Annotated in this window: 55 protein-coding genes and 5 pseudogenes (2 of these 60 only partly in view); 32 read left to right on the top strand and 28 right to left on the bottom strand. The window is 56.5% G+C overall.

What is annotated here, in order from left to right:
• The 4 genes from AB3226_RS02865 to AB3226_RS02850 form a co-directional block, all read right to left on the bottom strand.
• Positions 1–1,281, bottom strand: partial view of a TonB-dependent siderophore receptor gene (locus AB3226_RS02865; RefSeq protein WP_367371928.1) — the 5' portion only. It extends 1,161 nt beyond the left edge of the window; only the first 1,281 of its 2,442 coding nucleotides appear in the window; it begins with the start codon at positions 1,279–1,281; the stop codon falls past the left edge of the window.
• Positions 1,282–1,370: 89 nt separating this feature from the next.
• Positions 1,371–2,339: a FecR domain-containing protein gene (locus AB3226_RS02860; RefSeq protein WP_367371927.1), complete on the bottom strand. Its 969-nt coding sequence runs from the start codon at positions 2,337–2,339 to the stop codon at positions 1,371–1,373.
• Positions 2,336–2,842 (bottom strand): sigma-70 family RNA polymerase sigma factor, encoded by a 507-nt coding sequence (locus tag AB3226_RS02855; protein ID WP_367371926.1) that lies wholly within the window; start codon positions 2,840–2,842, stop codon positions 2,336–2,338. The genes AB3226_RS02860 and AB3226_RS02855 overlap by 4 nt, the downstream gene beginning before the upstream one ends.
• A gap of 149 nt (positions 2,843–2,991) precedes the next feature.
• A complete protein-coding gene (locus AB3226_RS02850) occupies positions 2,992–3,219 on the bottom strand; it encodes a hypothetical protein (RefSeq protein WP_367371925.1) in 228 nt (75 codons plus the stop codon).
• Positions 3,220–3,420: 201 nt separating this feature from the next.
• On the opposite strand from AB3226_RS02850, the gene AB3226_RS02845 reads away from it, so the two are divergent.
• Entirely contained in the window at positions 3,421–4,434 is a 1,014-nt protein-coding gene (locus AB3226_RS02845) for a GlxA family transcriptional regulator (protein WP_367371924.1), read from the top strand.
• A 109-nt stretch (positions 4,435–4,543) separates the two neighbouring features.
• On the opposite strand, the gene AB3226_RS02840 is transcribed toward AB3226_RS02845, so the two are convergent.
• Together AB3226_RS02840 and AB3226_RS02835 are read right to left on the bottom strand one after the other, a co-directional pair.
• Entirely contained in the window at positions 4,544–4,924 is a 381-nt protein-coding gene (locus tag AB3226_RS02840) for a RidA family protein (protein ID WP_367371923.1), read from the bottom strand.
• Positions 4,925–5,083: 159 nt separating this feature from the next.
• A complete protein-coding gene (locus AB3226_RS02835; protein ID WP_367371922.1) occupies positions 5,084–5,497 on the bottom strand; it encodes a tautomerase family protein in 414 nt (137 codons plus the stop codon).
• A gap of 153 nt (positions 5,498–5,650) precedes the next feature.
• Here AB3226_RS02835 and AB3226_RS02830 point away from each other — a divergent pair, with 153 nt between their 5' ends.
• Positions 5,651–6,538 carry a LysR substrate-binding domain-containing protein gene (locus AB3226_RS02830; protein WP_367371921.1) on the top strand — a complete coding sequence of 296 codons (888 nt, stop codon included), beginning with the start codon at positions 5,651–5,653 and terminating at the stop codon, positions 6,536–6,538.
• 114 nt (positions 6,539–6,652) lie between these two features.
• Here the strand turns inward: AB3226_RS02830 and AB3226_RS02825 are convergent, their stop codons facing one another.
• Positions 6,653–7,294, bottom strand: coding sequence for an FMN-dependent NADH-azoreductase (locus tag AB3226_RS02825; protein ID WP_367371920.1), 642 nt, complete (start codon positions 7,292–7,294; stop codon positions 6,653–6,655).
• A gap of 97 nt (positions 7,295–7,391) precedes the next feature.
• Between AB3226_RS02825 and AB3226_RS02820 the strand changes: the two genes are divergently transcribed.
• The 4 genes from AB3226_RS02820 to AB3226_RS02805 all read left to right on the top strand — a co-directional run bounded on the left by AB3226_RS02820 (position 7,392) and on the right by AB3226_RS02805 (position 11,021).
• On the top strand, positions 7,392–8,243 hold the full coding sequence (locus tag AB3226_RS02820) for a LysR family transcriptional regulator (RefSeq protein ID WP_367371919.1): 852 nt from the start codon (positions 7,392–7,394) through the stop codon (positions 8,241–8,243).
• Between the two features lie 125 nt (positions 8,244–8,368).
• Positions 8,369–9,589, top strand: coding sequence for a helix-turn-helix domain-containing protein (locus AB3226_RS02815; RefSeq protein WP_367371918.1), 1,221 nt, complete (start codon positions 8,369–8,371; stop codon positions 9,587–9,589).
• Positions 9,590–9,626: 37 nt separating this feature from the next.
• The gene (locus tag AB3226_RS02810) at positions 9,627–10,259 is read left to right on the top strand and encodes a glutamine cyclotransferase (protein WP_367371917.1); all 633 of its coding nucleotides are present in this window, start codon (positions 9,627–9,629) and stop codon (positions 10,257–10,259) included.
• Between the two features lie 90 nt (positions 10,260–10,349).
• A complete protein-coding gene (locus AB3226_RS02805) occupies positions 10,350–11,021 on the top strand; it encodes a DUF2238 domain-containing protein (RefSeq protein ID WP_367371916.1) in 672 nt (223 codons plus the stop codon).
• Here AB3226_RS02805 and AB3226_RS02800 read toward each other — a convergent pair.
• Positions 11,011–11,280 (bottom strand): hypothetical protein, encoded by a 270-nt coding sequence (locus tag AB3226_RS02800; protein ID WP_367371915.1) that lies wholly within the window; start codon positions 11,278–11,280, stop codon positions 11,011–11,013. The genes AB3226_RS02805 and AB3226_RS02800 overlap by 11 nt on opposite strands.
• A gap of 516 nt (positions 11,281–11,796) precedes the next feature.
• Between AB3226_RS02800 and AB3226_RS02795 the strand changes: the two genes are divergently transcribed.
• Complete coding sequence (locus tag AB3226_RS02795) at positions 11,797–12,858, top strand: hypothetical protein (protein WP_367371914.1); 1,062 nt, start codon at positions 11,797–11,799, stop codon at positions 12,856–12,858.
• 16 nt (positions 12,859–12,874) lie between these two features.
• Positions 12,875–13,228: a DUF1428 domain-containing protein gene (locus AB3226_RS02790; RefSeq protein ID WP_367371913.1), complete on the top strand. Its 354-nt coding sequence runs from the start codon at positions 12,875–12,877 to the stop codon at positions 13,226–13,228.
• 14 nt (positions 13,229–13,242) lie between these two features.
• Here the strand turns inward: AB3226_RS02790 and AB3226_RS02785 are convergent, their stop codons facing one another.
• A complete protein-coding gene (locus AB3226_RS02785; protein ID WP_030128949.1) occupies positions 13,243–13,437 on the bottom strand; it encodes a hypothetical protein in 195 nt (64 codons plus the stop codon).
• A 125-nt stretch (positions 13,438–13,562) separates the two neighbouring features.
• On the opposite strand from AB3226_RS02785, the gene thpR reads away from it, so the two are divergent.
• Positions 13,563–14,102 carry an RNA 2',3'-cyclic phosphodiesterase gene (thpR, locus tag AB3226_RS02780; protein WP_367371912.1) on the top strand — a complete coding sequence of 180 codons (540 nt, stop codon included), beginning with the start codon at positions 13,563–13,565 and terminating at the stop codon, positions 14,100–14,102.
• Positions 14,103–14,344: 242 nt separating this feature from the next.
• On the opposite strand, the gene AB3226_RS02775 is transcribed toward thpR, so the two are convergent.
• The 5 genes from AB3226_RS02775 to AB3226_RS02755 form a co-directional block, all read right to left on the bottom strand.
• On the bottom strand, positions 14,345–15,430 hold the full coding sequence (locus AB3226_RS02775; protein ID WP_367371911.1) for a polyamine ABC transporter substrate-binding protein: 1,086 nt from the start codon (positions 15,428–15,430) through the stop codon (positions 14,345–14,347).
• 196 nt (positions 15,431–15,626) lie between these two features.
• Positions 15,627–16,511, bottom strand: coding sequence for an ABC transporter permease subunit (locus AB3226_RS02770; RefSeq protein WP_367371910.1), 885 nt, complete (start codon positions 16,509–16,511; stop codon positions 15,627–15,629).
• Positions 16,508–17,389, bottom strand: a complete 882-nt coding sequence (locus tag AB3226_RS02765) for an ABC transporter permease subunit (protein ID WP_367375740.1) — start codon at positions 17,387–17,389, stop codon at positions 16,508–16,510. The genes AB3226_RS02770 and AB3226_RS02765 overlap by 4 nt, the downstream gene beginning before the upstream one ends.
• Positions 17,390–17,418: 29 nt before the next feature.
• Positions 17,419–18,561, bottom strand: a complete 1,143-nt coding sequence (gene potA, locus AB3226_RS02760; protein WP_030128944.1) for a polyamine ABC transporter ATP-binding protein — start codon at positions 18,559–18,561, stop codon at positions 17,419–17,421.
• 368 nt (positions 18,562–18,929) lie between these two features.
• On the bottom strand, positions 18,930–19,691 hold the full coding sequence (locus AB3226_RS02755; protein ID WP_367371909.1) for a gamma-glutamyl-gamma-aminobutyrate hydrolase family protein: 762 nt from the start codon (positions 19,689–19,691) through the stop codon (positions 18,930–18,932).
• A gap of 280 nt (positions 19,692–19,971) precedes the next feature.
• On the opposite strand from AB3226_RS02755, the gene AB3226_RS02750 reads away from it, so the two are divergent.
• The 9 genes and pseudogenes from AB3226_RS02750 to AB3226_RS02710 all read left to right on the top strand — a co-directional run bounded on the left by AB3226_RS02750 (position 19,972) and on the right by AB3226_RS02710 (position 30,406).
• On the top strand, positions 19,972–21,348 hold the full coding sequence (locus AB3226_RS02750; protein WP_367371908.1) for a glutamine synthetase family protein: 1,377 nt from the start codon (positions 19,972–19,974) through the stop codon (positions 21,346–21,348).
• A gap of 133 nt (positions 21,349–21,481) precedes the next feature.
• Positions 21,482–22,981 (top strand): aldehyde dehydrogenase, encoded by a 1,500-nt coding sequence (locus AB3226_RS02745; protein ID WP_367375739.1) that lies wholly within the window; start codon positions 21,482–21,484, stop codon positions 22,979–22,981.
• 52 nt (positions 22,982–23,033) lie between these two features.
• Positions 23,034–24,317 (top strand): NAD(P)/FAD-dependent oxidoreductase, encoded by a 1,284-nt coding sequence (locus AB3226_RS02740; protein ID WP_367371907.1) that lies wholly within the window; start codon positions 23,034–23,036, stop codon positions 24,315–24,317.
• A gap of 634 nt (positions 24,318–24,951) precedes the next feature.
• Positions 24,952–25,500: a cupin domain-containing protein gene (locus AB3226_RS02735; protein WP_007895886.1), complete on the top strand. Its 549-nt coding sequence runs from the start codon at positions 24,952–24,954 to the stop codon at positions 25,498–25,500.
• 79 nt (positions 25,501–25,579) lie between these two features.
• Positions 25,580–26,026, top strand: a complete 447-nt coding sequence (locus AB3226_RS02730; protein WP_367371906.1) for an NUDIX hydrolase — start codon at positions 25,580–25,582, stop codon at positions 26,024–26,026.
• Positions 26,027–26,269: 243 nt separating this feature from the next.
• Positions 26,270–26,731: pseudogene (locus AB3226_RS02725) on the top strand (GNAT family N-acetyltransferase); the annotation flags it as partial.
• Between the two features lie 175 nt (positions 26,732–26,906).
• Positions 26,907–27,902 carry an L-tyrosine/L-tryptophan isonitrile synthase family protein gene (locus AB3226_RS02720; protein ID WP_367371905.1) on the top strand — a complete coding sequence of 332 codons (996 nt, stop codon included), beginning with the start codon at positions 26,907–26,909 and terminating at the stop codon, positions 27,900–27,902.
• Positions 27,902–28,618: an HAD family hydrolase gene (locus AB3226_RS02715; RefSeq protein WP_367371904.1), complete on the top strand. Its 717-nt coding sequence runs from the start codon at positions 27,902–27,904 to the stop codon at positions 28,616–28,618. Before AB3226_RS02720 ends, AB3226_RS02715 begins: the two co-directional genes overlap by 1 nt.
• A gap of 27 nt (positions 28,619–28,645) precedes the next feature.
• Complete coding sequence (locus AB3226_RS02710) at positions 28,646–30,406, top strand: L-tyrosine/L-tryptophan isonitrile synthase family protein (RefSeq protein WP_367371903.1); 1,761 nt, start codon at positions 28,646–28,648, stop codon at positions 30,404–30,406.
• 54 nt (positions 30,407–30,460) lie between these two features.
• On the opposite strand, the pseudogene AB3226_RS02705 reads toward AB3226_RS02710, so the two are convergent.
• The 6 genes and pseudogenes from AB3226_RS02705 to AB3226_RS02680 all read right to left on the bottom strand — a co-directional run.
• Positions 30,461–31,024: pseudogene (locus AB3226_RS02705) on the bottom strand (alpha/beta fold hydrolase); the annotation flags it as partial.
• A 23-nt stretch (positions 31,025–31,047) separates the two neighbouring features.
• Positions 31,048–31,245, bottom strand: a pseudogene (locus tag AB3226_RS02700) (cupin domain-containing protein); the annotation flags it as partial.
• A 130-nt stretch (positions 31,246–31,375) separates the two neighbouring features.
• A complete protein-coding gene (locus AB3226_RS02695; RefSeq protein WP_367371902.1) occupies positions 31,376–32,776 on the bottom strand; it encodes an RNA-binding domain-containing protein in 1,401 nt (466 codons plus the stop codon).
• A 113-nt stretch (positions 32,777–32,889) separates the two neighbouring features.
• On the bottom strand, positions 32,890–34,188 hold the full coding sequence (locus AB3226_RS02690) for a hypothetical protein (RefSeq protein ID WP_367371901.1): 1,299 nt from the start codon (positions 34,186–34,188) through the stop codon (positions 32,890–32,892).
• A 207-nt stretch (positions 34,189–34,395) separates the two neighbouring features.
• Positions 34,396–35,322: a hypothetical protein gene (locus tag AB3226_RS02685; protein ID WP_367371900.1), complete on the bottom strand. Its 927-nt coding sequence runs from the start codon at positions 35,320–35,322 to the stop codon at positions 34,396–34,398.
• Between the two features lie 256 nt (positions 35,323–35,578).
• Complete coding sequence (locus AB3226_RS02680; protein ID WP_367371899.1) at positions 35,579–35,869, bottom strand: fructose-bisphosphate aldolase; 291 nt, start codon at positions 35,867–35,869, stop codon at positions 35,579–35,581.
• A 594-nt stretch (positions 35,870–36,463) separates the two neighbouring features.
• Between AB3226_RS02680 and AB3226_RS02675 the strand changes: the two genes are divergently transcribed.
• On the top strand, positions 36,464–36,853 hold the full coding sequence (locus AB3226_RS02675) for a hypothetical protein (RefSeq protein WP_367375738.1): 390 nt from the start codon (positions 36,464–36,466) through the stop codon (positions 36,851–36,853).
• A 15-nt stretch (positions 36,854–36,868) separates the two neighbouring features.
• Positions 36,869–37,291 (top strand): HD domain-containing protein, encoded by a 423-nt coding sequence (locus AB3226_RS02670; RefSeq protein WP_253545065.1) that lies wholly within the window; start codon positions 36,869–36,871, stop codon positions 37,289–37,291.
• A 797-nt stretch (positions 37,292–38,088) separates the two neighbouring features.
• On the opposite strand, the pseudogene AB3226_RS02665 reads toward AB3226_RS02670, so the two are convergent.
• A pseudogene (locus tag AB3226_RS02665) lies at positions 38,089–38,211 on the bottom strand (PLD nuclease N-terminal domain-containing protein); the annotation flags it as partial.
• A 614-nt stretch (positions 38,212–38,825) separates the two neighbouring features.
• On the opposite strand from AB3226_RS02665, the gene AB3226_RS02660 reads away from it, so the two are divergent.
• The 4 genes from AB3226_RS02660 (at position 38,826) to AB3226_RS02645 (ending at position 40,741) form a co-directional block, all read left to right on the top strand.
• Positions 38,826–39,614, top strand: coding sequence for a DeoR/GlpR family DNA-binding transcription regulator (locus tag AB3226_RS02660; RefSeq protein WP_367371898.1), 789 nt, complete (start codon positions 38,826–38,828; stop codon positions 39,612–39,614).
• Between the two features lie 61 nt (positions 39,615–39,675).
• Positions 39,676–39,912, top strand: coding sequence for a hypothetical protein (locus AB3226_RS02655; RefSeq protein WP_258621651.1), 237 nt, complete (start codon positions 39,676–39,678; stop codon positions 39,910–39,912).
• A gap of 124 nt (positions 39,913–40,036) precedes the next feature.
• Positions 40,037–40,273: a hypothetical protein gene (locus AB3226_RS02650; protein WP_008006269.1), complete on the top strand. Its 237-nt coding sequence runs from the start codon at positions 40,037–40,039 to the stop codon at positions 40,271–40,273.
• Positions 40,274–40,342: 69 nt separating this feature from the next.
• The gene (locus AB3226_RS02645) at positions 40,343–40,741 is read left to right on the top strand and encodes a DUF5329 domain-containing protein (RefSeq protein ID WP_367371897.1); all 399 of its coding nucleotides are present in this window, start codon (positions 40,343–40,345) and stop codon (positions 40,739–40,741) included.
• A gap of 15 nt (positions 40,742–40,756) precedes the next feature.
• On the opposite strand, the gene chrA is transcribed toward AB3226_RS02645, so the two are convergent.
• Together chrA and AB3226_RS02635 are read right to left on the bottom strand one after the other, a co-directional pair.
• Complete coding sequence (gene chrA / locus AB3226_RS02640) at positions 40,757–42,115, bottom strand: chromate efflux transporter (RefSeq protein WP_367371896.1); 1,359 nt, start codon at positions 42,113–42,115, stop codon at positions 40,757–40,759.
• Between the two features lie 35 nt (positions 42,116–42,150).
• Entirely contained in the window at positions 42,151–43,002 is an 852-nt protein-coding gene (locus AB3226_RS02635) for a CAP domain-containing protein (RefSeq protein WP_052963006.1), read from the bottom strand.
• Between the two features lie 189 nt (positions 43,003–43,191).
• Here AB3226_RS02635 and AB3226_RS02630 point away from each other — a divergent pair, with 189 nt between their 5' ends.
• The gene (locus AB3226_RS02630) at positions 43,192–43,812 is read left to right on the top strand and encodes a cell wall hydrolase (protein ID WP_367371895.1); all 621 of its coding nucleotides are present in this window, start codon (positions 43,192–43,194) and stop codon (positions 43,810–43,812) included.
• Between the two features lie 187 nt (positions 43,813–43,999).
• Positions 44,000–45,901 carry a potassium transporter Kup gene (locus tag AB3226_RS02625; protein WP_367371894.1) on the top strand — a complete coding sequence of 634 codons (1,902 nt, stop codon included), beginning with the start codon at positions 44,000–44,002 and terminating at the stop codon, positions 45,899–45,901.
• Positions 45,902–46,055: 154 nt separating this feature from the next.
• Here the strand turns inward: AB3226_RS02625 and AB3226_RS02620 are convergent, their stop codons facing one another.
• Positions 46,056–47,126 (bottom strand): alkene reductase, encoded by a 1,071-nt coding sequence (locus tag AB3226_RS02620; RefSeq protein ID WP_367371893.1) that lies wholly within the window; start codon positions 47,124–47,126, stop codon positions 46,056–46,058.
• Between the two features lie 102 nt (positions 47,127–47,228).
• Here AB3226_RS02620 and AB3226_RS02615 point away from each other — a divergent pair, with 102 nt between their 5' ends.
• From AB3226_RS02615 to AB3226_RS02600, 4 genes are all read left to right on the top strand, one after another.
• Positions 47,229–48,110: a LysR family transcriptional regulator gene (locus AB3226_RS02615; RefSeq protein WP_367375737.1), complete on the top strand. Its 882-nt coding sequence runs from the start codon at positions 47,229–47,231 to the stop codon at positions 48,108–48,110.
• A gap of 239 nt (positions 48,111–48,349) precedes the next feature.
• The gene (locus AB3226_RS02610; RefSeq protein ID WP_367371892.1) at positions 48,350–50,065 is read left to right on the top strand and encodes an amidase; all 1,716 of its coding nucleotides are present in this window, start codon (positions 48,350–48,352) and stop codon (positions 50,063–50,065) included.
• Between the two features lie 74 nt (positions 50,066–50,139).
• Positions 50,140–50,628, top strand: a complete 489-nt coding sequence (locus AB3226_RS02605; protein ID WP_367371891.1) for a GNAT family N-acetyltransferase — start codon at positions 50,140–50,142, stop codon at positions 50,626–50,628.
• 82 nt (positions 50,629–50,710) lie between these two features.
• Positions 50,711–51,169 (top strand): metallophosphoesterase family protein, encoded by a 459-nt coding sequence (locus AB3226_RS02600; RefSeq protein ID WP_367371890.1) that lies wholly within the window; start codon positions 50,711–50,713, stop codon positions 51,167–51,169.
• Between the two features lie 240 nt (positions 51,170–51,409).
• Here the strand turns inward: AB3226_RS02600 and AB3226_RS02595 are convergent, their stop codons facing one another.
• The 4 genes from AB3226_RS02595 to AB3226_RS02580 all read right to left on the bottom strand — a co-directional run bounded on the left by AB3226_RS02595 (position 51,410) and on the right by AB3226_RS02580 (position 55,343).
• Positions 51,410–52,621 (bottom strand): hypothetical protein, encoded by a 1,212-nt coding sequence (locus AB3226_RS02595; protein WP_367371889.1) that lies wholly within the window; start codon positions 52,619–52,621, stop codon positions 51,410–51,412.
• A 376-nt stretch (positions 52,622–52,997) separates the two neighbouring features.
• Positions 52,998–53,867, bottom strand: a complete 870-nt coding sequence (locus AB3226_RS02590; protein ID WP_367371888.1) for a GyrI-like domain-containing protein — start codon at positions 53,865–53,867, stop codon at positions 52,998–53,000.
• A gap of 295 nt (positions 53,868–54,162) precedes the next feature.
• A complete protein-coding gene (locus tag AB3226_RS02585; protein ID WP_367371887.1) occupies positions 54,163–54,606 on the bottom strand; it encodes a DUF4124 domain-containing protein in 444 nt (147 codons plus the stop codon).
• Positions 54,607–54,887: 281 nt separating this feature from the next.
• A complete protein-coding gene (locus tag AB3226_RS02580; RefSeq protein ID WP_367371886.1) occupies positions 54,888–55,343 on the bottom strand; it encodes a hypothetical protein in 456 nt (151 codons plus the stop codon).
• Positions 55,344–55,411: 68 nt separating this feature from the next.
• Here AB3226_RS02580 and AB3226_RS02575 point away from each other — a divergent pair.
• Both AB3226_RS02575 and fabV read left to right on the top strand, forming a co-directional pair.
• Positions 55,412–55,590, top strand: a pseudogene (locus tag AB3226_RS02575) (integrase); the annotation flags it as partial.
• A 212-nt stretch (positions 55,591–55,802) separates the two neighbouring features.
• A protein-coding gene (fabV, locus tag AB3226_RS02570) for an enoyl-ACP reductase FabV (protein ID WP_367371885.1) crosses the window boundary here: on the top strand, positions 55,803–56,390 show its 5' end (the start). The gene runs 609 nt beyond the window's last position; the window shows 588 of its 1,197 coding nt (coding positions 1–588); its start codon is at positions 55,803–55,805; the stop codon falls past the right edge of the window.

Here is a 56,390-nt window from a genome sequence, read left to right as displayed (position 1 = left end):
ATCGGCGTATTGCATGCCACTGCCGTCGGCGTTGAGGCCGGCCCCGGAGGTTTGCACTCGCTGGTGGGTGGATTTGTTCTCTTCACTCATGCGCACTGCGCCGACCTTGAAGGCCCAGTCATCGTTGAAACGATGCTCCAGATCGGCATAGACGGTGGTGACGTCGATGTCCGAATGGTTCCAGCGCGCGCCGGAGTAGGTTGAACGCGACACGTCGACAGGGTCGCCGTTAGCGTAGCGTGGCAGGCCACGCAGCATTGGGCGCGATTCGGCGTCGGAGCGGCTGACCGCCAGGCCCAGGGTGGTGTCGTCGCGCAGATCGATGTCCAGAGCGCCGTACAGCGAGTGGGTCTTGCTCCATTCGTAGTCGATGAATGAACCACTCTGGTCCTCGTCGGCAACGAAGCGTCCACGCACAGTGCCGGTCTGGTTCAGCGGCCCGCCGGCGTCCAGTTGCAGGCCGTAGTGATCCCAGGAGCCGGCCTTGCCGGTGAGGGTCACGGTCGGTGCGTTCTGGCCGCGTTTGCGCACCAGGTTGATCGCACCGCCGGGGCTGCCTGTGCCCTGAAGCAACCCGGATGCGCCGCGCAGCACCTCCATGCGATCGAAGAAGATCAGATCCTGCGTGGCCCAATTGCCCAGCGTGTAGGTGTTGCGTGGGATCGGCACGCCGTCGTACTGCCAGTCATCGATCTGAAAACCGCGAGAGGTCAGAATCATGCCCTTGCCCACGCCTTGGACGCCAACCAGTCCGGTGGTCTGGTTGGCTGCGTCTTTGAGGTCGGTCAGGCCCTGGTCATCCATTTGTTTACGGGTCATCACCGTGACCGACTGCGGAATTTCCTTGAGCGTGTGCGTGCCCTTGCCGATGGTCACCGACCGCGCGGCATAGGAGCCCGAGCCTTCGGTGGTGGCATCGGCGCTGTGCTCGACGATACTGGTCACATCCAGTTGCAGCGTTGCGTTGCTGGCGGCGACCGGCTCGACGCTGAAGTTGCCTTGCTCGGTCACCCGCAACTGCAGGCCGCTGCCCGTCAGTGCCATGTGCATCGCCTGTTCAGCAAGCATCTGGCCGATCACCGCCGGCGCCTGTTTGCCCTGCACCAGCGAAGGCTCCAGGGAAACGATATGCCCGCTTTGGCTGGCGATGGCATTCAGTGTGCTGGCCAGTGGGCCGGCCGGCAGATTGAAGGTCAGGCTTTGCGCCTGGGCCAGGGTGGGGCTGGCCAGGGTTGCCAGGGCAACGGCGACGCAAAGGGGGTGGGGCCACGGGTTGAACACAGCATTCTCCTGATCGTGTGGAAGTGTCAGGAGATAGGTGGGACGAGAAATGAAAACCGGACACGAATGAGAGTGATTTTCAAAAAAAATTATCTGGCACGAATCAGCGTCACCCAGGGGCTGTAGCGATCCACGCGTATTGGCAGGGTTTCGGCCAGGGCGGTGAAGGCCCGATCGGGGTCGTTGAGCGGGAAAACGCCCTGGACGCGCAAATTGCGAACCTCAGGGGCGACCCGTAAAAAGCCCCGACTGTAGGGGCGTAGAGCGTCGACGACCTGATGCAGTGGATCGTCCAGCACGTTCAGCCGCCCGCTGAGCCAGTTGGAGCGATGGCGCTGGTCGCCGGCAATGGGGATTATCTGCCGGTCATATAACAAGGCTGACTGACCTTCTTGCAGATTCAGCGTTGGACCGTCGAACAGCCGAGCTTCGACCGAATGCTGCAGCACCACCACTCGACTGGCGTCCTGCTCCTTGGCAACCAGGAAACGCGTGCCCAGTGCACGTATTTCACCCTGTGCAGTACGCACGCGCAGCGGACGTTGGGGATCGGCGGCCACCTGAATCACCAGTTCGCCATGGCGCAAAATCACCAGCCTTTGCTTGTCATCGAAGTACAGGTCCACCGCACTGTCGGCGTTCAGGCTCAGGCGACTGCCGTCAACCAGCTTGAAGTCCTGACGCTGGCCGCGTCCGGTGTGCAGATCGGCCAGTATCGAGTCGCCCAGCGGGCTGCGAGCACCCAGCCACAAACCGCCACCGAGCAAACCCAAGCCGGCGATCACACGGAGTGCGTCGCGTCGCGAACCATGGGGCTGCAGCAATAGTTGGCGGGCTTCGCCGGCTTGACCGGGCACCCGTCGATCCAGCGCGCGAACCGTGTCGAAGGAACCACCGATACATTCCTGCAATGTTACCCAGGCCTGAGCGTGCGCAGGATCCATAGCCAGCCACGCGTTGAAACGCTCTTGCAGTGCGGCATCGGGCGTACCGGCGCGCAGCCTCACCATCCAGTCAATGGCCTGCTCGCTGACAGGATCCAGGCGCAGCTTGCTCATGGCGATAATTCGCTCAGGTAGCATTGCCGCAATGCCTGTTTCATGTAGCGGCTGACCGTGCGTTCCGACAGCCCCAGCTTGTGCGAAATAGCCACATAACTCAGACCGTCCAGTTGGCTGTAGAGAAAGGTCGCCTTGACCACAACAGGCAAACCGTCGAGCGCCCGGTCGATCGCGACCAGCGCCTGGATCAACTGCAACTGTTCTTCGGGGGAGGGTGCTAGCGCTTCGGGCAGCGTAGACAGGCGTTCCAGGTAAGTTAACTCCAACTTGCGCCGGCGATGACGATCGTAAATCAGCCGTCGAGCAATCGTGGAAAGGTATGCACGAGGTTGTTCGATGCTGTCGGGGTCAACGCGGGCCACCAGCATCTGGTAAAACGTATCGCCGACGGTGTCCTCGGCATCCGCGTGATTGCGTAGACGCTGCTGAATATGGTGCAACAGCCAACGATGGTGGTCGCTGAAAAAGAAGCCCAGCTTGCTGGTCGGGAGAGAGTGCACCGGTCGGTTTTCCAGATGTTAGTGTGAATCGTTCTCAATACTACCTGTGGGATGATGGCCACTGCAATCTCTCAAATACACCATCAATGTCTAACTGACCTTTGTCGGTGAGCGAAGCGATCCGAAGGCCTCGCCCCTCCGGTATTTTGCTAATTACCATCCGCCACCTTGCGTTCTATCTCCGCTATTTTTCGCCTGAGCTCTTCAGCCTCCAGCTCCTGGGCGTGAGTTTGATCTACACCTTCGCCGTCACTGTCATTGTCGCTGTCCTCAAGTTCACCTTCGACCACATCGACGGGTTTGCCAGACGTATCGGCAGGCGGGACGTTCGAGGTCGTTTCTGATTCGTCGTCATTAACACGGTCATCATTGTTCATTTCGCTCACCTCCATTGGCCTACACATTGGATTCAGCGGTATGGAGGGAGTTCGATGATAAAGACCCGCTTCGTCACGGCTTTCAACTTGCATGATCGGTCGCATAATGGCGCTAGGGCTATTTGAGCTTTTGCCGTTAGCATTACGCTTTATTAGCGCACCAAATGACAGGTTGGTTAACGTAACCGAGTGGGCCGAACATTGATCGAACGACGTCAATTCAGCGGAGGCATGAAGGGGAAAAACCTCCGCTATCTGAATGAAAACCCTGGCGAGCCTGCTCGAATGACTCGGGCGGGCTTTTTGCTGCTCGAGCATTTTTCGCTGCCGGCGTTCACGCAAGCGCTGGACACGATTGTCACTGCGAATCTTCTGCGCCCCGGCTTGTTCTCTTCCCGAACGTTCGGCTTGAATGAGGGGGAGGTCGTCAGTGATCTGGGCCTGGTCATTCGGCCAGACGCACGTATCGATTCTTCAGCCATTCACAACCTGGACCTGCTGGTCATTTGCGGCGGCTACAGGACAGAACTGAAGGCGACTGATGAGTTCATCAGCCTGATGCGAATGGCAGCAGACCACGGTGTCAGTCTGGCCGGGTTGTGGAATGGTGCATGGTTCCTGGGCAGCGCAGGCTTGCTCGATGGATACCGTTGCGCCATTCACCCCGAACATCGTCCCGCACTCGCGGAACTCTCCAAGGCGACGCATGTCACCAGTGAGCCCTATGTCATCGATCGAGACCGGCTCACCGCGTCCAGTCCCTCTGGGGCATTTCATATGGCGTTGGACTGGATCAAGGAACTGCACGATAAGGCCCTGGTCGAGGGTATCGAGGACATTCTGGCTTTCGAGGAGTCTCGCTACCGGCGCATCAAACCGGCTGAAAATATCTGTGTGAGCGCGCCGTTGCGAGAGGTGGTCAAGCTGATGGACGCCAACCTCGAAGAGCCTCTGGAGCTGGAGCAGCTGGCGGTCTACGCCGGCCGTTCCCGGCGCCAACTCGAACGCTTGTTCAAGGAGCAGCTCGGGACAACGCCGCAGCGATATTACATGGAGCTGCGCATCACCGAAGCGCGTCGACTCCTTCAGCACACAGAGCTGTCACAGGTAGACGTGCTGGTTGCCTGTGGCTTTGTGTCGCCCAGTCATTTCAGCAAGTGCTATAGCTCGTACTTCGGCTACAGGCCTTCCAAGGAAAAACGGCTGGTCAAATAGCCGCTTTTTGAGTCCCGGTGAGGATCTCCCGACGGCGCAAAATTTGCCGTGGGGAATGGCCCGGTGGCAGCCGCTCGCTGGAGCAGCGCCACCGGATAAATCCGCGGACTCAGCCCTTGGCCGCCATCGCAGTGACTTCCACGCGCATCCCTTCGACCGCCAGGGACGCCACGCCAACGGCGGCGCGAACCGGCCAGGGCTTGGCGAAGAAGCGCTTGTAGACTTCGTTGAAAGCAGGGCGGTCGGCCATGTCGGTGAGGTAGATGGTCAGGTGCAGAACCCGGTCCATAGAGCTGCCGGCTAGCTCCAACGCCACTTTGAGCGCTTGCAGAGTGCACTCGCTCTGCTCGGCGATGCCACCCAGTTCCAGACTGCCGTCGGCACGGGTAGGGATTTGAGTGGAGACCAGCAGGCCGCCGAAACCGGCGACGTCGGAGGAGATGGATTCCGGGTCTGGGTCGGGCAGAAAGGTGAGGTCGCGGTTTGCCATGAGGGATCTCTTGCTTGAGGGGGTGAGAGTGCGGTTGTGTATGGGGCGGCTGGCAGCGGGCTGGATCAGCCAAGCGGCCAGTTTACAGCCCCATCGTCGGACCGTTGGTGAATCAGTGTCGAAAACGCTCAAGGCAAGCAAGATTTGACGCTTTGGCCTCTACACGGCAGAGGCACCACCGGTTTGTTGCACTAATGCCATTGCAAACGCGCCAAAACCCACCGACCAATCCGAATAGTCATTCTCATGCATGAAGATGAAAAGGTCTTGCGGACGAACCTGTGCTTGAGTGCTGAGATTGTCGGCAATTTTCTTATAGAGGTCCCGCTTCATGGCGTCACTTCGACCTCTACGCATCGTAATTTCAATGACTACCAAATGGTCTGAGCGAGCGACGCCATTGAAGGTGCGGCTGTAAAAAAAATGTTCCGGGTCATAGTCCGCTACCAGGTTGAACAGTTCATCCGCAGGCATACCAATGCTGTCTACCAGCGCTTGGTGTATGCCGTCGACGATGCGCTGACGTTGCTGCTGGCTGGTGCCTTTGATGACGGCTGTTCGAACGAAGGGCATGTGAGATTCTCTCAATTGATTTGGGGTGCGCCCCTGCACAGCGGTTGATCCTGAACAGGTAACCAGGCAGGCGGGCGTCGGGTCATCTTCCAAAACCGGGAGACGACTGGAAATCGATTTATTCGCCCGAAGTAATTGAGTTAAAGTCACTTGATGAAACGACGCCTCCCTCCTTTAAATGCACTCCGCTCTTTCGAGGCCGCTGCCCGATTGGGGAAAATGACATCTGCTGCCGATGAGCTTTCTGTCACGCCTGGCGCCGTGAGTCGCCAGGTACGCCAGTTAGAGCTGAGCCTTGGGGTGGACCTGTTCGAGGGTACAAAAAATAAACCACGGCTCACCGCTGCCGGGAAAGAATTGCTGCCAGATTTGACGGCTGCGCTGGATCAGATTGAGGCCGCCGTAGACAGAATAAGGGACACCGCGACGGGTATTCTGGACGTGTCTTGCTTCAGTACGTTTACGGTCAAATGGCTGATTCCGCGTCTTTTCGATTTCAATGCGAAGTACCCTGAGATCAAGATTTGCCTGAATTCCTTTGTCCACGCTACCGATCCGGACCGAGACCGATATGACGTGATGATCACGGCTGAGCAGGGCGTCCTTGAAGGTCAAAAAAATACCCTCCTGCTGTTTCCTGAAAGATTGGGCATCGTTCTGTCACCCGCGTTATCTGCGCGTATCCAACTCACTGAATTGAGTTCTATTTTCCTGCATCCGCTACTGCACACAAAAACTCGCCCGAATGCCTGGGCAAGTTGGAGTGACGCGATTGGGCATGAGGTGACCGCGCCGGTCGGAGTGGAGTTTGAGCACTACTATTTCACACTGGAGGCGGCGATTTCCGGCCTGGGGATCTGTGTCGCCCCTTGGCATCTGGTGGCCGACGACATTCGTCTTGGCCGTTTACTGGCGCCATTCGGATTCCACCAAAGTGACTACTCCTATATTGCGAAGCGACATCCTGGCCCTGACAAGAAACTGGATCTGTTCTGCGCGTGGCTGGCAGGCCAAGCCGAACAGGACAGCTTTGCGGGTTGAGGTTGCAAACGCAGGTTCAACCGTCGCAATGAAAATGGGCTCTCTAGAGAGCATCTTTAGAGATCGCCCATTTTTCTTGCTTAACGCGATCAACCAGCGAGAGCACTTCAAGCGTCAGCTAACGAGACTATCTGCCAGCCTCATGGCCTGCTGGATCGCGGCCTTACGCGCACCAAGGTCGACGTCTTCCCCCAAGATGGTTTTCTCGACAATCACCGAGTGCACATCGCTCACGCCGATAAATTGCAGCCAGGCTTCCACGTAGGGCTTCTGAAAGTCGAAGCGCTCCGCCGGCGTGATCGACTGCGCCGAAAAATCCAGGCCGCGGGCGTACATCACCACGGCGGTTTTATTGTGCAGCATGCCTTCCAGACCGCGTTCCGGGTCGAAGCTGAACAAAATGTCTTTCTGCGACACCAGGTCGATGAAGTGTTTGAGTTTGTACGGGATGCTGAAATTCCACAGCGGTACGGACATCACCAGCACGTCTGCGCGATGCAGGTGCGCGGCCAGATCTTTCAAGGTGTTCCAGGCCTCTTGCTGCGCCGGGGTCAAGGGCGTGCCATTGAGCCCGGCGTATTTGGCGTCCATTGCCAGCTCGTCGAATTCCGGCAACACCCTGTTCCAAAGATCGAGGGTGATGATTTCGGTGTCCGGGGTGTTTTCTTGATAGCGCGCAATAAAGCCGCGGGCGACTTCAAGGGAGGCCGAGCGCTGTTTGCGCGGGGAACATTCGATATGCAGAAGGGTGGTCATGGCGTGTCTCGGGCGGTGGGGACGTTGGAGCATTGCAACATAGTTTTATTTGGAATATAAATCGTGAATAAATAATCAATTAATCACGAATAGAACTATGTTCGATGTTCTGCTGTTAAAAACATTCGTCACCGTCGTCGATGAAGATGGTTTCAGTCGTGCAGCCGAAAAGCTGCACCTGACCCAATCTGCGGTCAGCGGTCACTTGCGGCGACTGGAAGAACAGGTCGGTAAACCGCTGTTGAAACGTACGACCCGCTCCCAGCAATTGACGCCCGATGGCGAGCGCCTGATCGCTTATGCGCGGACGATCCTCGCGTTGAACCGTGATGCCTGGGCGCAACTGACGCGCACGCCGTTTCACGGGCGGGTGCGGATCGGGGTGTCGGAGGATTTTGTCGAACCGCGATTGCTGCGGGCTTTTCAGGATTTCGCGGCGCAGTACCCGGGCATGGAAATCGACGTGCAGGTGGGTATTCCCGGCACGTTGCTGAACCTGATGAAGCAAGGCGATCTGGAGCTGGTCATCGGTTCGCTGTGCGAAACCAGCGAAGCGGGGTTGCTACTGTGGCAAGAACCGCTGGTGTGGGCCTGGTCGGCGCAACCCGTCACCCAGTTACCGATACCGTTGCCGCTGGCGCTGTTCCCCGAGCCCTGTCCTTATCGTGAGATAGCGCTGAGGCAACTGGCTCAGGCGGGGATCGCCCAACGTACGGCGATGTCATGCACCAGCACCGCCGGGTTGCGGGCGGCGGCATTGGCGGGTTTCGCGGTGGCGCCCATGGCGGTCAGTCAATTGGGGCAGGGGCTGGGGGCTCTGGGGGCGGAGCAAGGGTTGCCGGATTTGCCGGCAGCGCAGTTTCGGTTGTTTACCTCTGCTGAAGCGGATCAGGCGATTGTCGCAGCGCTCACTCAGCTGATTGTGGAGTATTGCTCCACGCGAAGGTGAGCGTCATTTTCGAGGCTACGATCAAGTAAGCGGCTCCCATAGCGGATCGGCGTGCGGCTATGCGGTCGTGAGATAGACTGATCAGCGGGCATCGAACGGTGGGGGTGACAGGTGGCGCGCTTAAGATGGATTCGCTGATCACGGCAGCGGCCCGTGCGCTTGCGGCGGGTGATCCCCTCGGCGCGCTGAACCGCATCGCCTTGCGCGACGATGCGCCAGCCCTCGCGCTTCGCGGCATCGCAATGGCGCAGATGGGTGACCTTGTGCGAGCGAAGGCGTTGGTGCGCAGCGCCGCACGTGCCTTCGGGCCGAAGGAGGCTTTGGCCCGGGCACGATGTGTCGTCGCCGAGGCCGAAATCGCGTTCGCCTCTCGGGACCTGAACTGGCCAACCAAGGCACTCGACTCCGCGCGGGCAACGCTTCAGGCGCACGGCGATGGGGTCAATGCTGCTCATGCGCGGTACCTCGAGACCCGCCGCTTGTTGCTGATCGGGCACCTTGACGAGGCTGAACACCGGCTCGCCGAACTCGATCCGACGCCGTTACCGCCCGCATCGAGGGCAGCCTACGAACTGGTCGTGGCGGGTATCGCAATGCGTCGCCTGCAAACAAAAACGGCGCGCGCTGCACTCGAACGGGCCGAGCGTGCGGCACAACACGCCGCTATCCCCGCGTTGACGGCCGAGGTCGAAAGCGCCGCCCGTATCCTCGACACACCGGCGGCGCGGCTGATTGTCGGTGGCCAGGAACGGCCGCTGCTGCTTGATGAAATTGAAGCGTTATTGGCATCCCCCACACTGGTCGTGGACGCGTGCCGGTATGTCGTGCGCGACGCAGGCTCGTCGGTTCCGCTCGCCCGGCGGCCGGTGTTATTTGCGCTCGCCCGGGCGTTGGGCGAAGCGTGGCCCGCTGACGTGCCGAGGGAGACGCTGATTGCGCGCGCCTTTCGGATGAAGTGCGCGGATGACTCCCATCGCGCGCGGTTGCGCGTCGAACTCGGGCGGTTGCGCGCGGCGCTGCACTTGATCGCTGATGTCGTCGCGACCCCGCGAGGGTTTGCGCTGGTGCCGCACGATGCGCGTGACGTCGTGGTGCTGGCGCGACCTGTCGAAGAGCAGCATGCGACGCTGCTCGCCTTCCTCGCCGACGGCGAATCGTGGTCGAGTTCGGCCCTGGCGTTGGCGCTTGGCGCCAGTCAACGCACCGTGCAACGAGCCCTCGACATGCTGGCGGCTGCCGCCAAGGTGCAGTCATTCGGTCACGGCCGCGCCCGTCGCTGGATGACCCCGCCGGTTCCGGGATTCGCGACGGTATTGTTACTCACAGGGTTGCTGCCGAGTGACTAGCATCGACTTCACCCACCCAGTGAACGAGGAGCAAGACATGAAACATTCAACAGCCGAAATCATCCGCGAATACGGACCTTTTCCAGGCGTCGACAGCGTGCATGGCGTCACCCATGACGGTCAGCAGGTCTGGTTTGCCTCCGGCGACAAACTCAACGCCCTCGATCCTGCGAGCGGCAAGACGCTGCGCTCGATCGATGTCGCCGCCCATGCCGGCACAGCCTTCGACGGTCAGCACCTGTTTCAGATCGCCGAGGATCGCATCCAGAAAATCGACCCACAGACCGGCCGCGTGCTCTCCACCATCCCCGCGCCCGGCGGCGGTGGTGACTCAGGGCTTGCATGGGCTGAAGGGACGCTCTGGGTCGGCGAGTATCGCGAGCGCAAGATTCATCAGGTCGATCCCCAGACCGGGGCAGTACTGCGCACGCTCGAATCCAACCGTTTCGTCACCGGGGTGACCTGGGTTGAGGGCGATCTATGGCACGGCACCTGGGAGGGTGACGAGAGTGAGTTGCGGCGAGTCGACCCGGCCACGGGCGAGGTGTTGGAGAGCGTCCAGATGCCGGCTGGTGTCGGCGTCTCGGGACTTGAGTTCGATGGCCGCGACCGGTTTTTCTGTGGTGGCGGCAACAGCGGGAAGGTGAGGGCAGTGCGCCGGCCTGAATAAGCCTTTGCGGCGCAAGTCTCGGGTCGTACCGCGGTGCGCGAATGGAACTAATCTACAGTGGCCAAACGAGACCTTTTGAGGGGCTCAGCCATGCAACCGAAGGAACATCCGCGATACGACCTGGCGCTGTTGATCGCGTTTCTTTTGATCGTCGCAGCGCTGGGTATTTCACCCCATAGCCGAGTGGATTGGGTCCTGGAGAATCTGCTGGCCCTGCTGCTGGTGATGGTCTTGGTGGGCGTCTCCCGACGATTCCGTCTGTCTGCCGTTTCCATCAGTCTGGTGTTCGTATTTCTCTGTATTCATGAACTGGGGTCGCACTACACCTATGCGCTGGTGCCCTACGACCGCTGGTGCTCGGCCTTGACCGGGGTCAGCCTGAACAAAACCCTTGGTTTGGAACGCAATCATTACGATCGCCTGGTCCATCTGACGTATGGACTCTTGATGGTGTATCCGATTCGGGAAGTGCTTGTGCGAATCACTCCGCTGCGCGGTTTCTGGGTTGGTTTTGTCGCGCTGAACATCGTGCTGTCGACCTCGGCGGTCTATGAAATCGTGGAATGGATAGGTGGGCAATTCCTGGGAAAAGACACGGCGAAGGCATTTGTCGCTGCACAAAATGACCCATGGGACTCTCAGGCCGACATGGCACTGGCAGTGGGAGGTGCGTTCTTCACGTTATGGGTTGTCTGGTGCCGGCGACGGTTGTTTCATCGAAGCGCGTCATCAGACAGCATCACCCAGCATGTCAGAAGGTGAACGCTTGTCCCGCCCGTGACGGATGCTGAGCCATTTCCGTTTCCAGCAGATGCTCAACCAGCACATCATTCAAAAAGCGGAACTGATCGTTGAGCCCGACCACTTCGTTACTGAAGTGGTTGGCCGCTGCCGGCATCAGCAAGGCCTCGAAATGCTTGTCGAACACCAGCGCGACTGCTTTGCGAGACATGACCTGCTGCGAATAGTAGTTGCTGCCGAACACCGGAAAACTCACGGCGAGGCTGACGGAATGAATCATGATTTCGGCTCCTCGGTTTTACCGATATCCAGCACCAAGCGGGAAAACAGGGTCAGGGTGACGGCCGTCAGGGCCAGGCAGGTCAGGAGATGGATCAACATGATTTGCCCCTCCGGTGCGGGGTTCAAATGGGGATGAGGTTGATCCTGCACCTGACGGTTTTTTTGCGGAAGGCATTCGTGGCGATGATGAATATTGATGTGAATGATGGTGGTGATCTGCGCAGGGAAAATAGGGGCCCAGGTGATCCATTGTGGCGAGGGAGCTTGCTCCCGCTCGGCTGCGAAGCAGTCGTAATAAAGACGCCAGTGTTCTATCTGAACCACCGCAGTGGCAGGTTTCAGGGCCGCTCCGCGCCCCAGCGGGAGCAAGCTCCCTCGCCACAAGAACAACCCAGGCTTTGAGGGCACCATCCAATCATCTGACGGACGGAGTCCGCCCCCGACCTATACTCAAATCAGCACGTTCTTTAGCGTCGGACACCCCGTTCGGCGAAGACTGTAGGACACCGCGATCTTGAACCTGCGTTCGCTGATCGTCGCTGTGTTGGTGGTATTGGCGGGATGCGCCACGCACACGCCTGCCCCGGTAATTGTGGTGCCGGTGGTGGTGTCCCAGAGCACCTGGCAGCAAGTGGACCGGGAGATTGTCGCCGCTTCGCAACAGGCCACCGAACAGGCCAGGGTCTACGCCCGCGGGTCCATGGAGCACTGGCGCACGCGGGTTTATCAGCAGACCGAAGAAGTCTTCATTCCGTGGTTCAGCAGCTACTGGACTCAGGAATGGCTGTCGATGAAAGTCAGCTGGTACGCCATCAATGCCGGGGACGAGCAGGACGCGACGACCAAACGCCTGGCGGCCTATCTGCTGGAGCAATATCACCAGCGCGTGCTGGAACCCGTGGCAGTGGAGATCGATCCCGACGCGATCCTCGGCCAGGCGACAGAGTTTTATGTGCAACTGATGGGGCAGCAACTTGAAGTTATTTCCAAACGGCATGGCGTGCCAATGGCGCAGCTCAACAGTCGCATTCAGAAAATTCCGGCTATTTCCCTGGGCCCGCCGCCCATCCGTGAAGCTTCGTTGTATCAGGTGGTGCACGCCGAGCTGAGCAAATTGCCGGCTTACCAGGCGCTGATCGACAAGATCCACACGGCGGGCGGCGAGAAGGGTATTGCCTCGACGGACGCAGGCATGACACCGGTGGCCAAGCGCGCCAGTAAGCGAATAGAAGCCGAAATGGCCCCCCGAGGTGCGGCCAGTGCGGTGGCGGCAATGGCGGGTAAGGCTGCCGGGGCATTGATTTCCGTAGGAGTAGCCGGGGTGCGCGCGATTATTCAGGCCAACGATAGGCCTGACAGCGAGGCGCTGATTCGCAGCAGCCTGGGCAATTCGTTCGACAAGGCATGGGTGAAGCTGGTGGATAACCCCGCCACCGGCGTCATGGCCGGAACGTTGTACATGGCCAGGCAGATCGAGGGCAGCCTGGAGGAAACCGTCGAGCCGTCGGTCGGTCTGGATGCAGGAACTGTCGATTTTAGCCACGCTGATTCGACTACCCATCAGATCAACCCATAACCCGAGGAGAACGATCATGGCTTACGTTGATGGCTGCGTCTTTGCGGTGCCCACCGCCAACCGCGAAAAATTCAAGCAACACGCCCAATCCGCTGCCGCAATCTTCAAGGAAAACGGCGCAATCAGCCTCGCCGAATGCTGGGGCGACGATGTCCCTGATGGCAAAGTGACCTCATTTCCCATGGCGGTAAAACTCAAGGAAGACGAAACCGTGGTGTTTTCCTGGATCGTCTGGCCCGACAAGACCACCCGTGACGCCGGAATGGCGAAACTCATGAGCGATCCGCGGATGCAACCCGACGTCAATCCAATGCCGTTTGACGGTCAGCGCATGATTTTTGGCGGTTTCGAAATGATCGTGAAAGCCTGACGGAAGTCGCAGGATCACTCCGGCGTCGGGGCGGTCCTGCAACTCTTGCGGTTACGAATCTCGCTGTCCGAGGGGCGCTCCTTGATGAACTCGAAGCGCGGCTCGCCTTCGTTGTAGTGAACCAGCCAGCCCCATTCCAGCTCGGACTCATCCTGGCCGGGTTTCGGTGGCACGGCCCACCATGGCTCTTTACTGATGATCTGACGCATGGCGCCCTCCCGTCGATTCGGTTGCTTCAACTATAACGCGCATGCCGGCAGGTGCCAGAAATGCACTTGCTGGTGTGGTATCCCTTTGTAAAATCAAAGGGTCCCGAAGCCTTGAGGTGCCAGACATGAGCGATGAAAATCGTGTGCCGTTCAAACGGCTGTTCTTCGCCCTGAACTGCGCCCCCGAACAACGCCGGGCCATCGCCCAATGGCGCAACGCGCTGGGGCTCAACGTCGGGCGCCCGGTACCGGCGGAAAACTTTCACCTGACGCTGCTGTTTCTCGGTACGGTGGGGATGGCGCAGATAGCGGGCGTCTGCGAGGCCGCCGCCAATGTCCAGATGCCCGGCATGCCGTTGACGGTTGTGCTTGATCGACTGGAAGTCTGGCGTCGCTCCGGGGTTTTGTTGCTGGCGCCCGAGCAGGCAGAACCGCCGTTGCTGCGGTTGGTGTATGCGCTGGAGCAAGCCATGTTGCCGTTCGGCTTCGAGGACACCCGTCGGGAATTTCGCCCGCATTTAACCCTCATGCGCGACTACCGGGCTCCAGCCCCCGAATCTGCGACGCCGCCAGAGTTTTTCCTGCGCGCTGACCGCTTCACCTTGTTCGAGTCCCATAAAGGCCGCTACCGGGCACTGGCCGAATGGCCGCTGGTCTCTGCATAAGCCCACCCCTGTGGGAGCCGGGTTCCATGTTGACTGCCCCACCGCTTTCGCGGGTAAGCCCGCTCCAGTGATCAGTGTCGTTCACAAACCCTTTGATCGAAGCAGATACCTGTGGGAGCGGGCTTGCCCGCGAAAGCGGTGGGGCAGTCACCAATGATGTTGAATGTGATGGCCCCTTCGCGAGCAAGCCCGCTCCCACATTTTGGTCCGTGGTGTTCAGATATTTTGTGTCCGATTTTGAATCACTTACCCAGCTTCACCCGCGTCCAGCCCCGGGTCATCACCCGCTGAATACCGATCGGCATATCTGGAATGGCGTACAGCGTCGCCATCACCGCTTGCGGCGGATACGACCCCGGGTCGTCGCGAATCGCTTCATCCACCAGTGGCGTGGCCGCCGCATTGGCGTTGCTGTAGCCAACGCTGTTGGTGACTTCGGCGATGATGTCCGGGCGCATCAGGAAGTTCATGAACAGGTAAGCGTTGTCGACGTTGGCCGCGTCCCGTGGGATGGCGACCATGTCGTAAAAGCTGCCGGCGCCTTCTTTCGGGATGCTGTACTCGATCTTCACCTTGTCGCCGGCTTCCTTGGCTTGCAGCACGTCGCCGGAGTAACCGACGGCGACGCAGATGTTGCCGTTGGCCAGGTCGGAGATGTATTTCGACGAATGGAAGTAAGCCACCGACGGGCGAATTTTCATGAACAGCGTTTCGGCTTCAACGATCTGCGCCTTGTCCTGGGAGTTCACCGGATAGCTCAGATAGTGCAGGGCGGCCGGGAGCATTTCTGTCGGCGAATCAAGAAAGCTGATACCGCAGGCTTTCAGCTTCGCAGCGTTTTCCGGTTTGAACAGCAAATCCCAGGAGTTCACCGGGGCATCAGTGCCCAGCACTTCCTTGACCTTGGCCGGGTTGTAACCGATGCCGATCGAACCCCACATGTACGGGAAAGCGTGGCCATTGTCAGGATCGCTGGCAGAAGCGTTTTTCAACAGCACCGGATTAAGATTTTTCCAGTTCGGCAGCTTGGATTTGTCCAGCGGCTGATAGACGCCAGCCTTGATCTGCTTGGCCAGGAAACTGTTGGACGGCACCACAATGTCATAACCGGATTTACCGGCCAGCAAGCGTGCTTCAAGGGTTTCGTTACTGTCGAACACATCGTAGGTCACGCGAATGCCGGTCTCGTCTTCAAACTTCTTGACCGTGTCCGGGGCGATGTAATCCGACCAGTTGTAGACGCGCAATACCTTGTCATTGGCCTGGACGCCGGTAGCCATCGCGCCCAATAAGGACAGTGTCAGCAGAGTCCTGCCAAACATTTTCATCGGTACAACTCCATTTTCTTTTTTATTCAAATACGCAAAGCAAAAGTGCAGTGAGCACAAAACCTGTGGCGAGGGAGCTTGCTCCCGCTTGAGTGCGCAGCACTCACAAAATAGGGCAAGGGTAGCCAGAGTTTTTGGGGCCGCTTCGCAGCCCAGCGGGAGCAAGCTCCCTCGCCACAGTTACTGAATCGCAGCACTAAGCCGTCGCTTCGACTCGCTGGTTTTTCGGCTGCTGCCACGACTCGCTGGCAGTCTGGTCCATCGCTTCCTGGATCGCCCGTTTGCGGGTGGCTTCGGCCTTGCGGCTGAAGTACCAGACCATGAACGTGACGATCGATACCGCCAGCAGAATCAGACTGGCCACGGCATTGATCTCAGGCTTCACACCCAGGCGCACCGCCGAGAACACTTCCATCGGCAACGTCGTGGAGCCCGGGCCAGAGACGAAACTCGCCAACACCAGATCATCCAGCGACAAGGCAAACGACATCATGCCGCCCGCCGCCAGTGACGGCGCGATCATCGGAATGGTGATCAGAAAGAACACCTTGAGCGGACGCGCACCCAAGTCCATGGCCGCTTCTTCAATCGACAGGTCCAGCTCACGCAAGCGCGCCGATACAACCACCGCCACATACGCTGCGCAGAACGTGGTGTGGGCGATCCAGATCGTCACCAAGCCACGCTCCTGCGGCCAGCCGATCAATTGCGCCATGGCCACGAACAGCAGCAACAACGACAGACCGGTAATCACTTCCGGCATCACCAATGGCGCCGTCACCAAACCACCAAACAGCGTACGCCCCTTGAAACGCGTAACGCGGGTGAGCACGAAAGCGGCGAGGGTGCCCAATGCCACGGCGGCAATCGCGGTGTAGCAGGCGATTTCCAGGGAGCGCACCACCGAGCCCATCAGTTGCGAGTTGTCGAGTAGACCGACGTACCACTTCACCGACCAGCCGCCCCACACCGTCACCAGTTTCGAGGCGTTGAACGAGTAGATCACCAGAATCAGCATCGGCAGGTAGATAAACGACAGGCCGAAAATCAGCATGAACTTTGAAAATCCGAAGCGTTTCATCCCCGTCCCTCCATCTCTTTGGCCTGGCTGCGGTTGAACAGCAGAATCGGCACAATCAGGATCGCCAGCATCACCACCGCCAGGGCGGACGCCACCGGCCAGTCGCGGTTGTTGAAGAACTCCTGCCACAGCACGCGTCCGATCATCAGGGTTTCCGGGCCGCCCAACAGTTCTGGAATCACGAACTCACCGACCACTGGAATGAACACCAGCATGCAGCCTGCAATGATCCCGTTCTTGGCCAGCGGCACGGTGATTTTCCAGAAGTTGTTGAAGTTGCTCGAACCCAGGTCCGACGCGGCTTCCAGCAGGCTTTGATCGTGCTTGACGAGGTTGGCGTACAGCGGCAACACCATGAACGGCAGGTAGGCATAGACCACGCCGATGTACACCGCCGTGTTGGTGTTGAGGATCTCGATCGGCTGCGACGTCAGCCCGGTCCACATCAGGAACGCATTGAGCAAACCGTTGTTGCTGAGGATGCCCATCCACGCATAGACGCGGATCAGGATCGCGGTCCAGGTTGGCATCATGATCAGCAGCAGCAAAACGTTCTGCGTTTCCTTGTTGGCCTTGGTGATTGCGTAGGCCATCGGGAAACCGATCACCAGGCACATCAGCGTGCTTAAAAACGCGACCTTCAATGAGCCAAAATAGGCCGAGATGTACAGCTCATCTTCGGTCAGCAGCGAGTAGTTGCCGAGGTTCAGCAGCATCTGAAATTTCTGCTCGGCGAAGGTGTAAATCTCGGAGTAGGGAGGAATGGCCAGGGCCGCTTCCGAGAAGCTGATCTTCATCACCAGGAAGAACGGCAACAGGAAAAACAGGCACAACCACAGGAACGGAATGCCGATGACCAGTTTGCGGCCGCTGGGCACCAGGCGCAGGAACTGCTGATTGAAGGTTCTCATGAGCGCAGTACCACGCCGCTGTCGTCTTCCCACCACACGTAGACCTGATCGTCCCAGGTCGGGCGCGCGCCACGGCGTTCGGCGTTGGCCATGAACGACTGGACGATCTTGCCGCCGGGCAATTCCACGTAAAACACTGAGTGGCCGCCGAGGTAAGCGATGTCATGCACCTTGCCCTCGGACCAGTTGTAGCGAGTCTCGGGCTTGAGGGTGCTGACCAGCATTTTTTCCGGGCGAATGGCGTAGGTGATCGACTTGTCCTGCACCGACGTACTCACGCCGTGGCCGACGTAGATCTTCTGTTGCAGATCCGGGCTGTGAATGATCGCGTGACCTTCCAGATCCTCGACCACGGTGCCGTCGAAAGCGTTCACGTTGCCGATGAACTCACAGACCATGCGGCTGACCGGCGCTTCATAGATGTCGACCGGGCTGCCGATCTGGGCGATCCAGCCGAGGTGCATGATCGCGATGCGTTCGGCCATGGTCATGGCTTCTTCCTGATCGTGGGTCACCATCACGCAAGTCACTCCGACCCGTTCGATGATTTCCACCAGCTCCAGTTGCATCTGCGAGCGCAGCTTTTTATCCAGTGCGCCCATCGGTTCGTCGAGCAACAGCAGCTTCGGTCGCTTGGCTAGCGAGCGCGCCAGTGCCACACGCTGGCGCTGGCCGCCGGACAACTGATGCGGCTTGCGTTTGGCGTACTGGGTCATGTGCACCAGCCGCAGCATTTCTTCGACACGGGCGTCGATTTCGCTGGCGGGCAAACGGTCCTGCTTGAGGCCGAAGGCGATGTTCTGTGCCACCGTCATGTGCGGGAACAATGCGTAGGACTGGAACATCATGTTGATCGGCCGTTCGTACGGCGGCATGTCGGTGATGTCGACCCCATCGAGCAAAATCCGCCCTTCGGTCGGGCGCTCGAAGCCGGCGAGCATGCGCAGCAGCGTCGATTTACCCGAGCCGGAACCGCCGAGCAGGGCGAAGATTTCGCCTTGATGGATCTCCAGGGACACATCGTCCACGGCGGTAGTTTCGTCGAATTTCTTGGTGACGCGGTCGACTTTCACCAACACCTTTTTTGGTGCCTGGTGACCTTCAAGAGCCTTCCTGTAAATGCTGGAGGCGTTTGCCATATGAAACTCCCAACAGGTTTCAGTCGTCGGGCCAACACGGCCTGACTTAGTAGTTGATTGCAGGCCCAAGCCGTACGATGTCAGTCAATTCAACGGTGATCCCTGTGGGAGCGGGCTTGCCCGCGATGGCGGTGTGTCAGTCGTCATCATCGTTACCTGACACACCGCGTTCGCGGGCAAGCCCGCTCCCACAGGATTTGCGTTGGACTCACTGGCACGCACCCCATCGGGCTTATTCGGCACCGCCATCCTGGCTGCCTGGTCGTACTTGTTGTTATTGCGGTTCATCTATTACGTGAGCGACCGGCGCGCAAAGGCACGCCCGCCAGACTCACGGGGGCAGTTAAATCGTTGAATGCTTTTTGACGTCAGCGCGTATTACGCAGCTCCGCCCGTTGCCGGCACGCTTCGCCAAACGCCTGGAAAATACTCAAGTAGGGCGGATTCGAAAGCACCTGCCACTCCGGGTGCCATTGCACGCCGACGGCGAAGGCCTTGCTGTGCTCGACCGAAATCGCCTCGACCAAACCATCCGGTGCGATAGCTTCAGCGCGCAGGCCGGGAGCGAGCCGGTCGATGCCTTGGCTGTGAATCGAATTGACCTGGAACACCTGCGGCAAATCCAGCGCTTCAAACACGCCACCCCGCTGCACATTCACCACATGAGCAGGCGCGTACTGCACGGCCAGGTCCGGATGATCCGCTTCGCGGTGATCAAGCATGCCGGGCAGCTCATGCAGCTTCTGATGCAGGCTGCCGCCGAACGCCACGTTCATTTCCTGAAAGCCCCGGCAGATGCCAAGCACCGGCACACCGGCGGCGATGGCTGCGCGCAGTAAGGGCAGGGTGGTGGCGTCCCGTTGCGGATCGTGATCCGTACCGGGGGCACTGGCCGGGCCTTGATAGTGGAAGGGTTCCACATTTGATGGCGAGCCGGTCAGCAACAGACCGTCGAGCTGCGCGAGCAGGTCATCGATTTCGGTCAGATCGCCTAAGGAAGGAATGACCACTGGCAACCCCAAAGCCGCGACGCTGACAGCACGCAAATACTTGTCGCCGCTGACGTGATAGGGGTGCAGGCCAATCTGTTTGACGCACGCAGTAACACCGATCAATGGCTTGAATGCCATTTTTATCACCTCGAAGTTTCACACTTGAACGGGCTTTTCCGGAGCTTAGCCTTGTTGATTTTAATTAACAACTCTCATGTAAAAAATTCTAAACGCTACGCGTCAGGTCTTCAGGGTTTACGCGGTGAGCAAGACTGATATGGCACTCTACAGCCCAAAAAAGGCCAGAAAATAAAGGTTGAAAGGCCAAGTGTTCGCTATTGACTTCACTTTGCCGTTCGGGTTGACTGGGCTCGTGAACGTGAAGTGAACATAATAATTAACAGCTAATAGGTGCATCATGTCGGTCCCTCTGCGTGCCGTTCAACTCAACGAAGCAAACGCATTCCTTAAGAAATATCCTGAGGTTTTGTACGTCGACCTTCTGATTGCGGATATGAACGGTGTGGTGCGCGGCAAGCGCATCGAACGCACCAGTCTTCATAAGGTTTACGAAAAAGGCATCAACCTCCCGGCGTCACTGTTTGCCCTGGACATCAACGGTTCTACGGTGGAAAGCACCGGCCTGGGTCTGGACATCGGCGACTCGGATCGAATCTGCTTCCCCATCCCCAATACCCTCAGCATCGAACCCTGGCAGAAGCGCCCGACCGCGCAACTGTTAATGACCATGCACGAACTCGAAGGCCAGCCGTTCTTCGCTGACCCGCGTGAAGTGTTGCGCCAGGTGGTGAACAAGTTCGATGACATGGGCCTGACCATTTGCGCAGCCTTCGAACTCGAGTTTTATCTGATCGACCAGGACAACGTGAACGGTCGTCCGCAGTCGCCACGCTCGCCGGTGTCCGGCAAACGTCCGCACTCGACTCAGGTGTATCTGATCGACGATCTGGATGAATACGTCGATTGCCTGCAAGACATCCTCGAAGGCGCGAAAGAGCAGGGCATTCCTGCCGACGCCATCGTCAAGGAAAGCGCCCCGGCGCAATTCGAAGTGAACCTGCATCACGTCTCCGACCCTATAAAGGCCTGCGACTACGCGGTGTTGCTTAAGCGTCTGGTGAAGAACATCGCCTACGACCACGAGATGGACACCACCTTCATGGCCAAGCCGTATCCGGGCCAGGCGGGCAATGGTTTGCACGTGCACATTTCGATTCTCGACAAAGAAGGCAACAACATCTTTGCCAGCGAGGATCCCGAGCAGAACGCCGCACTGCGTCACGCGATCGGCGGTGTGCTCGAGACCCTGCCGGCGCAGATGGCGTTCCTCTGTCCGAACGTCAACTCGTACCGCCGTTTCGGCGCGCAGTTCTACGTGCCGAACTCGCCAAGCTGGGGCATCGATAACCGTACCGTGGCAGTACGTGTGCCCACCGGTTCGGCGGATGCCGTGCGCATCGAACACCGCGTTGCAGGCGCCGACGCCAACCCGTATCTGTTGATGGCGTCGGTGCTGGCCGGTATTCACCACGGCCTGACCAACGAAATCGAACCGGGCTCCCCGGTGGAAGGCAACAGCTACGAGCAGAACGAGCAAAGCCTGCCGAACAACCTGCGCGATGCTTTGCGTGAGCTGGACGACAGCGAAGTCATGGCGCGCTACATCGACCCGATGTACATCGACGTATTCGTGGCGTGCAAGGAAAGTGAGCTGGCCGAGTTCGAAAACTCCATCTCGGACCTTGAGTACAACTGGTATTTGCATACGGTTTGATTGGTTAAAAACCGTCAGTCAAGGATGAAAGGTGGGCGTACACAGATCATGTGTACCCCGCCCACAGGGATTGCATTTCAAATCTTTAACTGACTGGCAGTCAGTCCAACGATCAACTATTCCTCTGCGTAGAATCACAACCATGACAAACACTCGCAGCGACTGGGAACAACGCTTCCAGTCCCTCACACTAGAAGGCCGCGCATTCATCGACGGTCAATACTGCCCGGCACTCAGCGGCGATACCTTCGAATGCATCAGCCCGGTAGACGGCCGCTTTCTGGCGAACATCGCCAGCACCGACGAAGCCGACGCCAATGCCGCCGTACAGGTTGCACGCCGCACATTCGAATCCGGCATCTGGGCCAAACTGCCCCCGGCCGAGCGCAAGCGCATCCTGATTCGTTTCGCTGATCTGATTCTGCAAAACCAGGAAGAACTGGCGCTGCTGGAAACCCTGGACATGGGCAAACCGATCAGCGATTCCATGAGCATCGACATCCCGGCGACCGCCAACGCGATTCGCTGGAGCGCCGAGGCCATCGACAAAATCTACGACGAAGTCGCCGCCACGCCGCACGACCAATTGGGTCTCATCACCCGCGAACCAGCAGGCGTGGTCGCCGCCATCGTACCGTGGAATTTCCCGCTGATCATGGCCAGCTGGAAGTTCGCCCCGGCCCTCGCGGCGGGCAACTCGTTCATCCTCAAGCCTTCGGAAAAGTCACCGCTGACGGCCATTCGCATCGCGCAATTGGCCCTGGACGCCGGCATCCCCAAAGGCGTGTTCAACGTTCTGCCAGGCTTCGGTCACACCGTCGGCAAGGCGCTGGCGTTGCACATGGACGTTGACGTGCTGGCCTTCACCGGCTCCACCGCGATTGCCAAGCAACTGCTGATCTACGCCGGGCAAAGCAACATGAAACGCGTCTGGCTGGAAGCGGGCGGCAAGAGCCCGAACGTGGTGTTCGCCGACGCACCGGATCTGCGCGCGGCAGCACAAGCAGCGGCTGGTGCGATTGCTTTTAACCAGGGCGAAGTCTGCACCGCTGGCTCGCGCCTGCTGGTGGAGCGCTCGATTCGCGAGCAGTTCATTCCGTTGCTGGTGGAAGCACTGCAAGCCTGGAAACCGGGGCATGCCCTCGATCCTGAAACCACCGTCGGCGCGGTCGTCGATCAGCGCCAATTGGACAACGTGCTGCGTTACATCCAGGTCGGCAAAGACCAGGGCGCGCAACTGATCGCTGGCGGCAATCGTACCCTCGAAGGCACCGGTGGCCTGTACGTGGAACCAGCGATTTTCGACGGCGTGACCAATGCCATGACCATCGCCCGGGAAGAAATATTCGGCCCGGTGCTGTCGCTGATCACCTTCGACACCGCTGAAGAAGCCCTGCAGATCGCCAACGACAGCATCTTCGGTCTGGCCGCCGGCGTGTGGACCAGCAACCTCAGCAAGGCCCATACCTTCGCTCGTGGTTTGCGCGCCGGCAGCGTCTGGGTCAACCAGTACGACGGCGGCGACATGACCGCGCCGTTCGGCGGGTTCAAGCAGTCGGGTAACGGTCGGGACAAATCGCTGCACGCGTTCGACAAATACACCGAACTCAAAGCGACCTGGATCAAGCTTTAACACCTTTACAGCGGCGGTCGCCGGCGCGTGCCGGCGGCCCTCGGAGAAACGTATGAAACAGACTCATGTAAACAGCTACTACGCTGCGACTCGTAATCAGATCGGTGATTACCCGGTTCTTGAAGAATTGGTGGAGTGCGACGTCTGCGTGATCGGCGCCGGCTACACCGGTCTGTCCTCGGCGCTGTTCCTCAGCGAAGCGGGCTACAGCGTCACCGTACTGGAAGCCGCCAAAGTCGGCTTCGGCGCCAGCGGTCGCAACGGCGGCCAACTGGTCAATTCCTACAGCCGCGACGTCGATGTCATCGAAGAACACTACGGCGACAAAACCGCCGAAGTGCTCGGCAGCATGATCTTTGAAGGCGCCGACATCATCCGTTCGCGCATCAAAGAGTACGACATCAAATGCGACTACCGCCCCGGCGGCATCTTCGCTGCCCTAAACAAGAAACAACTCAACGGCCTGGCCGAGCAAAAGAGCAGTTGGGAGCGCTACGGCAACAAAAACCTGAGAATGCTCGACGCGGCTGACATCAAGCGCGAAGTCGGTTGCGACAACTACGTCGGCGGCCTGCTCGACATGCAGGGCGGTCACGTCCACCCGCTCAACCTGGCCCTCGGCGAAGCCGCCGCGATCGTCAGCCTGGGCGGCAAAATCTACGAACAATCCGCCGCCGTGGAAATCACCTACGGCGAACCGATCACCGTGCGCACCGCCAAAGGCGTGGTGCGGGCCAAGTACCTGTTGATCGCCGGCAACGCCTACCTGCCTCAAGATCTCGACAATCGGGTCACGCGCAAAAGCATGCCCTGCGGTTCGCAAATCGTCGTCACCGAGCCATTGTCCGAACAGGTTGCGCGCAGCCTGATCAAAAACAACTACTGCGTCGAAGATTGCAACTACCTGCTCGACTACTACCGCCTCACCGCCGACAACCGCCTGCTGTACGGCGGCGGCGTGGTCTACGGCGCTCGCGAGCCGGACGACATCGAACAACTGATCAAACCAAAAATCCTCAAGACTTTCCCGCAACTCAAAGACGTGAAAATCGACTACCGCTGGACCGGCAACTTCCTACTGACCATGTCACGCATGCCGCAATTCGGCCGCATCGAAAAAAACGCCTACTACATGCAAGGCTACAGCGGCCACGGCGTCACCTGCTCACACCTGGCCGGCAAACTCATCTCGGAAATGATCCGCGGCGACGCCGAACGCTTCGACGCCTTCGCCTCCCTGCCACACATGCCCATGCTCGGCGGCCGCACCTTCCAGGCCCCACTCACCGCCATGGGCGCCGCGTATTACGCGCTACGCGACCGGTTCGGCATCTAAGTAGAACCTTACCGGCGGCCATCCCAAAAATGCGCCGCCGGACCAATGCCAGTCATCGCAAGGCACCGTAACCCCTGTGGGAGCGGGCTTGCCCGCGATGAGGCCAGCGCAGTCAACATCGATGTCACCTGACATACCGCCATCGCGGGCAAGCCCGCTCCCACAGGGATTTATGCCGAACACGAAATTGGTGGTCACCGGGACCAAAACTGTGGGAGCGGGCTTGCTCGCGATGAGGCCAGCACAGTCAACATCGATGTCACCTGACATACCGCCATCGCGGGCAAGCCCGCTCCCACAGGGATTTATGCCGAACACGAAATTGGTGGTCACCGGGACCAAAACTATGGGAGCGGGCTTGCCCGCGATGAGGCCAGCGCAGTCAACATTGATGTCACCTGACACACCGCCATCGCGGGCAAGCCCGCCCCCACAGGTTGCGTACATGGGCGGACGACTATCATTCACCTATTTGATTTATCTGCCGTTTATCGAACCTGCTGAGCGACACCAGCAAACGTGATTTAATACCCGCCTTCCACGGTTCCGGGACGGGAAACGGCGTAATCCGCGGCCACCAGTCGCCCGCCACCCACCCCCATTACCCCTTAAGTATTCTTCGCATAAGGCTGTCATGGACACGGGCTCACGACTCAAATTAGTACGCGAAAGCTACAAACTGTCCCAGCGCGAGCTGGCCCGGCGTAGCGGCGTCACCAATGCCACCATTTCCCTGATCGAACAGAATCGCGTCAGCCCCTCTGTCAGCTCCCTGAAAAAACTGCTCGAAGGCATCCCCATGTCCTTGGCGGACTTCTTCACCTTCGACCAACCGCCGCGTGAGCATCAATACGTGTTCCGCGCCAATGAACAACCAGATCTCGGGCGTCATGGGCTGCGGTTACTGCTGATTGGCGCTTCGGTACCGAGTCGGCAGATGCGACTTTTGCGCGAGCAATACGCGCCTGGGGCGAGTTCGGGGGAAGAGCCGATTGTGCACTCGGAAGGGGAGGAGTGTGGGCTGGTTACTCGTGGGACGGTTGAGCTCACCGTTGATGGTCAGATTAGTGTGCTGAATGCCGGGGATGGGTATTACTTTCCGACGACGCTGCCGCATCGGTTTCGCAATATTGGGGCGGATGAGGCTGAAATCATCAGCGCCAACACCCCGGCGAACTTCTGATATCGATAGCGAACAACAAACCTGTAGCAGCCATCGGTAGCTGCTACGGGCTTTTTCAAAGTAAATGGACTTCACCCTCATGACCACACAACGCATCCGCCCCCTCGCACTCTGCGTCTTCCATCACAACGGAAAAATTCTGGTCAACGAAGCTTACGACTCAATAAAAAAACAGACGTTTTTCCGCCCGGTCGGTGGAGGCATCGAGTTCGGCGAAACCAGTGACCAGGCAGTTGTGCGAGAGGTACAAGAGGAACTCGGGTTATCCATCTCTGATGTTCGCTTACTCGGTACGCTTGAGAGCATCTTCACTTATGCCGGCACTCCAGGGCATGAAATTGTTCAGGTGTACGATGCAAAATTTGTGGATGCGAACGTCTACGAATTGCCGCAGTTGAAGGCGTGTGAGAGTGACGGCACGGCCTTCATAGCGAAATGGCATGGCGTCGCAAGTTTCACCAATGGGTCACCTTTGGTTCCAGATGGACTTTACGAGCTACTGAAGAAAGTCGCATTGCTGGATTGATATGAGTGACTTGAGGGGACTTCTCCTGGTCCTTCCGCTCCACGATTGACAACCCGGATCATCCAAAACACTATCGACCCATGATCTATACGCGCCGCATGAACATGATGTGCTCCTCCATGACCGCCTCTGGCGGGCGATGAGGTCATGCGTTCGTAGAATTTGACGTAATTACCCAAGGCCCCGCCAGAAATGGACGGGGCTTTTTAGTTCTCCGTCTACCGATGGTTAACGGAGAATGAAATGTTCGAGATTAGACGCGCCACGCACAGCGATGCCCAAACGGCGTTCGACATTCGCCTTCAAGCGATACGGCATCAATGCATCGGAGCCTATACCACGGAGCAAATGCTGGCCTGGACGGCAGGATCAGCCAAGGACGGGTATAGCGACCTGATGGATAAACACTTTTATCTGGGCTGTATTCAGGGTGAGCCAGTGGCGACAGGAATGCTTGATCTGGAGAGGAGCGAAATCGGCGCGATCTTCGTGCTCCCAAGCTTTATGCAACAAGGCATTGGCTTGAGAGTCCTGGACTACCTTGAATGCCTGGCGCGGGATTTGGGGCTGAGGGAAGTCAACCTGGACGCCACGTTGAACGCCGCTGACTTTTACCGGCGCTGCGGTTTCGTGGGTGACAAACCTGCTATTTACCATTCGCCCTCCGGGCTTCAGCTGGCTTGTGTGCCGATGGTGAAAGCGCTAGACAGGATTGATTGCTTCACCGACGGCAGACCCGGAGGAGCTCGTGCAGGCCGCAATATTCCGGATCGCCACGATTGACAGCCCTCGCGACTTGTAGGAATTTAGCCGCCCGCAGGTAAGGAATATCTGCTGATGGCCAAAAAATGGCCGTTATTCACCATACAAGGGATTGTCTATGCAAGGTTCAAACACCGTTGCTCAACAGGTGTGCGGTCAGCTGGTGCACGAGCATCAGAACACTCCACACATGAACATTGCCCAGCAAATCCTCGAATGCCTGTTCCGCCGTCGTAACCTTGCACCAGGGCAAGATCACGAACTTTCGTTGCAGGTGCTGGAACCCCATCTGACCAAGGTAATGCAGGCGGTCGAGAGTGGTCGCAAGGTCGAAATGGTCTTGCCAGCCTTTCCCGGCAAATCGCCTAGCCGCAAGAAAACCCTCAGCCATCTGCCTGATCTTGCTGAACATCACGCAATCGACGAGTTATATCGCCTGTGCAAGGAGATCCAGGAGATCTACGCACCGGGAGCGCTGATTCATATCTGCTCCGATGGCTATGTGTTCTCTGACTTGGTGCATGTTCCCGATGCAGACGTCAAAGCCTACACCGACGCTATCCAGGACTACGCCGAACAGCACTATCCCGGCACGTTTGCCCATTTCGACCTCCGGGATGCCTATCCTCCGCTTGATTGTCTGGACGCCATGCGTGAGGAGATGATGATCGAGCACGGTCAGTCATTGGTCTTGTTGCAGCAGCGTTTCAAGGATGATCCGCACATGATGTTGATGTACTGCGGCATCCATCGCTTTCTTTCCGAGGATTACTCGGGCCTCAAAGTCTTCGCCGGCATGAGCCTTAATGCGGTGAAGAAAGTCGCCAAACCGGCGTCGCAGCGGGTGATCCAGCGCAGTGAAGCCTGGAGTGCTCTGTTAGAGGCGCGCTACCCACATTGCCTGCGCCTGTCGATTCACCCGCAACTGGCGGTGTCGACGAAGATCGGTATCCGGTTGGTGCCAACCAGTGACCTGTGGCGTACGCCCTGGCATTCGGTGGCCATCAATCGACGGGGTGTGGTCACCCTCGAAAAACGCAGCAATGTCGATGAGCGCTACCACCGCCTGGTGTTCCGCAAGGGGCGTCCTTGTCACTACGCCAGTGCTCAATGATGGCGTCTCGGTTGCGGGTCGAAGCCGTACTCTTCGATCTGGATGGGACCCTGGTCGACACCTTGCCTGACATCACCTGGTGCCTGAACCAGGTGATGCTCGAACACGGTTGCCCGGCGCAGACAGCGCAAACCGTGCGGGGTTATATCGGCGGCGGGGTCACGGCGATGATCGAGCAGGTTGCCACGCAGTTTGGCATAGCCGATACGGTCGCCCTGCACCAGCGCTATGTGGCGTTGTATCAAAACAACCTTGTTCAATTTTCCCGGCCATTCAGCGGTGTGCTTGCCTTGCTCGAAGGCTGTCGCCAGTTAAAAGTGCCGCTGGCAATCGTGACCAACAAGACCGAGGAAATGGCCCTGCAAGTAGCCGATGCGCTGCTTCCACAGAATACCTTCGGGACGATTCTGGGGCATCGCGCGGGCAGGGCGCTCAAACCTCAGCCGGAGGTGGCATGGGAAGCTGCCCGGCGATTGTCGGTTGATCCGCAACGCTGTTTGTTCGTCGGTGACACCGAGATCGATCTGAAGACCGCCCGTGCTGCAGGCATGTACTCGGCGGCGGTCACTTGGGGGTATGGCCTGACCCCTGCATTGCAGGACCAGGCCCCGAACTTCTGCTGCGAACAGCCGGCCGGATTACTGCGCATTCTGCAGCAAGTCTGCGCTACAGCGCATGCGTTCACCGAGCTTGGCGACACCGTTAAATCCTATTGATACACACACTCTCAAGGAAATTGTTCTATGGAACATAGAGACGCATGGATCGCTGCCGTCAGCGATTTGCTCGCGGGTTATTTGCTCAAAGGCACGGATGATTATTTCGAAGCACAAGGCAGGGCGCATCTCGCGCTACGCCTGGGGCATTGCTTCGATCAGAGCCTGCCGGTGCGTTTGGTACTGCCAGGTTTTCCCTGCAAGTCACCAAACGCCATTGACCAGACATTCGGCGTGCTGCCGGACTACGGCGAGGTCATCGCCATCGAACGCCTCGACCAGCTCGGCCAGACCATCGCCGCGTTGCACGCACCGGGTTGTGTGGTGTCGATCCTCAGTGACGGCACGACCTTCAATGACATCGTTGGCGTTGCCGACGACGTTCGCGTCGCCTACAACCGGTCGTTGCGTGAACTGTGCACCACCCACACGATTCAGTGGGTCAGCATGGAAGACCTGTTCCCACAGGCCCAAAGTGCCGAGTCGGTTCGCGCCAGCCTGATCAAGCAGGCCCGTCTGCCCTGGAAAAACCTTGGGGATCTGATCGAGCAGAGCCGCGAAGATGAATCCCTCAGCCAGGCGCATGACCACCTCTGCAGTCACCTCTACAACGACCTGCGTCTGTGCCGTGAAGACGGGCAGAGCGAGGACGAGTACCTGCAACAAATCAATTTCAAAGCCTACCAAATGATGTATCGCGGGCAGGCCTTGAATGCGGCAGTGGACCGTTTCTTCGGCGATGACATTCGCTTGTCGGTCCACCAGTACAGCAATGCCGGGCCCAAATTCACCTTCGGATTGGCCGAGGGGCTGACCCGTGTTTACAGCCCTTGGCATGCCGTGCCGGTGTGCAGCCTCGATGGCAGCCAAACCCTTCGCACCCGCGCCCAGGTCGACCTCGACCACCACGTGTTGGTCACCTATGACGGGCGGCCGTGGCTCTACCACCAAACAGAAAACCCACAGGCGCAAGGCTTCGAATACGAACTGCAAAAGCTTCCGCTCTTTGGCCTGGTGGTGCGAGACCCGTTGGGGCTGGGTTTCGAACGACTGTCCACCGGCCTGCTCGAAGCACTGGTGGAAACCTTTGGTTTCGTCTGCCTCAAGGGCTGTCGCTTCGACGATCAGGACAGTTTTGCTCGCAGCTGCGAACGCTTCGGCACGCTGTACGAATGGGCCTTCGGCGCCGTGCACGTGGTCAAACCTGCGGACAAACCCCAAGGCGTGGTGCACTCGCTGGAGAAAACGCCGTTGCACTGGGACCTGAACATGCTGCCCGACAGCGATGCACAGGTTCAACGCAACCCGAAATTCTGCGCCAGCAAATTCATGCTGTATTGCAAGACCGCGCCGCAGCCGGGCGAGGGCCAGACCACCGTCGTTGACAGCCGAAACGTACTGCGCAAAGTCGGGCAGCAAGTCGCCCGACAATGGCAGGATGTGAACATCACTTACTACACCAAAATGACCTATTTCGGCGGCTCGCCGCGCATGTACAGCCTGGTGGATCATCACCCCCGCAGCGGCGAACTTATCCTGCGTTACCAAGAGGGCACTGACTCGACACTGCAGACGCTGAGCCAGGCTGTGCAGGATCATGATGAGCAGGCTCAACAGGCGTTGCTGGAACAGGTCAATGCGCTGGTTTATGACCCGGAGTGCATGATTGCCCATGAGTGGAGTGAGGGTGATCTGGTGCTGATTGATAACTATCGGACGTTGCATGGGCGGTTGCCGATGTCGGCGGGTTCTTCGTTGCGGGAGTTGTGGCGGGTGCAGGTTTACTGATTGCTGTTGTCTGGGAGGCCTTGGAGACAGGGCCTTCTTCGAGACCTTTTCCCATCACTGCGCGATGAAGTTCCGAATCGCTTGGATAGTCTCCGTTGGCGCTTCTTCCATCAGCCAATGTCCTGCCCCTGGAATCACGACTTCCGTGACCTTGTCCGCCGCATTGCGCATTACGATCGCTTCATTGCTGCCAAAGGATTTTTCACCACCGATGGCCAGCACTGGCATCGTCAATCGCGTCGCCATCGACGCCTTGTTGTCTACCTCATCCTGACGAATGCTGCGGAACTGAGCGAAGGCTGCGCGCATGGCGCCGGGGCGGGTATAAAGCGTGGCGTAATGCTGACGGGTTTCTTCATCGACCTTGCTGGGATCGCCCGCGAACTCGTTCCAGAACCGGTCCAGGTAAATACGCTCGCGGCCGGCGACCAAGCGTTCAGCATCCGGCCCACCAAAGTCGAAGTGCCACAGCATCGGCGAGCGGACAATCTCGTTCCAGGGCGGAATACCCGGCACCGGCGCATCCATCACCACCAAGCGATCGGTGAGCTGCGGATAACGCGCGGCGTAGGCGACCATGGTGCCGATGTCGTGGCCGATGACCACCGAGTGTTCGATACGCCACCTACCGCTTTACTTCATCAAAAATTCGCCGGAGTATCCGCACTAATTATCTCCACCTCATCCGCTCCAATATTCCTAAACAGATGCGGCAACGTCGTCGAAAAATAATACCCATCCCCGGCATTCAGCACACTAATTTGATCATCAACAGTGAACTCAACCGTACCACGGGTAACGAGTCCGCACTCCTCCTCTTCAGTATGAACGATGGGTTCTGCATTTGATAAAAATCAGCCACCGCTCAAAATTAATCTACAGTTTTAAAAAAAGCACTAATTTTTTGTCGAGTAAGGTTGAGTGTAATACTTTTCCGATCCGCTGCTCAGGGAGTATTGTTGTGAGTGATTAGCTCCTTATCCATGATACATTAACTCCCGTAGAATCGCCCTTCCTTTGGATAGAGCCTTGAATTCTAAGTTTTGTCAAAATATTTGTCGCCTGTTCTGACTTTTCAAGTCCTAGTAGATCTTTAACCTGTCGATTATTGATTTCCCCAAATTTTTCTATGAAGTTCAATACAACTGTTTCAGGTTCTAGGTTTAGTGAGTGGTAGAGGCTGACAGTTACGTAGTTTTCATGTTCGGAAATGACAGGGAGCCTTAGTCCTCTGACTGCCATTTTTTCGAACGCGGTATTCATTCCTTCGCCCATTTCTTGGTTTGGCGCATTTCTATATTTCGCCAGTAATCTTACTATTTTTGAATTTCTCGAGAACCTATTTTCCAAGATGTTTTCTTTTGTTACAAAGCCAGGGAATCGACCTGGACTTTTGAATTGGATTCTGTTGTTGAAAATGCTGACCAGTACATTGTCGGAAATCAAGTAGTCGCGATGGATGACTGCGTTAACTAGGATTTCCCAAATTGTTTCCTTGGGGAATTCTATTGACCTTAAACCTTCCATTGTCCAAACATCGTTTCTCCCAAGTATCTCTTCTATTTTTAAGTAAGAGTTATGGATTAGTTCGTACAATGGGCCTTCTACTAAGTGGTTTTCGACGAGGGTGTCACGTGACTCTTCCTCCCTTGTGTCATACTTAGCGATTCGAATCGAACATTGCTTTGATAGCGCACTTTCTGGTGACTGGGAAAACAATAAAACCGCCGCAGTTCTCGGAGTTAAATTCTCTCGATCTATAAGATTTTCTTGCAGCAGAAAGTCTAGTGGATCTTTATTTTTGATGGGTAATTGCTCTAGATATTCATTAAGAGCAGTCCCAAAAACAATTTCGTCCGGATTTGCATCAGGTGCATTTAGGTCTTCCGCAGATTGATGGCCTTTAGCGTGTGAAAGCTCTAGGATCTGGGTAGGTGATTTTAATTTTTGGCTACTTGCACCGCGCCTAATGTAAACTTCCTCACTCGCTGTGTAGTGAACGGTCAATCCTTTATTGATTTTTATTTTAAGAACGTAGTTTGCGGTTATACCAGGCTTTTTTAGGAATTCATGACGAAAATCAATTGCTGGTCTTACTTCTGATATTGCCTGAAGTGCGGAGTTGAAATCTTCAATTCTATCCGGTCCTGCCCAACGCTTTAGTGGCTCTTGCTCGTCCCCTTCATCCTTTATTCCTATCAATACTTCACCGCCATCTGCGTTTGCGAAAGCGACTGCAATTTTTTGTAACTTATCGCCTTTTACACCAAACGCTTTCCGGTCAAAAAAATCGTCCTCTTGTGCCGTGCAGTAATAAAGTACTTCATCATCATTCAGTTCGAGAAGGTGAGGGTTTATTCGAGTGCTCAATTATATTCTCCACTATCCATCGCGGCGGGTCGCTGTGCTGATGATATCATTGTGACTTCATCAGTTGAACTGTATATATCCACAGTTTTTAAATCGGCCTCTTGATGGCAAGTTTACCAAATGGGGTACTCGGGGGGTTTTCCCCTGATTGTTGATACTCTCAGTATTACTTCATAGTATTTTTCTTTGTAACTCTGTTCTCTGAGTAGGGTTGTAGCAAATTGCTTTAATTCGGATTTACTTGAGATTCCTTTGTTGGCGATTAGTTGAATTAGAGTTTTTATGTAGCAAAATATAGTTTCGGAAGCTTCATCTGGATCTTCAGTTATTTGATAAAAGTCTTTGCCTTCATGCACCAGTTTGTTTCGGACATCTATATATAGACGGTCGTACTCTTCCAAAATCGAGTGAAATTTAATAGGGGACTCCTCGCAGAGGAGAGCTGCTACGTAACTCCGGTGTTTCCAAGACACCCATTTTTTTTCAGGATTGGCAAGGCCATCAAGTGTAAACACTAAGTTCAAAAATTGTGACTCGCTGCCAACTGAGTAAAAAGACTGCCTGCAAGAGCGTAACGATGAAATTACAGAAGCGGATATCTCGTCTGTGATTTCTTCACTATAAATACAAGCTAGATATTCGATGCCGGGATAGAATAGATGGTCAACTTGAGGTCCCAGCCAATTATTACTTGCAGATACTGGCTTCGATATTCCACTAAGTCTTAGTGGTTTTAAGTGAGTCTTCTCAAGGGGGATGATTTCAACGTCATAAAAACCGTCTTCACGTTGACCTGCTGGATTGGGAGTAAATGCTCTATTTTTAAAAGAGCTGTGTGAGTACCTTACGAGATCCAGCGCATGCTCACCGAGAGATAAGCATTTGTTTATAACATGGTCATTATGGTCTATCGTGTGATTGAGTCTCAGCAGGTCGCGATAACTTATATCGCAGGTGAATTGTACGTACTCGATTTCTAAATCTGATAACCGCTCGTGGGGTTCTTGATCGAACTCTCGTCGGCAAAAATAAGTATATTTGCCTAGGATTAAAGTGTCTTGTATAAAAATTTTTTCTAGAGGTATTATTACGGCGCAGCTTAATGTTCTATTTTCTGTTTCTAGATCCGCTATTTCGATATTTGAGCCTAGAGTTTGCGCTTTTTCTATATTGATCCAGTCGAAGCACCTTCTGAAGTCGTCAAGTATATCGTCATTGCTTTTAATAATCGTATCACTTAGTAGTCTAAAGACCACTCCGTCGCCTTCTGGAAAAGCGCTTGCCCAATATCCTAATGTTCTAATCTCATCAAGTGATTGCGATATTTGAGAGTTTTTATCTAGGAAGGCGTCTCGGCGCCATACTAGATTTCCGTTGTGATTATCTCTTGGTGGTAATAGTCTAGCTTTCATCTGGTTCTCTTGTTTTAATGGTTCATGGTCATCTAAGAGTCCGGTTGTTAAGGATGGAATTCTTTGCCATCAAGCGAGGGCGCATTCTAGATGTGCGTCTTATTAAATATAAAATCTATAGATTGGTCTTGATTTGCGGTTCTGTATTTTCGATGATCAATTCAGAATTATAGAGTGGCTCTATCTATCGCCAAGCTCTTCAGAAAATTATTTAGCTGAGGTAACCATCTGATAATAGCTTAGATAAATATTTCCTGTCTGGGCGGCGTGACGTTTCTTTCTAAGTAATAGGCTAGTGAAGTCGATTCGTTCCTCTAGGACTGCCATAAGGTCTCCCCCATCTAATAGAAGTATTGAAGAGCCACCAGCTTGATGTGCTGATACTCCATCAGACGAAAATCCATTTATGGATAGGAATATTCCTAAAGTGTTCTCTAGTTTTGTCTTGACTTTGTCGGAGAATATGACTAGATCCGCTTTGTTAACGAGTTCTTTCTGCCACTTGGCTTCGAAAAGATATTCTGTTCCTTCTAGGGAAAACGCTCCATCCACTTGTTCCCCAAGATTTTTGAACGACGCTTTGGGGTCGAGATCGAACAGCTCGAAGAGTTCATACATTACACGCTCCAGCTCGAAACCACGACTCTGTGCGTTATCGGAACTGACTAAGGCCATATAACGGGTATTGATTGCTTCTAACTTTTGACGTACTGCAGCGTTCTCTCGCAGTTTTTTCGCCGCTGCATCTTGACGGAGCTTGATATCATCTTGTTCTTTTTTAAAGTCTTGATGCGGCTCGACTAATTGCTTTAGTTGGTTTACGGCACTCCTGGCTTTTTCAACTTTTTGTGTGCCGTCATCTAAAGGTCGAAGATGGGAAAAGTCTTTAATTTTGCAGATTTCATAACAGATTTTCGTCAAGTCTCCTAGATGTATCACTGGGTTTGCGACGAGGTGATCTACGATGTCAGAGGCAATCTGGCGTTTATAATTCTCCCAGTTGAATTTGCTCAAGATACCGGGGTTCGACAGACAAAGCTGAAGGAATCCACGAAGCTCTGATTTATACCAGTACACGGAGCACAACGCTTCCTTGAGCGCCATAATTCCGGCAGGTGAAAGCTGTTTTGCCATGATCAACATTCCTCAGTTGCTACCCATGGTTCTATCTTTTTGTTTGTTGTATCGCGATAGCTCAAAGCTACTACAGAGTAGGCGGGCCGTCACCTTCCGCTTTGGCTGAAATCGGGAAAAACTTAATCCCGGCCATCCTTTCGAGGAGCGTTCCGCGATTTTTCAAATCAGAAGATCTTCAATAAATGTAATCTATCAGTGCTTTTTCTGTAAAAAACCCGCAGCAATGCGGGTTTTTTAGGCTGATATGTGCTCACTAAACCTTAGGCATATCAAACCCACGCTGCTCAATCACCCGAAACACATCACTCACATCCTGGACCATGATCCGGGCGATGTTAGTGACGGTGTTGATGTCGTGCTCGGCGTAGTCCGGGAGGCTGGTGCAGGCCATGAGGTTGAGGTATTTGAGGACGGCGTTGAGGCGTTCGCTGAGGCAGTTGTGGAGTTCGCGCAGTGGGGCGTCGGCGTCGATGAGGAGGACGGGGTGGTCGGTGGCGAAGTGGGACATTGGGGTGTAGTGGCGGAGCGGCTTGTTCATTGTCATTAGATAAGATTCTTTATGAGGGGAATGAACTGCCACCTTTTTGCTGCGAAACAAGATGGGTGGCAACTATGCGCGGGTTCGCAGACCAGGGAAGAATCAAACCCGGCAGACCCGAAGGTCTCCCACGCACAGTCGCCATAAAATGAGGCGCAGGTGTAGCACGCCCGGGTGTCTTATGACGGTGCAGGATGATTCTATTCTGTGGGGCTGCGAAACCCTATCGCTGAATGCGGTCAGTGACAGACCCACTCTAGGCAGCGATTTTGATAGCTGCAACCGGGCTGTAGGACCACACGCGGTCACTGTGGCGAGGGGGCTTGCCCCCGTTCGGTGGCGCAGCCGCCGCAAAACCGGGTGTTGCGGTGTGTCTGAGGAAACGGGCTAGCAGGGTTTGGGCCTGCTTCGCATCCCAACGGGGACAAGCCCCCTCACCACAATCGGTTATTTCCTACGAGATTTTCGGACTTCAAAATCCTGGCGCGCGTTCATCGAACGATCAGGCGCGGGTTTTCGGTGGAGAGGTCGCTTGCTTCCGTTCAGCGCCGCCACCGTCGTAGACTGAACGCCAACGGGAATTCAAGAATGGACGCACCCATGATCGAAATCGGCAGCCGCAACAACGCCCCCACGGCGCAGCACAAAACCCAGGACATTTACCTCTTCCACATCGACCTTTCCCGGCCGGATACGCCTTTTTGTTTCGAGCAGTCCATCGGTGGCGGTCATTGCGAGCAGGGTGGGGCGGCGTGGTTGGCGGTGTCGGAGCTTGAGGCCTGGCCGGGTGAGTGGCGTCAGCATTTGCAGAAGTCTGGTTGTGGCTGGGTCGCTGAACTGATGGATGGCCATCCGGGCGTCGATCAGGCGACGCTGGCGTCGATGATTCTCGAACGCCACGCCGAGGGCGCCAAGCCTGTGGGGCGGTGGAAAGCGATTGCAGGTTGGTTCAAGCGCAACATTCATTTCACCGGCCGTTACGGCGTTTAACCCGAGGAGAATCCCATGAGTCAGACACTGGAACGCGCCATTGCCATCGCCGCGGCGGCGCATGAGGGGCAGGTGGACAAGGGCGGCGCGCCTTACATCCTGCATCCGCTGAAGGTCATGCTGCGGGTGAACACTCTGGAAGAGCGCATCGTCGCGGTGTTGCATGACGTGGTCGAGGACTGCGGCATCAGCTTCGACGATCTGCGTAACGAAGGCTTTAGCGAAACGGTGCTGATGGCGATTGCGTCGGTGACCAAGGTGCCGGGCGAGTCCTACGAGGCGTTTGTCGAGCGCGTGGCGCAGAACCCGATCGGGCGGGTGGTGAAACTGGCGGATCTGGAAGAGAACAGCGACTTGTCGCGGATTGCCCAGCCGTCCTGGGAGGATCTGGAGCGCGTTGAGAAGTATCGGCGGGCGATCGGGGTGTTGCGTTCGTAGCGGGTGGGTGTGGGTTCGGAGTCCATCAAGCCGTGATGGTCGCGGGGTTGTTGGCGAGTTCTGATCATTACGGGATTTGCGGGCATCATGATCAAAAGATCGCAGCCTTCGGCAGCTCCTACGCTGATCGGGTCGGCGTTTGGATTTGGGGCAGTCCACGGTTTTTCCATTCAACGGTTTTTGAAATCGTGGTCTGTCCCGGAGTTTTTTATAGGGCTTGGTTCAGGGCCTCCATGAAACCAAGAGTCCTGGCCGCTGCGACTGCATCTCGCCTTGCAGTGAGCCTCCAGTCTTGCACTCCGACTGCCGCCCCAACACCGGTCAAGGAATTTTGAATGTTGGTGATCACCATCGTGCCAACATCTCCAGGTCGGCGCAGGGATTGAAACGCGGTCATCGCTTGAGTTTGTTCAAGTCTAAGCCTGTCAACGAGTACCTGGATGCGCTGGCCGTCGGCTTCGTACAAATCTCTTTGAGGATGGTCGTTCACTGCAATCACAGGGACTGTGGCCGTCAGGTACGCGGCCACCTGTGTTCTCAGTTGATCCACACTCTGATCCAATCGGTCAACAACAGGATCGAATCGCTCTCTGATTTGCGGAGTGGGGTCGTGTCGGGCGCGTCTTTCAGTGAGTTGCAAGCTCGATCTGTCGGATGTGCTGAGAAAAGACCCAATGATTCCTAATGAGTTGTTATCTACAGTTCCCCACGGCATAGCTCAATCTCCAATTTCGTAGATGTGGCTCATGAGTATAGTCGGTGATTGCGCGATGCTTGTCGGAGCCCGCAGATCGGCGTTATTGCCTGGCCTGCGGTGAGTGCGGGTTATGTGTGATGTGCTTCGGTCCCGCCAAGGCCCACGCTATCAGCCCGAATAGCGGCACAAACACGATCACCACCATCCACACAAGTTTGTTGCTCATCCCGCAGCGTTAGTATTTTTCCATTTACCTGTCATTTCCTTAGAAAAGAATCGGTCTAAAAACCCCGACCCAGGCCTCGAACGATTTGCTATTCTGAAGCTGTAGGTGAAGACGCAGACTGATGCGCAAAGGGATAGCGAGGAAGCGTGGGGCGCGCTCCCAAGGGTACACGGTTAGAAAGATCTCCGCGCTGAGATCCAGCCCTTATGCCGTGTGAGGCAGAACAGCCTAAAGCAAAAAATCCTGTTCTGTGAGAGGCCCGATAAACCTTGTAAGCCAGAGACCAGCGCTGGCCACCTACATCGATTTTCAAAGCCCGCCTTGTGCGGGCTTTTTCGTGTTTGCGAGTCGGTGAAACCATTTCAACCACGACGCGTTCGTTGTAGCAGGTGCCGAAGGCTGCGTTCGGCTAGCACAACCCATGTGGGAGCGGGCTTGCCCGCGATGGCGGTTGCACATCCACCATTGATGTCGTCTGACACACCGCCTTCGCGGGCAAGCCCGCTCCCACAGGTTCTGCGCCTGGCATAAGCCTGCATTCTTCTGCTGCCGGTTGTGCTCATCCCGGTGTTTGGCTAATCTCGCACAAACACGCAAAAACAGGCATAACCATGCAAGCCGAGCATTCCAACGCCGAACTCCCGCAGCTACGCCGTCAGAAAATCCTGCTGATCCTGGAACGCGACGGTAAGGTCATGGCTTCCGAATTGAGCCAGCATTTCGCCGTGTCCGAGGACACCATCCGCCGGGATCTGTCGGAACTGGCCAGCGCCGGGCTGGTGCAGCGGGTGCATGGCGGGGCGTTGCCGCGGCCCAAAGACACGGGCAAGGACTACTTCACTCGGGTCGGCGAAACCGATGAAGTGAAAACCCGGCTGGCCCAACTCGCCGCACGCCGGGTCAAAAACGGCCAGATCGTGATTTTCGATTCCGGCAGCACCACGCTGCAAATCGCGCGCTCGCTGCCCGCAGACATCTGCATCACGGCCATTACCGCGTCGCCGATGATCGCGATTACCTTGGCTGAATACACTGGCATCACAGTGATTGTCGCCGGTGGTCAGCTCAATCCCGCGACGATGTCTTCCGGCGGCCACGAAGCGCTGCGGCTGATCGAGAGCATCAAGGCCGACCTGGTGTTCACCGGGGTTTGCGCCATTCATCCGGAAGTCGGCATCAGCTCGCTGCATTTCGATGAGGTGCCGGTGAAACAGGCGATGCTCGCCAGCGCTTTTCATGTGATTGCCGTCACCACCGCAGACAAACTGGGGGCGGTGGAGCCCTTCGTTGTTGCGCCTTGCAACCGCGTGCACACCCTGATCACCGAGCGTCACGTGGCCTCGGGCAATGTCGAGGATTATCAAAAACTGGGGATCGAGGTGGTGCAGATAGACGCTTGAGCGTCATCGCGGTCAGCGCTGCATGGGTTACGCTGATAGCTACGACGGGAGGAATGCAGTCATGACTGAGCGCCATATGATCCACTCGGAAACGCTATCGAACGGATGCACGATCAAGGTCAAGGCCGAGATATTGAGAGACGGTTCGCTGGGGATGTTCATCGGTGTTTACTGGCCGGACGGCTCGGCCATCGTTGAGGACAACCATCCGTCGCCGCATCAGATGGACATGGAAGCTGCGATGGAGTGGGCCATCGAAAAAGCCAAAACCATCGGCAATAGCCAAAGAACGCTCTAAGGCCCTGCGATAACGGAATCATTGATTGGCTGGAAGGTCGTAGTTATGGGTTTGAACGCACTGCGATTTATTTCGCGGGAAGCGTCACCTCATCCCCGCAGCTCTGACCTTTTAGGACGTTCAAATGAAGCGCACCGCGATAATGACCCTGGCCATTGCAAGTACCCTCCTGCTGGGAGGTTGCTTTCCTCACTGGGAAGATGACGACAGGTACGATCGGGATCACCGTCGTGAATACCGTCGGGACCATGACCGAGGCTATGACCAACGTGATGATCGAGGGTATGACCGCGATTACGACCGTCGTGATGATCGCCGTCGTTACCGCGATCGGGACCGTGACGACCGCGACGACGATTGATACTTGCCCGTCAGCCTTCAGAGCGGGTACCACCGCTCTGATCTGCCGTCAGTCATGCGAGGAATCACTATGGGAATTCTGCCTGGAGGTTTCGCTCGGCGCCTCAGCCATTGGCTGATCGCGACGGGTATCGGCCTGACTGCTATGGCGCTCGATGCCCAGGCGCAAACCCCACCTCAAGCCACTCAGGAAATAAACAGCTTGCTGGACTTTGTCGAGCACAGTGAGTGCCGGTTTGTGCGTAATGGAAGCGAATACCCGGGCGCTGAGGCCCGGGTACATCTGCAGAAGAAGCTGAAGTATCTTGAAGACCGGAACAAGGTAAACAGCGCAGAGGACTTCATCGATCTGGCGGCCAGCCAAAGCAGTATGAGTGGCCGCGCCTATGAAGTGCGTTGTCCGGCAGGCGTACAATCGGCCAGCTTCTGGCTGAAGACTGAGCTACAGAGGCAACGGCAAAGTCATTGATTCCCTCTTGATGGGCTAGCGCAGCAGATGCACCGCCAGTCCAATCAGCCCGCATCCCATCAACACCTCGATTACCCCCCGCTTGAAGCGGAACAACGCAATGGCCGCCGCAATGGCGATCAGCGCCGAAGGCCAGTCGAGTTGACCGCCGAAGCCGTTGGGCCAGAGCACGTGGTAGCCGAAGAAACACGCCAGATTAAGAATCACGCCGACCACTGCCGCAGTAATCGCGGTCAGCGGCGCGGTGAGCCTGAGTTCGTTGTGCGTCGATTCCACCAACGGGCCGCCGGCGAGAATGAACAGGAACGAAGGCAGGAAGGTGAACCAGGTCACCAGCGTGGCGGCGAGGGCGCCGGCCAGGAACACATGATCGGGGCCGAACACCTGCTGAATATAGGCGCCGACAAAACCGACGAAAGCCACCACCATGATCAGCGGTCCTGGAGTCGTTTCGCCGAGTGCCAGGCCATCGATCATCTGCGTGGGTGTCAGCCAGCCATAGTGGCCGACGGCGCCTTGATACACATAGGGCAGCACGGCATACGCGCCGCCGAACGTCAGCAACGCCGCTTTGGTAAAGAACCAGGCCATTTGAGTGAGGGTGCCTTCCCAGCCAAACAGCGCGGTGAGAATACCCATCGGCAAGACCCACAAAACAGCACCCACCAGCAACAGGCGCAGCAATTTAAAACTGCTGAAGCGGGCGTGTTCGGGAGGCGGGGTATCGTCGTCGATCAACGCCGGGCCGAAGGATTTTTTCGCAGCGCCGTGGCCCCCGGTCTGGAACCTTTCAGGTGCCAGACGTCCGCCGACATAACCGATGATGGCCGCGCCCAGCACAATCAACGGGAACGGCACATTGAACACGAAGATGGCCGTGAATGACGCTGCGGCGATTCCCCACAGCCAGTTGTTCTTCAGGGCCCGCGAGCCGATCCGGTGGGCTGCCTGCACCACAATGGCGGTCACGGCAGGCTTGATCCCATAAAAAAGACCGGCCACCGCCGGCACTTCGCCAAAGGCGATGTACACCCAGGACAACACGATCAGGATGAACAGCGAAGGCAGCACAAACAGCGCGCCGGCGATCAGGCCGCCCCATGTGCGGTGCATCAGCCAGCCGATGTAGGTCGCCAGCTGCTGAGCCTCGGGGCCAGGCAGCAACATGCAGTAGTTGAGGGCATGCAGAAAGCGCCGTTCCGAGATCCAGCGTCGGCGCTCCACCAATTCCTGGTGCATGATCGAAATCTGTCCGGCCGGCCCGCCGAAACTGATGAAGCCGAGCTTCAGCCAGAACAGAAACGCTTCCCGCAGACTGATGGCCGCAGGCTTCGACAGGTCCTGCTCGACGGTCGAAGAGGGGGCTTTATTCAAATGGCGATTCCTTTTTCAACTGTCGATTCAAGCCTTCACGGCGTACCAAACATCGCCGTCCAGTAAATGCCCGCATCACTCTTCGGGTCCACTGCATAAGCTGCCCCCAACTCACGAAATTGTGGGTTCATCAGGTTGGCGCAATGGCCCGGGCTGGCCAGCCAGCCATCGACCACCTTGCGCACGGTGTCTTGCCCGGCGGCGATGTTCTCGCCGACCTGCTGGCCGGCATAACCCGCCAGTTCAGCCCGATCACCCGGCGTGCGACCATCGCGGTCCTTGTGATCGAAATAGTTATTGTTGGCCATGGCCCGGCTGTGGGTCTCGGCCGCGGAACCCAGCGTGGCGTTCCAGGCCAGCGGCGTCGTGGCGGTAAAGGCTTGGGTGCCGCACTGGCGCGTCTGAGCGCGAGCGCTGTTCATCGCTTCAAGCAGTTTCTGTCCCTCCGCCTGCCAGTCGCCCAGACGCCCGGTCAACAGCGGACGCGCCAGCACAATGCGCCATTCACGGCCATCGCGGCTGACGCCGATGTCGACGAATTGCGGGTCCAGCACCACTTGGCAGAAACTCTCCTGAATCGCCTTCATGGCGGACGGCGCATCACGCGGGCCGGACAAGCTGATCGCCTGCACATTGACCATCGGATAAGCCGCGCGGGCCAGTGCCTGCTGCAAGTCGCCGATGCTGTTGGCGGACAGGACCAGACGCGGATCGCTCGCCAGCGGCGGCAACTCCGAAGATGCCTGACCACCGCAGCGCTGCGCCTGGCTGCGGTAAACGTTGATCGACTCGACCAGTTGCGTTTCATCGGCCGCCGACGCGGCGACGCTGAACACCAGCCCGAATGACAACACGGCAAGATGCAAAACGGATGACAGGCTGCGCATGAAAATCTCCCTTGAACGGACTGCATCCATGATGCGCGATTTCACCCCTCCGGACGCAATGCCTTTTTGCGCCGAGACGCGTTTATTGTCAGACGGCTGGAATGACTTGCGACGACTACAATCACAGCAGGTCAGCGCTACAACATCGCCATTTCATTGCCCAAGCCAGTGTCATCGGAAGGATCGATCATGCGATTAAAATGGGTACTCACCTGCTTCGCAATCATCCTTCTGTGCGGCCAGGTATTGGCCGCTGACCAAGAGAAAAAACAGGAAGTGGCCGAAGACAAGGCGCAGGTCCTGGAGGAGAAAGCCGCCGAGAAGGACGGCGAACTTCCGGTGCCCAAGTCCGCGGTCATCACCCCGTCCGAAGCGCAGGCGGTCGATCCGGCAGGCGCAGCCCCTCTGGACGATGCAATCACCTGCTTTGCACGCAGCATCTATTGGGAAGCCAAAGGTGTGGCACCTGCCAACATGGAAGCTGTCGCCAACGTGGTCATGAACCGGCTCGGCCATGGTGGGTTTCCCGATACGGTGTGCGCCGTGGTCAAGCAAGGTTCTGAAACGGGCTCCTGCCAGTTTTCGTGGTGGTGCGACGGACGTGCGGATCAGGTAAAGGAAGACGACGAATATGCCCTCGCCAAGGAAATCGCGCGCAAGGCACTCAACAAGCAACTCACGGACCGCACCCATGGTGCTTTGTATTTCCACGACAGAACGGTAAAGCCCGCCTGGGCAAAGAAATACACCAGGACGGCCGAGACCCGGAAGTTTCTTTTCTATAAGCCTGGTGGCGGGAAGGCGCAGTAGGTGCGAATCGCTCGATGAGCATTGGAGGAGGGCGCTGCCGGTAGAATTTTACGGTTTTTTTACGGTGGATGTTCTTCCCCACAACGATACTTGCCGCGTTTCTTGATCATCAATAAAGCCTGCGATCCTTCGTCCCCCAGCTGACTTGAGGTCAATTCCTTTTCCTTCCGTTTCAGAGAAGCTACCCGTGAGCGAAACAACGACCCCTGCCCATGAAGAATCCCATTCCAGAACCTCGGGAGTGGGTTTGCTCGTCGCCGCAGTGGGTGTGGTTTATGGGGATATCGGCACCAGCCCTCTTTACACCCTCAAAGAAGTGTTCGCCGGTCACTACGGAGTCCAGGCTAATCACGACGGTGTACTGGGCGTTCTGTCGTTGATCTTCTGGTCACTGATCTGGGTCGTCTCGATCAAGTACGTGCTGTTTATCCTGCGCGCCGACAACCAGGGCGAGGGGGGCATCATGGCCTTGACGGCCCTGGCACGTCGGGCCGCGGCGCCGTTTCCTAAAATGAGCAGGGTTCTGGTACTGCTTGGCTTGTTTGGCGCGGCACTTTTTTACGGCGACAGCATGATCACCCCGGCCATCTCGGTGCTCTCAGCGGTTGAAGGGCTACAGCTTGCGTTCGATGGCATCGAACATTGGGTGGTGCCGCTGTCCGTGGTTGTCCTGGTAGCACTGTTCCTGATACAGAAACATGGCACGGCGCGTATCGGCATCCTGTTCGGCCCGGTCATGGTGCTGTGGTTTGTGGTGTTGGGTGCACTCGGCATTTACGGCATCTTGCAACGGCCGGAGGTTCTGCAAGCGCTGAATCCTGCGTGGGCGGTGCAATTTTTCGTGGTTCATCCGGGCATCGGCGTCGCCATTCTGGGCGCCGTCGTGTTGGCATTGACCGGTGCTGAAGCACTGTATGCCGATATGGGCCATTTTGGTCGCAAACCCATTGCTCGTGCCTGGTTCATCCTGGTGCTCCCCGGCCTGGTACTCAACTACTTTGGCCAGGGCGCGCTGATCCTCGGGAACCCGGAAGCGGTGCGTAATCCGTTCTATCTATTGGCACCTGACTGGGCGCTGCTGCCGATGGTCGCGCTCTCGACACTGGCCACCATCATCGCCTCCCAAGCCGTGATTTCCGGTGCGTTCTCACTGACTCGCCAGGCTATTCAGCTGGGTTATGTGCCTCGTATGTTTATCCAGCACACCTCCAGTCAGGAGCAGGGGCAGATTTATATCGGCATGGTGAACTGGGCGCTGATGGTCGGCGTCGTGTTGCTGGTCATCGGCTTTGAATCGTCCAGTGCGCTGGCGGCGGCTTATGGCGTGGCGGTGACGGGGACCATGCTGATTACGACCATTCTGTCCTCGGCTGTCGTATTGCTGCTGTGGAAAACACCTCGTTGGCTGGCCATTCCGATGCTGTTGGGTTTTCTCGTGGTGGACAGCCTGTACTTCGCCGCCAACGCTCCGAAAATTTTCCAGGGCGGTGCATTCCCGGTGATCGCCGGTATTGCCCTGTTCATTTTGATGACCACCTGGAAGCGGGGCCGAAAGATCATTGTCGAGCGACTGGACGAAACCTCGCTGCCGCTGCCGTTGTTCATCAGCAGCATCGGCTCGCAGCCACCCCATCGTGTGCAGGGTACCGCGGTATTTCTGACGGCCAGGGCTGATGCGGTTCCTCATGCGCTCTTGCATAACCTGTTGCATAACCAGGTACTACACGAGCAGGTGGTGTTGCTTACCGTAGTGTCTGAAGACAGCCCGCGTGTGGCTGCGGATCGGCGATTCGAAGTCGAGGCTTATGGTGAAGGGTTCTTTCGAGTGAGTCTGCACTTCGGTTTTATCGAGGAGCCCGACGTACCTCTGGCGTTGAGCCTGTGCCATTTGAAAGAGCTGGATTTCAGTCCAATGCGCACCACGTATTTCCTTAGCCGGGAGACGGTCATCCCGACCAAGCGTATCGGCATGGCCCGTTGGCGCGAAACCCTGTTCGCGTTTTTGCTGAAGAACGCCAACAGCAACCTCAAATACTTCAAGTTGCCGCTCAATCGCGTGATAGAGCTGGGCACGCAGGTTGAGATGTAGACGGCAACAGTCAGTCAAACGCACCTCCATGTGGGAGCGGGCTTGCCCGCGATTAGGGAGTGTCAGTCGAAATTAATGTTGGCTGACACACCGCTATCGCGGGCAAGCCCGCTCCCACAGGTTTTGCACCAGATTTTTAGCCTTGCAGCGCCACTCAGGCGCTTTGAGCCGAGCTCATGGCCGGGTAATCGATATACCCCTGAGCGCCCGGTGCGTAAAACGTGTCTTTGTCCGGCACATTAAGCTCGGCACCTGTGCGAAAACGCTCGGGCAGGTCGGGGTTGGCGAGGAATGCGTTGCCAAACACCACCGCGTCGGCCTGGCCCCCGGCGATCAGCGATTCGGCGGAGCGTTGATCGAGCCCGCCACCGATCAGGTAGCTGCCATCGAACAGGGGACGCAACAAGGCGTGGTAATCGACGCTGGCGCCGAACAGGGCAACGTGCAGATAGGCGAGATTCAGCCCGCGCAATTGCTCGACCAGATGGGTGTAGGTTTCTTGCGGGTTGGCATCGACGATGTCGTTGAAGTGCATTTCAGGGGAGAGCTTGATGCCGACGCGATCACTGCCAATTTCCGTCGCTATGGCGTTCAACACCTCCACTACAAAGCGAACACGGTTTTCAACCGATCCACCGTACTCATCGGTGCGCTGATTGCTGCCCGTCGAGAGAAACTGTTCAGGCAGATACCCCGACGCGCCATGCAGCTCGACACCGTCGAAACCGGCCTCGATGGCCAGGCGAGCGGCCTGACGGTAGCCCTCGATAACCGCGGCAATCTCGACCACGCTCAGTGCCTTTGGGGTAACGAAGTCCTGAAGGCCTGTGGCTGTCCAGGTCTGGCCGGCGGGTTTGATCGCGGAGGGGGCCTGTGGCAGGGCGCCGTCAGGCAACAGCGAAGGGTGCGAAATGCGTCCGCAATGCATCAGCTGCATGAAGATCCGCCCACCGCGAGCATGTACGGCTTCGGTAACCTGCTTCCAGGCGGCCACTTGTTCGGCGGTTTCGATACCGGGAGTGCGCAGGTAACCCTGGCCAAGGGCTGCAGGAAACACCCCTTCAGAGATAATCAGCCCGGCACCGGCGCGCTGCGCATAGTAAGTCGGCACCAGCTCGGTAGGCACCCCGGCGTCATCGGAACGCGAACGCGTCATCGGGGCCATGACCATGCGGTTGGACAGTGTAAGGCGACCGATCTGGACTTGAGAAAAAAGCGAATGCATTGCGGTACTCCTCAGGAAACGATGTGGCTATCATTGATCAATCCGAATTCGGGATAAACCTGGTAAAACGGAATTGACTGATCCACTGATGGAGCAATGACATTGGAGTTTCTCAACGACATGGCGCTGTTCGTCGAAGTCGTGAAGGCGCGCAGTTTTCGCCGTGCGGCCGAGGCGATGGGGATGCCGAACTCGACACTGTCGCGCCGGATAAGTGGCCTCGAGAAGGAAATCGGGTTAAGGCTTTTACATCGCACCACGCGCAAAATCGAGCTGACCGAGGCGGGGCAGTTGTACTTCGATCGCTGCAAACGCATCGTCGACGAAGCCCGGCTCGCGCACGAGCAGCTCGGCGAAATGCTTGCCCAGCCCAGCGGTGTACTGCGGGCTTCACTGCCGGTGGATTTCGCCAATATCTACCTGGCACCGCTGATTGCGGAGTTTGCGCAGTTGTATCCCGGTATCAACTTCGAGTTTGATCTGACTCCACGCCAGGTCGATCTGGTGAGTGAGCCGGTCGATGTGGTCATTCGCATGGGCGAGCCAGCGAGTTCGAACCTGATTGCCCGTAAGCTCGCCAGTTTGCGCCGCTACCTGTATGCCTCGCCCCGTTATCTCGAACTTCACGGTGAGCCGATTCATCCCGCGGACTTGGTCAGCCACGAATGCCTGCGTATGCGCGGCACGCGCGCCGACCGCTGGATACTCTCCGGCAGTGAAGGGGAGGTGGAGGTTGAGGTTGCCGGTCGATTCGAACTCAACAGCGTGGGAATGATTCGACGTCTGGCGACTCTGGATCTGGGGATCGCGTTATTGGGGGAAGGTATCGTTGCGCAAGACATCGCCGATGGCACGCTGCGCAGAGTCCTGCCGCAGTGGCAGGCTTCACCCGTCTCGGTTTACGCCCTCACCGAGACGCGGCTGTTGCCGGCGAAAACCCAGCGGTTTATCGAGTTTCTGCGTGAGCGGCTTCAGGATGCGTAGCATTTCAGGGCTGTTTATGGGGTGGGCTCTTTCTTTAATTTTATGCAAAATCACGGGTACGACGTACTTGGTCGCAGATACTGCATCAAGCGCCCCGAAATAAAGATGTTGAGCCCATATTGTGAATAATCGACCGCGCTGATGCAGTGCAACGAGAACCGATATGAAAACCCCTTTTGAGATAAGTGATGCCTTTGAGTCCAAGATCCAGTCACCCATCAGCCGCCGACGGTAACAGCATGATCGAAGTCACCGAGGTTTCCATTGCCCAATTGCGTGCTGCGCTCGAATCGGGCCAGACGACGGCGGTTGAACTGGTCCAGGCCTATCTCGCCAGGATCGATGCCTACGACGGCCCGGACACGCCCACCGCCCTCAACGCAGTGGTGGTTCGCAACCCCGATGCGCTCAAGGAAGCGCAGGCGTCCGATGCCCGTCGGGCCAAGGGCGAAACGCTGGGGCCGCTTGATGGCATTCCCTATACGGCCAAGGACAGTTATCTGGTGAAGGGGCTTACCGCAGCCTCCGGAAGCCCCGCCTTCGCGAACCTGATTGCTTATCGCGATGCGTTCACCATCGAACGGCTTCGTGCCGCCGGCGCGATCTGCCTGGGCAAGACCAATATGCCGCCCATGGCGAACGGCGGCATGCAGCGCGGGGTCTATGGCCGTGCCGAGAGCCCGTACAACGCTGACTATCTCACCGCCCCTTTCGCCTCGGGTTCATCGAACGGCGCCGGTACGGCAACCGCCGCCAGTTTCGCAGCCTTCGGCCTGGCCGAAGAGACTTGGTCGAGCGGCCGAGGGCCTGCCTCGAACAATGGTTTGTGTGCCTATACGCCTTCGCGCGGGGTGATCTCGGTGCGCGGCAACTGGCCGTTGACGCCGACCATGGACGTTGTCGTGCCGTTTGCCAGAACCATGGCGGACTTGCTCGAAGTGCTCGACGTGGTGGTGGCGGATGATCCCGACACACGAGGCGATCTGTGGCGGATGCAACCTTGGGTGCCCATCCCGAGTGTCGCCTCGGTGCGTCCCGCTTCCTATGGGTCGCTTGCCGCGAACACCGATGCCCTCGCCGGAAAGCGCTTCGGCGTTCCTCGTATGTACATCAATGCGGATCCCGATGCAGGCACCAGCGATGCGCCTGGTATCGGCGGTCCGACGGGCCAGCGAATCAACACCCGTCCCTCGGTTATCGGGCTCTGGGAAGAGGCTCGCAAGGCACTCGAAGCCTTTGGTGCCGAAGTGATCGAGGTCGACTTCCCGCTGGTCTCCAATTGCGAGGGTGATCGCCCTGGAGCACCGACGGTGTTTAACCGCGGCCTGGTGTCCAAAGAGTTCCTCCATCATGAGTTATGGGATCTGACGGCTTGGGCGTTCGACGATTTTCTGCAGGCCAACGGCGATCCAAAACTCAATCGCCTGGTCGATGTGAACGGACCGCTGATTTTCCCGCACGACCCGGGGACACTGCCCAACCGTGAGGGCGACCTTGCCGCTGGCATGGACGAATATGTACGGATGGCCGAGCGCGGCATCACCCCTTGGGACCAGATCACCACGGTGCCGGACGGACTTCGCGGCCTTGAGCAGACGCGCCGGATTGATCTTGAAGAGTGGATGGACCGGCTGGGGCTCGACGCGGTGATCTTCCCGACGGTGGCCGACGTCGGGCCGGCGAATGCCGATGTCGATCCGAAGTCTGCGGACATCGCATGGAGTAACGGTGTCTGGGTCGCCAACGGCAATCTCGCCATCCGCCACTTGGGTGTTCCCACGGTCACGGTGCCAATGGGTGTCATGCCAGACATCGGCATGCCCGTCGGGCTGACCTTTGCCGGTCGTGCTTATGACGACTCGACGCTGCTTCGCTTGGCTTCGGCGTTTGAGTCGACGGGGACGAAGCGATTGATTCCGCCTCGAACCCCACCATTGTCGGGTGGCCAGAAATAGGAAGGCCGGGATTGGGGCAGAACACGCTCCAATCCCGCTTGGTTAGCGGTAAACATAGACCTCAAGGACGCGCGATGATATTGCAACACAGGCCAGTGAAGGCTGATGACATCAAAACTATTTGTAGCTTTCCCCTTGATGCTCGGGAACTGTTTTATATGTTTCCGAAAGCTCAATACCCGCTGACTGAAGCTCAGCTGTCTAACGCTATTACTCAACGATTCGACTCGACGGTTGTCGAGAGCGGGAATAGCGTCGTCGGCTTTGCTAACTTTTATCGGGCTGAAACGGGTGGGGTTTGCTGTATCGGCAATGTCATCGTTGCCCAAGAGGCACGAGGTAAAGGTGTGGCGACCTTCATCGTGGAGACAATGACAGCTCTGGCGTTCAATCGCTACGACGCCACAGAGGTCCAGATCTCATGCTTCAATGAAAACACAGCAGGCTTGCTGCTTTATCCAAAACTGGGCTTCTTGCCCTTTGCTGTTGAAGAACGATCTTCTCTGGATAGTCGTAGATCAGCACTCATCCATATGACCCGCAGCAGAGCGGGCCGACCATAATACTCACCTTGAAAGCCCGGTATTCAGTCGGCTGCGTTGGTTCTGGTGAATTCCCATACTTGAGCCCGGTCTGGAGCTTTGCATGAAAGTTGGCGTGATCTCCGATACCCATGGCTTACTGCGCGCCGAAGCCCTTGCTGCCCTGGAGGGGTGTGAATGGATCATTCATGCCGGAGACATCGGCAAGCTCGAAATCCTTGATCAACTGGCGTCTATTGCCCCACTGCATGTAGTACGCGGGAACAATGATCTGGACGCCCCTTGGGCAGCAAATATCGCCGACCGACTATGTTTCGACCTGAATGGATGGCAGACCTTGCTGGTACACGACATTGCCGATGTCCCTGCCGTGCTTGATGCAGACATAAGGCTGGTGATCACCGGCCATTCGCATAAGCCACGCATAGAATGGCGCGGCGAACGGCTATACCTCAACCCCGGCAGCGCTGGCCGGCGGCGCTTCAAACTACCGGTGACGCTGGCTCTACTTGAGGTGCTTACGTGCTCGATTGAGCCGCGTCTGGTTTCGCTATTGGAATGACATTCCTCTGGATGCTCTAGGCAAGGAATGCAGTTTCATCTCATACAGCTTTGCAGCGAGAACATTAAGCCTGGATAGCAGTCATCTGAACTGCATTGATCGACAGGAATGCCACCCGCCAATCCTACACACTATCGCGAAAGACATGCTGAAATCTTAATACGCATTACGCCCAATAATATTCAAAGCAGCGGAGCGTGCCCGCTGCGTTTTTAGTTCTCCTATGGATATCGGAGACCTTCATTCGTCCATTGCTTTTTCTGGCGCTGCCTCTACCTTGTTTTTAGGTTGATAGAGTCTCGGCGCACCTGTATATCCGGTACGTGAAGTGGCATTGCCAGTCGCTCCTTGTAACTTTGCATTTTCCTCTTTTAGCCATTCGTCCATTGCTCTTTCTTGCTCTACTGATACGTTGATTTGAGGGGTGGCTATATATCCACTGCCGTCATAACTTGGCTCGTCGTTTTTAACGGTGCCATCCTTCAAATACTCCGTTGAACTAGCAATTCCTCTTAAATCACTATCGTCTTTTTTAGTTTCAGTCGCGGCCTGGCTTGAGTTCTGACTGACAGAATTTTCACTCGATTTAACGATGTTTGCGGTGGGGGTATCACTAGTAGTGTTAGATTCCAGGGGAGGTGTGGCGGGAGCAGAGACGGTGTCTACTCTAATCTTTGATTTATTTTTCTTCCCCGATTTATTACTATTTTTTTGAATTTTCTTCGTCGTTGAAAAAGCAGAGTTTAGTTCTTTTTTATTCTTGTTGATGAGGTTGTCAATCGGAACATAACTAATAATTTGCTTGGGCTTTTTTTTGATGTTCGAATTATAAAACTTCACTTGCTTTTGTGTCAGCTGAATATCAGCAATAGGCGGCAATCGAATGAGCCCAACAATCGCCTCGCGAGCAATTGCATAGGTGAGTTGATCAAAGCTGTAAAAAGAACTATTGCTGGATTTTGGTATGGTAGGGGACAGTGCCATTATTTCAATGGCGCTCTCATGCTTGGAGAGTATTTTTCCTGCCACTAAATCTTTATATGTGTAAACAACATTGCACTTCGATCGAATTCCACCCCATGCGTTGCTTATAGACACTGAAGATACTTCTGCGCTTATTTCAATGCGGCCACTGTAAATTCCAAATTCGATAAAACGATCACTGTTATGAATTTCTTTCTGGGTCGCATTCTTGATAACATTCCCCCAGTTTGAAATTTGTAATTCGTCCGAAAAATTGTTGTCTATATTTACATTTTCTTTGGTTTTTATTTCTGCAGGAAGCACAATGGTATCTATATTGTATGCAAAGTCATAATAGTCAATATCAGGAACTATGCTCTTGTCTCTTTCGCTTGAGATTTCTGAATAATTTCTTATGTTGGCGCAACTCGTAACTCCGAAAAAGCTAAAAGCCAGCACGAGTAAAGCCGTTATTTTTTTTATCGACATGTTACTCTCCTATAATTATTGATTAAGGGCTTGCTTTGTCGCTGACGCATAACAGTGATTAGAGCGAGTTCGGCGATAACGAAATAATAGTGGTCTCTAGATAACTCTGCGCTACCCATTCCGACTTTTTTTAAAAATCCATATAAATCATTGGCCTATATTTCACGCCCAACACCTCAGCTGTAATCGCGCGACTTCTTTTTTTTGGCGTCAATATAAATAGTCGATGACAGAACGCGATCAATAGGGGGCGAAGAGACTGAATGTAACCTTTGGCTTTGGGAGGCCGATTCCTGCCTGTCATGACTGGCCGAAATCCACAACCCTGAGCGGACACTCGTCGATATCAGCTCAGGGTCGAAAGCTGCTTGCTCCGCTATTGCAGCGGAACATATACATCAGTTTGCCATTGATCCTGCGGTGTCTCGGGATAGACGCTCAGGTAATGAAAGAACAGTGGCTGGTCACGAAGTTCCTCTCCACTGGCGGGAAGCCAATCGCGGTAAATCGGATAGATCGTTTCGCCAATGTGATCCGGTGACCCCGCGTGTCGCACCACGACGTAGCGACCGCCAGGAATGACGATCTCGTGCACACCGAACTCATTCGGCGCTACCGCCTCGTGAATCTCGCCGCAAATGGCGAAGCGGAATGCTTGTGGCGGTGTCGTATCGGGGTTGCCATAGGGAATGCCAAAGGTGCGACTCGATGCCACCGGCGACTGTCCGCTCTGCATACGCCACTCGATGAACTTGCGCACGCTCTCATTGACGAGCCCGGCTGGCCCGCAGTGCTCAAGCGTTGCTACCCTGACTTCAGGGAATTCCACGATTCGTACTTGCATGATGATAGTCCTGGAAAAGTGAGGGATTGCGAATACCGCATTCCAGACCTGCCAGTTCGGTTCCCTCCTGAACGCACTCGGCGTCATACCGAACGCCCGCCTGAACGCCCTGCAAAATGCCTCGGGACTTTCAAAGCCGGCACCGAGTGCGGCGTCCAATACCGAGTGATCAGCGGAGGCGGCCAGGCGATGTGCCGCGCGCCGTAGCCGCATCAGTTGCACATAACGTGAGACAGGCACGCCTGCGAACGCGGTGAATTGTCGATGGAAGTGAAACGCCGAAAAGTTCGCCACTTGGCTCAACGTCTTCACCGACAGGTCACCTTCGAGATGGGCATCAATGTAGGCGAGTACGGCGTTGAAGCGTTTTGTGTAAGCGAAGTTGATCGGCATGTCAGACACTGGGGAAAAACTCCTGGAAGTACGGTCGGCAATAGAATCGACTATAGCGGTGTGAACGCGCCTAGCCGCGTTTGCTCAAGGCACGTTTTGGGTTGGCCAGTGCGATCTCTTCCAAAGCGATGTAAAGGTCGAGGGCATTCCAGGTGTCACTTCTGGCCGATTTCTGCCTGTGACGAAAAGCTGCTTCGACCATGGACTGAAATAGCGGTATCACTTGTTCGCTAGATAGGCGCTTGAGCAGCGCGCGAAGTCCGGTCACGCGAGACCATCAATTCAAACTCGTCATTCAAAACAATTAGTGTTGGTAGTAAAGTTCTCGAGCCTCCTCTCTCAGACGCATCGATTTTTCGTGGTTGGTTTCGCTACCCTTATTTTTGATCACCGTCACGCCAGGGATTTTCGGTTTCAGACTGTCGAGATACTCCTCCTGAGCCCTTAAACGTCGCTTGATACGACCATCCCTTGTATCTTCATCGGCGGAATCTTGGACTACGGTCGGCGAGTTATGAGGCGAATCCGAATCCACGCTTTGGGTTTTCCGTTGCCCAGAAGATGGTTTGATGGGCCCCCCCATGTTGTTGATTTTCAGCTCTTGTAATTCTGCACTCCCGTTTGCGGTTCCGCATCCGGAGTTCGAGAAAACCACACGACCATCCGGGGTCGTGCATTTGTACACATCCGCAGCTTGGACGATGGTGGTACAAAGGGCCGCGAGTGCCAAGTGCGAAGTCCATTTCATGATGCAACCCCCCAGAAGGCTGGGCGACACTGCAAACTGCTGTGACGCTTCCCATTTCTGAGCTTAATCGTAAAAAGTACAGTGACATTAATGATAGCCGCAATGGTCAAGATTGCTGCCGGGCGCGCGCTCTATTATCGGAAAGGGAGAGACGGGCTTCGAAGACTGACCAGCCCCTCGGCTGGTAGCTGCCCGTCAGGGAGGGGTGCAATATGGCCCATGGTTGCCCGTTGCAAAGGTCTGCAATCGATCCCGCTTTAGTAGTGCAGTTAAATCACCTTTTAGATCCCCGCCGCATCGTTGATAGCCGCCTCATATGCATGCTTCTCAAATGTGAAGGGGCCAACGCCTTCTATGATTAAAGGCTCTTCATAACCGTTCTCGTAAGCAAAGGAATCCCACGTAAAGCAGTCATCGTTTTGGCGAACATGCACCGAGTAGGAACCACACCCAATGTCGCCGCACTCGGGGCAAATGTAGAGGAGGATACGACCACTTTCTGTTTCAGCGTGTTCGCATAAAAGCAGGCGAGAGTTAGACAGGTTGTTTGGCTCCGGAAAGCCTTTGACGAAACAGCCCATATAGTCTGAATGATCACCAGCAGCTGTGATGAGAGCATTGAGCAATGAGCGTTCGTCAATTAGAAAATCGATGGAGCATCGTTCGGCCACGGTGCAGCCATTTGAGCAGCTCCCCGGACGAAACAACTGTTGAAATGTGAGGGAGCTGGTGTCCATTCTCGCGACCATTTTATGCACTGAATGTGCGTGAGATTACCGAAGAGAGGTTGCCGATGCAGGACACACCAACCATGTACGGTACCCACACGCTACGGAAAACCAAGGTATCGCTAATCTATCGCGGACGAAGAACCTGAGAGCAGTGCGACTCCTGCTTGGCCGTACGAAGCTTGAATGTACCGTCAGATACCTGGGGATCGAGGTCGATGACGCCCTGGAAATGGCGGAACAGACGGACGTCTGACCACCCACTGCAACGGTCGAGGCTAGACCGTCGCAGTCTCTTGCCAGGCTCGAGGTCGGCCAATGCCATATGACCAGAAGGAAGGATTTGTTCAAGCATTGCTTGGCGAGGCACCAATCGCTGCAGATCTTCCATCGTGACGTTCCAGCTTTCCAAGCGTCTATAACTTTGTAGCCAAGGTTGGCTCTCATCCTGGAAGAGGGAGAACTTTTATGATCATTGAACCGCGCGTTCGCGGCTTTGTCTGTGTGACTACCCATCCCACTGGCTGCGAAGCCAACGTCAAGAATCAGATCGATTACGTTACTACGAAAGGATTGATCACCGGAGGGCCAAAGAGCGTACTCGTGATCGGTGCATCGACCGGATACGGACTTGCTGCGCGGATAACGGCAGCTTTTGGTTGTGGCGCCAGCACTCTCGGTGTGTTTTTCGAACGTGAAGGCGATGAGGGCAAGCTCGGCACCGCCGGCTGGTACAACACAGCGGCCTTTCACACGTTTGCCGAGTCCGACGGCCTCTACGCCAAGAGCATCAACGGCGATGCTTTTTCCGATGAGATCAAACAGAAGACTATCGACGTTATCAAGCGCGACTTCGGGAAGGTCGACCTGGTTGTTTACAGTCTTGCCGCACCGCGCCGGACACACCCCAAGACGGGTGAAGTATTCAGTTCTACCCTCAAGCCGCTCGACAAGGCCGTGACCTTGCGGGGTCTGGATACTGATAAGGAAGTGGTCAAGGACACCACGCTACAACCCGCGACCCAAAGCGAAATCGATGGCACGGTGGCCGTGATG

It is taken from the genome of Pseudomonas lini (genome assembly GCF_964063345.1).
In the GTDB taxonomy this organism is placed as follows: Bacteria; Pseudomonadota; Gammaproteobacteria; order Pseudomonadales; family Pseudomonadaceae; genus Aquipseudomonas; species Aquipseudomonas lini_B.
This window is presented reverse-complemented; position numbering and strand designations above follow the sequence as displayed.

Bases quoted from the DNA above. Each gene is read 5' to 3' on its own strand.
- AB3226_RS02755 (WP_367371909.1), bottom strand. From the start codon at position 19,691: ATGGCATTCAAGCCATTGATCGGTGTTACTGCGTGCGTCAAACAGATT.
- AB3226_RS02600 (WP_367371890.1), top strand. From the start codon at position 50,711: ATGAAAGTTGGCGTGATCTCCGATACCCATGGCTTACTGCGCGCCGAA.
- AB3226_RS02645 (WP_367371897.1), top strand. From the start codon at position 40,343: ATGGGAATTCTGCCTGGAGGTTTCGCTCGGCGCCTCAGCCATTGGCTG.
- AB3226_RS02710 (WP_367371903.1), top strand. From the start codon at position 28,646: ATGGAACATAGAGACGCATGGATCGCTGCCGTCAGCGATTTGCTCGCG.
- AB3226_RS02840 (WP_367371923.1), bottom strand. From the start codon at position 4,924: ATGGCAAACCGCGACCTCACCTTTCTGCCCGACCCAGACCCGGAATCC.
- AB3226_RS02810 (WP_367371917.1), top strand. From the start codon at position 9,627: ATGAAACATTCAACAGCCGAAATCATCCGCGAATACGGACCTTTTCCA.
- AB3226_RS02740 (WP_367371907.1), top strand. From the start codon at position 23,034: ATGAAACAGACTCATGTAAACAGCTACTACGCTGCGACTCGTAATCAG.
- AB3226_RS02635 (WP_052963006.1), bottom strand. From the start codon at position 43,002: ATGCGCAGCCTGTCATCCGTTTTGCATCTTGCCGTGTTGTCATTCGGG.
- AB3226_RS02860 (WP_367371927.1), bottom strand. From the start codon at position 2,339: ATGAGCAAGCTGCGCCTGGATCCTGTCAGCGAGCAGGCCATTGACTGG.
- AB3226_RS02770 (WP_367371910.1), bottom strand. From the start codon at position 16,511: ATGAAACGCTTCGGATTTTCAAAGTTCATGCTGATTTTCGGCCTGTCG.
- thpR (WP_367371912.1), top strand. From the start codon at position 13,563: ATGAGCGATGAAAATCGTGTGCCGTTCAAACGGCTGTTCTTCGCCCTG.
- AB3226_RS02685 (WP_367371900.1), bottom strand. From the start codon at position 35,322: ATGGCAAAACAGCTTTCACCTGCCGGAATTATGGCGCTCAAGGAAGCG.
- potA (WP_030128944.1), bottom strand. From the start codon at position 18,561: ATGGCAAACGCCTCCAGCATTTACAGGAAGGCTCTTGAAGGTCACCAG.
- AB3226_RS02660 (WP_367371898.1), top strand. From the start codon at position 38,826: ATGCAAGCCGAGCATTCCAACGCCGAACTCCCGCAGCTACGCCGTCAG.
- AB3226_RS02630 (WP_367371895.1), top strand. From the start codon at position 43,192: ATGCGATTAAAATGGGTACTCACCTGCTTCGCAATCATCCTTCTGTGC.
- AB3226_RS02835 (WP_367371922.1), bottom strand. From the start codon at position 5,497: ATGCCCTTCGTTCGAACAGCCGTCATCAAAGGCACCAGCCAGCAGCAA.
- AB3226_RS02815 (WP_367371918.1), top strand. From the start codon at position 8,369: ATGGATTCGCTGATCACGGCAGCGGCCCGTGCGCTTGCGGCGGGTGAT.
- AB3226_RS02720 (WP_367371905.1), top strand. From the start codon at position 26,907: ATGCAAGGTTCAAACACCGTTGCTCAACAGGTGTGCGGTCAGCTGGTG.
- AB3226_RS02785 (WP_030128949.1), bottom strand. From the start codon at position 13,437: ATGCGTCAGATCATCAGTAAAGAGCCATGGTGGGCCGTGCCACCGAAA.
- AB3226_RS02690 (WP_367371901.1), bottom strand. From the start codon at position 34,188: ATGAAAGCTAGACTATTACCACCAAGAGATAATCACAACGGAAATCTA.
- AB3226_RS02670 (WP_253545065.1), top strand. From the start codon at position 36,869: ATGAGTCAGACACTGGAACGCGCCATTGCCATCGCCGCGGCGGCGCAT.
- AB3226_RS02655 (WP_258621651.1), top strand. From the start codon at position 39,676: ATGACTGAGCGCCATATGATCCACTCGGAAACGCTATCGAACGGATGC.
- AB3226_RS02595 (WP_367371889.1), bottom strand. From the start codon at position 52,621: ATGTCGATAAAAAAAATAACGGCTTTACTCGTGCTGGCTTTTAGCTTT.
- AB3226_RS02830 (WP_367371921.1), top strand. From the start codon at position 5,651: ATGAAACGACGCCTCCCTCCTTTAAATGCACTCCGCTCTTTCGAGGCC.
- AB3226_RS02585 (WP_367371887.1), bottom strand. From the start codon at position 54,606: ATGAAATGGACTTCGCACTTGGCACTCGCGGCCCTTTGTACCACCATC.
- AB3226_RS02620 (WP_367371893.1), bottom strand. From the start codon at position 47,126: ATGCATTCGCTTTTTTCTCAAGTCCAGATCGGTCGCCTTACACTGTCC.
- AB3226_RS02800 (WP_367371915.1), bottom strand. From the start codon at position 11,280: ATGATTCATTCCGTCAGCCTCGCCGTGAGTTTTCCGGTGTTCGGCAGC.
- AB3226_RS02680 (WP_367371899.1), bottom strand. From the start codon at position 35,869: ATGACAATGAACAAGCCGCTCCGCCACTACACCCCAATGTCCCACTTC.
- AB3226_RS02730 (WP_367371906.1), top strand. From the start codon at position 25,580: ATGACCACACAACGCATCCGCCCCCTCGCACTCTGCGTCTTCCATCAC.
- AB3226_RS02735 (WP_007895886.1), top strand. From the start codon at position 24,952: ATGGACACGGGCTCACGACTCAAATTAGTACGCGAAAGCTACAAACTG.
- AB3226_RS02610 (WP_367371892.1), top strand. From the start codon at position 48,350: ATGATCGAAGTCACCGAGGTTTCCATTGCCCAATTGCGTGCTGCGCTC.
- AB3226_RS02580 (WP_367371886.1), bottom strand. From the start codon at position 55,343: ATGGACACCAGCTCCCTCACATTTCAACAGTTGTTTCGTCCGGGGAGC.
- AB3226_RS02605 (WP_367371891.1), top strand. From the start codon at position 50,140: ATGATATTGCAACACAGGCCAGTGAAGGCTGATGACATCAAAACTATT.
- AB3226_RS02820 (WP_367371919.1), top strand. From the start codon at position 7,392: ATGTTCGATGTTCTGCTGTTAAAAACATTCGTCACCGTCGTCGATGAA.
- AB3226_RS02675 (WP_367375738.1), top strand. From the start codon at position 36,464: ATGATCGAAATCGGCAGCCGCAACAACGCCCCCACGGCGCAGCACAAA.
- AB3226_RS02805 (WP_367371916.1), top strand. From the start codon at position 10,350: ATGCAACCGAAGGAACATCCGCGATACGACCTGGCGCTGTTGATCGCG.
- AB3226_RS02750 (WP_367371908.1), top strand. From the start codon at position 19,972: ATGTCGGTCCCTCTGCGTGCCGTTCAACTCAACGAAGCAAACGCATTC.
- AB3226_RS02825 (WP_367371920.1), bottom strand. From the start codon at position 7,294: ATGACCACCCTTCTGCATATCGAATGTTCCCCGCGCAAACAGCGCTCG.
- AB3226_RS02715 (WP_367371904.1), top strand. From the start codon at position 27,902: ATGGCGTCTCGGTTGCGGGTCGAAGCCGTACTCTTCGATCTGGATGGG.
- AB3226_RS02850 (WP_367371925.1), bottom strand. From the start codon at position 3,219: ATGAACAATGATGACCGTGTTAATGACGACGAATCAGAAACGACCTCG.
- AB3226_RS02775 (WP_367371911.1), bottom strand. From the start codon at position 15,430: ATGAAAATGTTTGGCAGGACTCTGCTGACACTGTCCTTATTGGGCGCG.
- AB3226_RS02790 (WP_367371913.1), top strand. From the start codon at position 12,875: ATGGCTTACGTTGATGGCTGCGTCTTTGCGGTGCCCACCGCCAACCGC.
- AB3226_RS02650 (WP_008006269.1), top strand. From the start codon at position 40,037: ATGAAGCGCACCGCGATAATGACCCTGGCCATTGCAAGTACCCTCCTG.